Source organism: Pseudomonas sp. S4_EA_1b (assembly GCF_016307435.1).
Lineage (GTDB): Bacteria > Pseudomonadota > Gammaproteobacteria > Pseudomonadales > Pseudomonadaceae > Aquipseudomonas > Aquipseudomonas rhodesiae.
On sequence record NZ_JAEILC010000018.1, the window covers coordinates 1 to 54,335 of the forward strand.

Below are 54,335 nucleotides of genomic sequence, written 5' to 3' on the forward strand. Positions count from 1 at the left end.
CGCCGTCTGATCTCCATAGGGGTCGAAACACAGACGATCCGCTTCTATGAACAGCAGGGCTTGTTGCCGCCGCCTGATCGGCAGGACAACGGTTACCGTGTCTATACCGAGAAGCATGGTGAGGGGCTGGCCTTCATCCGTCGCTGCAGAATCCTGGGCCTGTCACTGGCTGAGATTCACGAACTACAGAGCTATCAGGACGACCCTCATCAGCCTTGTACCGCCGTCAACGCCTTGCTCGATGATCACATCTCTCATGTGCGGTCGCAGATAACCGCTCTGCAAGCGCTTGAGAAACAACTCGTTTCACTGAGAGCGAGTTGCAACGATGACCGGGAAGTTGAGGCGTGTGGGGTTCTTGCTGGAATTAGCGAAGGAAACATGCACCAGCAGTAGGTGAAGCATCAACCAGATAATCCGATGAGATGCCGGTCTGTCTCACTCTCATGCAAAGGTAAGATCAACCATTTAATCCGCTTACCCCGAATTTCTTGAGAGGGCATGCTCGGCAGCGATGCCTAAGCTACTCAGGGTCATTCGCACCCGCGGATAAGACCACCAACAATTAAGAGAGATTGTCACTATGTCGAATAAATCCAACGTCGCTACCGGTGCCGCTCTGGCTCTCGTGGCCGCCAGCCTGTTTGCTACCCTGCCTGTCCAGGCCGCCCAGGACACCAAAGCAGCTGAAGTGAAGTGCTTCGGCGTCAACGGTTGCAAGGGCCAGAACGACTGCATGACCGCCAAAAATGCCTGCAAAGGCCAGGGAGAATGTAAAGGCCAGGGTTTCAAGCTGATGACTCAGGCCAAGTGCGATGAGGCCGGTGGCAAGACCAGCGAATAATGCCGTTGCGGGGAGTGCCTGCCACTCCCCTGCTGGAGTCTTGAATGAGTAAGCGCAAAACACTGGGTTTCGGTCTTGGCCTTCGCAGTGAGTATTACCAGCAGATTCTTGAACAGCGACCTGCGGTCGACTGGTTTGAGATCATTTCCGAGAATTACCTGGTGGGCGGTGGCAAGGCCCTCTACTTTCTCGATGCGATTGGCGAGCAATACCCGTTGGTGATGCACGGAGTATCGCTGTCGATCGGCGGTTCGCATAACCTGGACATGGGCTACCTACGACAGCTCAAGCAACTGGCGGACCGGGTACAGCCCCAGTGGGTTTCCGACCACTTGTGCTGGAGTCGCGGCAACGCCCATCAACTCCACGACCTGCTGCCGCTGCCGTTTACCCAAGAAAGCCTGCTGCATGTCGCCGCGCGGGTGCGTCTAGTGCAGGATGTTCTGGAACGTCCCATTGTGCTGGAGAACGTTTCTTCTTACGTGCAGTGGAAGACGTCCAGCATGAGCGAATCGCAGTTTCTCTCGGAACTGAGTTTCCTGACCGGTTGCGAATTGCTCCTTGACGTGAACAACGTCTACGTCAGCGCACGAAATCAGGATTTCGACCCATGGCAGTTCATCTTGGAATTGCCGCACGAGCGGATTCGTCAAATTCACCTGGCCGGGCATAGCGATTACGGGCAATACCTCATCGACACCCACGACCAGCCCATCGCTGACCCGGTTTGGGCGCTCTACAGCAAGACTTTGAGCTACTTGGGTCCAACGTCGACGTTGATCGAGCGGGATGATCATTTTCCACCGTTCGAGGATCTGTTATCCGAGTTGGAGCATGCCCGAGCTATCGCCAATGGCGTGATATCGAGGGCAACCCTTTGAGCCTAAGCGCCTTACAGACTGCATTTGAAACTTACCTGACAGATGGTGCCCTGCCCTCCAACGAGCTTTTGGAGCAAGTCCGGGGTTGCACTGCGCTGAGTGCCCTCGAAGGCCTGCGGATCTACCATAACGCCTATCGCTCGCGCCTGCTGGCGGTGCTGCGCGAGGATTTCCCGGCGCTGCAGCAATGGCTGGGAGAACAGTCGTTCGAGCAACTCGCACTGGCCTATATCGCCGCCTGGCCACCGCGGCATTTCAGCATTCGCTGGCTGGGTGAAAAGCTGCCCGAGTTCATTCGCAGCTACATTGCGGAACCTCAACTTTCACCGATGCGCGAACTCGCGGAGCTGGAGTGGGCTTTTACACTGGCTTTCGATGCTCAGGATGTCGAAGCGCTTTCACTGCAGGCCATCAGTGAGTTTTCGGCTGAAGACTGGGTTTCATTCAGGGTTTCCCTGACTCCATCTGCCAGATGGCTGCGATTGCAGTACAACACCCTGGCGCTGTGGAAGGCTGCCAAGTCTGGGGATCTGCTTCCCGTTGCCACCCAACCAGCCGGGAATCGAGACTGTCTGGTCTGGCGTCATAACCTCGTATGCCATTACCGAAGCCTGGAGCCAGAAGAGGCGTCAGCATTGCGGTTTTTCGTCGAGGGTGGATCGTTCGCCGAACTCTGCGAGTCATTGAGCGCAACACATGGAGAGCAAGCCCCCCTGCAGGCCGCAACTTGGTTGAAATTGTGGGTCAACGAAGGTTTGCTAAAGCTCAGGGCAACTATTCACGAATGACCCGGAACCTATAGGCTAGCGGCTTCTCTTTGGCCACTCCCGAGCGCGTCTATGACACACCGCATCATTCGTTTCAAACAGCAAGCCTTGCTGGACCCAGAGACTTACCAGGCGATGCTGGCCGACGGCGTCGGTCATTGGGAGGCGCTTGTAGGAAAAGTCGTCGGAATAGAAGACGAGAAAAGCCACGAGTTCGCCGCATTGAAAAGCCTGTTCAAGCGAAAGCGCTACTCCTATGACACGCTGGAAATGCGCGAGCCAGGCGATCACTCAAACTGGCTTCGCGGCCGAGATGGGGATGAAGGTATTACTAACGAGGTCACCAGTATTCACGGGCTGAAAGAGCTCTCAGAACTGGAGATTTAGTCGGTCGGCAGGCCAGCGCTCAAGCGCTGACCTGGGCCGCATAACCAAGCTCCTGGATCAGCTCGCGGATCGATTCGGCACTTTCTGTGCTCTCTACAGTGACCTTGCCGGCTGCCCGATCCACCTCTACGCGTGCGTCCTGATCCAGCGTCTGGATGGCCTTCGTGATTTTGCTGACACAACTGCCACAACCCATACCCGAAACATTCAGGCTGAACATCTCTCTCACCTCATTTCGTCCGCGGCTCAAGTTACCGCACAGACAGCATCGACCTTGACACGATGGCAAGGTCAAGTGCGCAAACGCAACAGTAAGGCTCAGCCGTTGTTCACAGGCATCAGGATGGGGTTCGATGAACACACCACTACGTGCCTTGCGCCCCTTGTAAGGGCGACATACAGATTCTGAGCGGTCATAAGTTCAGGATGCAGAACAACCGAGACATCCGCCTCGAGCCCCTTGAGAAGTAATGTGCTGCCTACCGAGCGTCTTGCGATGGGGCGGGCAAGGTGTCGATTGCGTTCTCGCGCTTGAATGGCTGCACTCAGAAAGTCGGCTGTACCTCCCGCCACAGCTTGCATAGCGGACCGGCAGCAGTGCAGAACTTCCGGTCGGTACACCCGTGCCCCCGGCTGTTCGGCGAGGGCGTTGAGCACAAGGAGTGCTCGCTGCGGTGTTGGCTCCCCGACGAATGCGACGGCCTCGGCCTCGGCTGGGGTCGGTGGCGTTCGGGCACGTCCTGTGCGCAGAGACTCCACACGCGTTCGCAGGTTTGCTGCACCTACCCCCGTCATCACGCTTGAAGCAAATTCCGCAAGTTGTGCCAGAGCATTGGCACCCTGCAGGTTAAAGTTCCTGGCGAAGTTGACGAGGTCCCTTAGGTCGACGGCTTCGACGGCCATGGCGCCGGGTGTCTGGCTCGTGAGCTGATGGCGACCTTGCACGTTGATGGAGTCCCCGATGATGAGGACGCTGCCCCGAGCGTTGGGTGACTCGGTTCTAGCGGCCACCAGCCGCTGCTGGACTTCGGTCCCGGCGTTGAGCTGCACCCAGCGCACTTCTGCCGGAGCCGTGCGCAGATCCACCGGCTGGCCAACTTGAAGTTGCTGCCGTATGGCGAGTAGCCACTGCCCAAGGTTCTCAGCTCCGGCCAGCCGCCAGCGCCAGGGTATCCTCAGCTCTCCTGCCGCGGGGAACAGGGGCTGCACCTCATTCGCCCAATGCACCAGTCGATTGCCACGAAAGTCGTAGATGGCTTGCATTGGGTCACCGAGCACGCAGGTCGGTAGCACCTGGGCCAAACCTGACACGATGGCGTGCTGGACGACGTTGCAGTCCTGGTATTCGTCGACAAGCAAGCGCGCGTAAGTGGCACGGAGAGGCTGAGCAAGGTGGCCTGCCTGCAGTAACAGCATGGCGGCGTGCCGAATTGCAGGGTAGTCGGTGTTGGGCTGGTGGAGCTGTAAGATCTGTGGGTTATGGCCGCTTCGCGCTGGGAACTTAGCGATGAGGCGCATCGAGAATCCATCAATGGTGGAGACTCGATATGCGGAGTTAGGAACGCCGGCTCGTCTCAGGCGTGCCCGTAAGGCCGCAACGCCTGCGTTCGTGTGCGTTAGTACGAGTATGGGTTTGCTCTGCCTATGCGCGATGAGCGTCTCGGCAATCAATTGCGTTTTTCCACAACCTGCGGGGGCTGTTATGGAGCCACGCTCGATAGCGAAAAGATCGATCTCAAGGGGCACTTGTAAACGTCCAGAGCTGATTCGTGACTGCCATGAAGCCCTGGTCGGCGTTCTGTAGAGACGGGCCGACGATGTCCCTTGCAACCTCCTGATAGGTTGTCAACGACTTGAACCACCCGCTGTTGCGGATACGAGATGCAGCTCCCAAAAGCTCTCGCGTCGCGGGCAAGTAGCCCTGAATAAGTCTTTCAGCTTTGATGTCATGTAGTGTCATACGTCCTTGGGACTTCGTCTGGATGTGCGCATTCATCAGCTCTGCACCCACTATTGTTTCGGCTTTCGCCAGAAGTGCATCGAGTGCTTGGTCACTGAGATGGCGGAAGATCTCGTCCTCCAGAGTGAGACCTGGTCGCCATGTCAGAATTTGTCCGCCTGCGGCCAAGAATGCTTCAGGTAGCCCTGCGGTCGAAGGTTTGTCGGCGTCTACAAAAACCATCACGCGATAGCCTAGGTTCTGAAGTGCCGTTCCGCGGATAAGACTGTTATCGGGACTTCCCCCGCCGGCGTCCACATAAGCGCCACCATGAGCCAGGAATGAGGTAGCGCCAAGGCTGCCCCACCATTGGTCAAGGCCACGCGCGAAGCCAACCTCGCTGGCACCCTCGCAAACGATAATGGATTTGGCGAGGAATGCCTCTGGGTCCTTCCGAAGGGTACTTTGTACTTCGTTGGCCTCCCCTGCCGCCATAACGCTGTGGCGTTGAGGCCCAGACCGAACAACGAATAACTGGCTGCCGGACAATTCGCGCAGCGCGACCGGTGAGTGAGTCGTCATGAAGACCTGCAGCGGAGCGGCAGCGTCCTTTGCGCCCAGGGAGTCCAGGAATCGCATGAGCCGATGAGGTTCAAGCCCATATTCCACCTCATCGACAAGAGCAATTGGCGCGGCGCTAGCTGCAGCTCTTTGCAACCCTGCCACTAGCAATCGCGACGAGCCCGTGCCAAGGGAGCGAAGGGGAATGCCTGTGTCGCTGTGCAGCGCGATCGCACCCTCGCCAATCGACACAGAATGTGCGTCAAGGAGTGCTTGTGGCATCGCTCCAACCGAAACCCCAAGATGCTGAGCCGTGCGTTGCACCACCTCAAGCGTCTGAGTTAGATGTCCGACGGCTTGATTGCCAAAGTTCGCTCTTGCTTGCCTCGCGGCGCGCGCAAGTTCGGCACCTAGCTCTGCACGCTCGTCAGTAAGTCGATTGAGCACTGAGCCACGACTCCACGACAAGTTCGAACTCGCAAAGCTGCCGATACGGGCGGGTGCTAGTGCCGCTCGTTCCTTCCAGGGAAGAGTGCGTTCGAGTTGCTGCTGCTCCGCACGCTCAGAAAAAAGTGTCCAGGTAGGTTCCAAATCGGCACCAACTTGCAGAAGCAAGGTGATAACGGTCTCCAGCCCCGCTCGCGGTTCGTCTTCGACTTCTCCCGTTCCTGGATTGAATCCACGCAAGAACTCGCCGTAAACATCGATATCCATCAGCGATACCTGCAAATCGCCAAGCGTCACACTGATGGTGATGGGTGTTTCGACGTTCAGAGCGAAGAAGTCCATGTCGCCGAACGTGCCGCCCCGGCGGGCACCGACGCAAAGGTCAATCGCATCTAGAATGCTGGACTTTCCACTATCGCCAGGACCTATGAGGCAGTTAATTCCTGGGGCCGGCACCCAGTCGAGCGCCTGGATAGATCGGAAGTTGCTGATAATCAGTCTGCGAATGCGGGCCACGGAGAGTCCTCATGGGTTAACGACGACCAGTCTCCTACCCGCAGCGGCAACAGTCCATCGAACGTCACCTCGTCACTATGTGTTGCGACAGATAGGTCGGACCGGAAACTACCGTACGGCATTTTCCGGTCAGATGCGCTTCTGAATAATCACCTGGTCGGTGGTATGGAAGCCTATCCGATGTCCGTTGATTTCAACCTCAGAGCATTGAAGACCACCGACGCCGAGCTGACACTCATCGCCAGCGCAGCAATCAAGGGCGACAGAAGATGCCCCATCAGCGGGTACAGCAGCCCCGCTGCTAGCGGGATTCCCATCGCGTTGTAGAGGAACGCAAAGGCGAGGTTCTGCCTCATGTTTTTCACGGTTGCCACTGACAGGGTGCGCGCTCGCAGGATGCCCATCAGATCTCCCTTGACCAGCGTCACTTGGGCGCTGTTCATCGCCACATCGGTACCGGTGCCCATGGCGATACCTACGTCAGACCTGGCCAGGGCGGGCGCATCGTTGATGCCGTCACCCGCCATGGCGACACGACGGCCATAGCCCTGCAAATCGGCGACCAGTTTCTCCTTATCCTGCGGTTTGACCTCACCATGCACTTCCCCGATTCCGAGCTGCTTCGCCACGGCTCTTGCTGTGGTGAGGCCATCACCAGTGGCCATGATGACCTTTACGTCTTCGCTTTGAAGCTTGGAGACAGCCTGTTGAGAAGTAGGCTTGATCGGATCGGAAACGGCCAGGAGTCCCGCCAGGCGACCATCAACGGCCAAATAGATGATGCTGATGCCTTCCAGACGCAGTTGCTCGGCGCGATTGCGCAGCGGGGTAATATCGACGCCCGCCTCGTCCATCAGTGCGGTGTTGCCGAGCTGCAGCTGATGGCCATCGACCTGACCGCGCACGCCAATACCCGAGCCCGACTCGAAAGTGTCCGGCTTGACCAGTGCAATGCCTTGACCCCGCGCATGATCGACGATGGCATGAGCCAGCGGGTGCTCACTACCCTGGTCGAGACTGGCAGCCAGGCGCAGCACTTCATTGGAGTCGTAACCGCCTGTCCCTTCCGCACTATGGAATACGGGGCACCCCTCAGTCAGGGTTCCGGTCTTGTCGACGATGAGCGTGTCGATCTTGCATAGATTTTCGATGGCGCTGGCATCGCGGAACAACACACCGCTGCTAGCGGCCTTGCCAGTCGCAACCATGACGGACATCGGGGTTGCCAGACCCAGGGCGCAGGGACACGCAATGATCAGCACCGCCACCGCATTGATCAGGCCAAATACCCAGCCAGATTCCGGCCCGAACAGCCCCCAGCCGAAGAAGGTCAGAATCGCGATCAGGATCACCCCGACCACGAAATACCCCGCAACGGCATCGGCCATACGCTGCATGGGTGCCTTAGAGCGCTGGGCCTTGGCCACCATCAGCACGATCTGCGACAGCATGGTTTCGGCACCGACTTTCTGCGCCTCCATAACTAGGCTGCCGTGGGTGTTTAGGGTGGCACCGATAAGGGCATCCCCTGCCCGTTTGGTCACGGGTAACGGTTCTCCAGTAAGCATCGATTCGTCGACTGCGCTCTCACCCTCCAGCACAGTGCCATCTACAGGAACCTTCTCGCCTGGCCGGACACGCAGATGATCGCCCTGATGGACATGGGTTAGAGGAATGTCCTCTTCTACTCCATCGGGCATGATGCGCCGCGCTGTCTTTGGTGCCAGTCCCAGCAGCGATTTGATAGCTGCGGACGTCTGCGAGCGGGCCTTTAGTTCGAGCATTTGGCCCAACAGCGTGAGTGAGATAATCACCGCGGCTGCTTCAAAATAGACGCCGATACGTCCGTCCTGGACAAAGGCCGCCGGAAACGACTGCGGAACCAAGGTAGCGGCCACGCTGTAGAGGTAGGCAGCTGCAGTTCCCAATCCGATCAGCGTCCACATGTTGGGGCTGCGGTGCCGGATGGAGTCAATGCCGCGGGCGAAGAACACCCAGCCACCCCATAGCGTCACGGGCGTCGCCAGAGCCAGCTCGACCCAGTTCTGGGTCGTGCCATGAAACAGTTGCAAGGAATGGCCAGCCATCGCCAGCACGGTCACGATGACGGTCAGCGGTAGGGTCCACCAGAATCGCCGAGAGAAGTCCTTCAGCTCCGGGTTTTCCTCCTCTTCCAGCTCCGGGATGACAGGCTCCAGCGTCATGCCACAGATCGGGCAGTTGCCAGGGGTCGGTTGGCGAATCTCTGGATGCATCGGACAGGTATATGCGGCTCCTTCTGGTGCCGATATCGTAGGGTGACTCGTATGCTGATGTGCTTCATGAGACGAGTGGCCCATGTACGAGTGGGGATCAATTTGAAACTTCTGCAGGCATTTGGCACTGCAGAAGCGATAGGTCTTCCCTTCAACGCTCTCGCGGTATGGGCTATCAGATTTCACCTCCATGCCACACACCGGGTCGCGCTGGCTCTCGGAGTGGGCGTGCGAGTTATGTGAATGATCCTGGTCATGATGGCAGGAGGTCTTTTGCATGCGATCTATGTCCTTTCTTCGTCCTTGGAAACAGCGGTGCTGCTGGAGTGGGAGTGCCCGCCGTGATTGTGGCCAAACAGATGCATCAGCGGGCATAGCAGCAGGATGAGGTACGGCAGGGCCTGCGAAAGATGACCGTAATGCTCACGCGCTACATAGAAGATGCCGATTACGGCCAGCATGATCAGCGCAATGCCAATCTTGCTCTTCCAAAAAGGCGGCTCAGTGGTACTGGTGTGATGGGTATGGTCCACGACAATAGCCTCGTTTCAATGGCGGCCGGATCAGTATAGGTGTCTCAGACTGGACGGAGTTGGCGAGTATCAATAAACGTCAGCGTACGGTCACCTTACCGACCATTCCCGACTGATAATGTCCTGGAATATTGCAGGCGAACTCCAGTTCGGTGGCGGCGGAGAAGGTCCAGATCAACTCTTCGCTTGCTCCAGGTCCGACAAGAACACTGTTGGGGTCATCGTGTTCCATACCGACCATCTTCATGCCGCCCATGGCATGGCCCATATTGCTCATGTCATGCACACCTGTAGGGGACAGCGTGCCGTTCTGAAACATCGCGGCCATCTCTTTCTGGTGCGCGGCATGGGATGCCGCTTTGCCAAGATTGAATTCGTGTAGCAGTGCACCGTCATTTTTCAGGACGAAGCGAACTGTCTCGCCTGCTTTGATCTCCATTGCTTTGGGTTCGAAGAAGATGTCCCCCATCCGGACTTCGATGGTGCGATCTACTGCCTGACCGTCTCCCGGTTGCCCAATACTGTCTTTCTTGTGGCCCGGGCTGGCCAGCGCATTGGCAGCACTGAGCAGCAAGCCAAGGGTGGTGATTATGAAAGCGGGTCTGAGTTTCATGGTGTGCCTCTGAGGTGTTGAGGAGGGATGAGTCCCGATGCTAATGAGGTGCAACTGGCGGTACGCTGACGCGAAAACTACATCGCAGTAAGGTTCGTCAGATCGGTGCTACCCAGCCCGCGGCCAACGGGTAGCACCGGTGCCGGACTAACGCAGAGCAAACTCACCGACCATTCCCGCCTGGTAATGCCCAGGCAATGTACAGGCGAAGCTCAAACTGCCCGCCTGAGGGAAGGTCCACACGAACTCTTTAGTTGTGCCGGGCTCGACGAGAACCGCGTTCGGGTCGTCATGCTTGGCTTTGATGACTTCCGGATAGCCTGGAGGGTTGGAGTCTCCCGTGCCATAACGCTCATGCCAGACAATGCGCTCGGCCATGCCGGTCGGGGTCAGTGTGCCGTCCTTGAACAAGGACGCCATCTTGCGCTGGTGCTCCAGCTGGGACGCTGCCTGCCCGATGTTGAACTCGTGCATCAACGCGCCCTCGTTCTTCAGAACGAAGCGCACGGTTTCACCTGGCTTCACATCGATCGTTTTCTGGCTGTAGTTGATGTCGTCCATCTTTACCAAGATGGTACGAGTCGCTGGCGTCGCCTGGGCCTGCTGCCCAATGCCATTGCTACTGCCGCCGACCTCGGCAAATGCCGGAAAGGTGGTGCTGATGAACAGAGTGCTGATCAGCAGTTTAAGGGGTAAGCGTTTCATGGTGAGACCTCGCGATGGGTGCTGGAAATCTCATGCTATTCCCCGCTTGCTGCCAGGCCGCTGACCCCAGAACTACAATTGCGTCAGCTGGGAAAAAGCACGGCGCCACAAAGGCGCCGCTAGGCCAAAGGAGCAATCACGAAAGGCCTGGAAGATGGGGGAAATCTTTACTGATGGCATTCCTTATCGGCCATCATCAACTTGTGCTCTCGAATCATTTGACCCAGCACGTCGTCTACCAACTTGTCATGCTTTTCCATCCAGGCCAGATGCTCTTCGGCAGACATGTTCGGCGCGGGATGCTCGTTGTGCAGCTGGCTCATGATGTCTTCGAGCATGTTCATATGCGCCTTCATGTGCACATGCCGCTCGCCGACCGGGGCCTTCTCCGCCTGGTTCAGCACGACTTCTGCTTTGTCGCGCATCTGCTGGATGCGCTCGAATACACGGTCGCTGCCCCCTTCGGCCCAAGCCATAGAAGACAGCAGTAGCGAACCAACCAGGAGCAAAGGTTTCAGCGATTTCATGGGGCAGTCTCCATCAGTGCAAACTATGGCCGGCACCTCTGCTTTTGGTCTGTCGAGGGCCGAGAGCACAACCTAGTGCTCATGCTTGCACCTTAGACAAGCCACCCTGTCAGCGAGCTGAAGCCAGAATTACATTTTCGTAAGCTTCTGGTTGGGGCCGCGGTTTGCCTGCAAACTCAGGCCACCCGATATTTGGAGTCTGCTCGCATGAAACTACTGGTAGCTGAAGATGAACCCAAAACCGGTGCATACCTGCAGCAAGGCCTCAGTGAAGCGGGCTTCAATGTCGACCGGGTTATGACCGGTACAGATGCTCTACAGCACGCTCTGAGTGAGTCCTATGACCTCCTGATCCTGGATGTGATGATGCCTGGGCTGGACGGGTGGGAAGTGCTGCGCATGGTGCGCGCCGCAGGAAAAGACGTCCCCGTATTGTTCTTGACGGCACGCGATGGTGTGGAGGACCGCGTTAAAGGGTTGGAGCTGGGCGCGGACGACTACCTGATCAAGCCATTTGCTTTCTCTGAACTTCTGGCCAGGGTCAGAACGCTGCTGCGTAGAGGCAATGGCTCACCCACGCAAACAACGATGAAAATTGCCGATTTGGAAGTCGATCTGATGAAGCGTCGCGCCATCCGCGGCGGTAAACGAATTGACCTGACCGCGAAGGAGTTTTCACTGCTGGAACTGCTACTGCGCCGGCGCGGCGAGGTGCTCCCGAAGTCGCTGATTGCCTCTCAGGTTTGGGACATGAATTTCGACAGCGACACCAATGTTATTGAGGTTGCGGTACGCCGGCTACGCGCAAAAATCGATGACGATTTCGATCTCAAGCTGATTCATACCGCCCGCGGCATGGGATACATGATGGATGCTCCGGAGTGAATATGAAGCACCTTTCGCTGACCGCACGCATGAGCCTGATGTTCATGTCCGCGGTAATTGCAGTCCTGACGGTAGCAGGGCTGAGTTTCAATATGCTCAGCCAGCACCACTTCAAGATGCTGGATCGGCAGGCCCTGGTGGAGAAACTCGAATCCGCCAAACATATCCTCAACAATGCTCGCGGTGAAGCGAGCCTTTCGGAAGAATTACCGCAGTTGCGAGCTTTGCTGGGAGCCCATCAGGATCTGGCCGCCACTATCCTGGCCAGTGACGGTTCTGTACTGTTTTCCGACCCCAGAGCAGTCGAAGTACCTGAGCGTTTCAGACGTGCAAATGAGCAGAGCATGTGGGAGTGGCAGAACGGCCAACACATGTACCGTGGCATGACGGAGCAAATCTCGGTAGCCGATCAGGCTGAGCCGCTCACTGCGTTGCTGATTCTTGACGTCACCGATCACACACACTTTTTCGACACGCTGCAACGATGGTTTTGGATTGGATTGGTCATCAGCGCCCTGTTCAGTGCCACACTCGGCTGGGTGGTTGCTCGCAGCGGCCTTAGGCCTCTGCGGCAAGTCACTCATGTGGCCTCCGGGATGTCCGCTCGCTCGTTACAGGAGCGAATCCCTCTCGAACCAGTGCCGCGGGAACTTCAGCAACTGGTTCTCTCCTTCAATGCGATGTTGGCTCGGCTAGAGGATGCCTTCGTTAGGCTCTCCAATTTTTCGGCCGACATTGCCCACGAGCTACGAACTCCAGTCAGCAATCTGATGACCCACACCGAGGTCGTGCTGAGTAAAAAACGCGATATCAATGCCTATGAGGAGAATCTGTACTCCAACCTGGAGGACTTGAAGCGCATGTCTCGGATGATTGATGACATGCTGTTCTTGGCCAAGGCTGATAATGGCCTGATCATCCCCGAGCAGGCCAGGATCGAACTGGCTGACGTAGTCTTCAAGCTGTTTGACTACTACCACCTTCTGGCCGAAGAGCGCGGCATTGAGCTATCGCTCACAGGCAAAGGCCAAGTGCTGGGAGATCGGCTGATGCTTGATCGCGCGCTATCCAACTTGCTGTCCAATGCGCTGCGCTACACGCCGGCGGGACAGACAATTTCGGTTCTGATCCGCGAGACAGAGGACTCCACTACCTTCAGTATCGAGAACCCAGGGGACACAATCAGCTCAGAGCATCTAGAGAAGCTCTTCGACCGCTTTTACCGGGTTGACCCCGCTCGGCGGGAGGGCAGCCCGAGCAACGCCGGGCTCGGGCTTGCAATCACCCGATCCATCATTGAGGCTCACAAAGGCCGCATCTGGTGCACCTCAGCGGCTAGCCTCACGGGCTTTCACATCGAATTGCCCCATCCCAGATAATGCCGGTCTGGCGGTAAGTAGGCTACAGCTAACCGCTAGCCCAACTTGACAGGGTGGGTGCAGGTGCAACTCGACTGAGCGCAGATTGCATTCGCCATCCAGATAGGTAACGAGCGGAGAGCGAGGTTGAAGCATGAGCAACACGGCAGGCGAACTCGGTAGGTGCGACAGCCTACGCAAGACATGGCAGGTGGTCAGCTTCTGGGGGCTGCCTGCCGTCGTGGCGACGATAGCAATTGTTCTGGCGGATCGACGCCCTGCGTTGTTCCTGGCAGCAAACGCCGCGCTGGTCGTGATGGGCGGCGCCTGCCTGGTCAACGCCGCGCGCTGTCGCCGCCTGCACTGCTACATCACAGGGCCTTACTTCCTGATGCTCGCGCTGAGTGCGCTACTGGCTTATGCGTTTGACCAAAACGGCGAGCATCTCTCCAGGCTGTGGCTGCTACTGGCTCTGGCTACCGTACCGTTGCTCATCTGGCTACCCGAGCGCCTAGCCGGACGGAAATATCTGAGTGCCCCAGTTTGCGGTGAAGATCGGGAGTGTCGGTGATGAATGCCTACTCCATATCCAGATTGGCCGAGGCCGCGGGCGTCAGTGTCCATATAGTCCGAGATTATGTGCTGCGCGGCTTGCTGCATTCCGCGCGGCGCACGGAAAGCGGTTACGGTATTTTCGATGAGCGGTCCCTCGCGCGGCTGTGCTTCGTGCGCGCCGCCTTCAAGGGGTAGATCAAGCAGTCGTGTCACCAGCCGCCATTTCGATCACGGCAATGGCAGCCGGGCGTTCACGTTCAAATTGTTCCGGTCTGGATGAGGCCGACTGACGTCTCGGATGGCGCGTGACATACGAGCGCTGTGACTCCTGCAGGGGCGACTCAACAGCCTGACCGGACGGCGAGCATCGGCCCTTCTCACGTATTCGTCATGTCAGCTTTGACGCTGCGCACGCGACGGCACCCGACCCTCACCCGACGGTCACTGAGGCAAAGACTGAGCGGCGCTTTTCCGAGCGAAGCTGTCGTTCCAGCAACAAGCCTCTACAACCTCGCAATAAAGACGAGCTGTGTTCAAATCGTCTGAGCAACCTCCATGGAAGCTTGGGCGCATCACCTTACTCAGACGGATGATTATTAAAACTTCGGTTTGAAGAGGGCCAACAGCCCAAGGCAACCCGTTGGATCGTCAGCAAAGCGCTCTGCAACCAATCGGCTATTCATGAACTGCGAGAATCCCGGCGTCGCTTGTACGGCTGGATCAGACAAATCTCGAAATCCCATCGACCAGTCCGAAAACATTCGCTCATCGGCCTCGCCGTCCAGAAGCATTGTCGCGCCGCGATGGCGAGGGTCTTTCACAATGGTCTGATACAGCGCCTGCACGACGGTTCGCTCACCCTCGAGCAACTGGATGAAATCCCCGTCTTTGTAGAGCAGCAGTCCGGTCACACCCAGGCGATTGTTCTTCTCACGAGCCTTTGAAAGCAGCTCAAGCAGGGCCGATTTACTGAACAGCTCCGAGGCTGCGCTCACGTATACAACGCGATAAATTGGGGTTGGCATAGCCCTCGTTCTCTGATGGGTAATTTTTTATTCAGTAATCGAGTGCTGTCGAGTCCGCCGATTGATCAGGCGTTCTTCAGCACCCCTTGATGCTGCGTGACGAGCCGGTCCAGCGTGCTGACAAGGTTGCGTCCCGCTTCTTCGGCCTTGATTTTGTCCTTGGAGTCGAGAATCCCTGCGGCATCGAAACGCATCTCGTCCTCGATGCCAGCAAAGGCCATGGCCCATTCGCCGAAGCTACGCTTCTCGATCGGCTCAAAATGCAACACGGTAACCTGCCCATGGCGGCTATCGAGCTGGATGTTCTCGAATAGTTCCTCCAAGACCTCCTCAGGGCCTTCGATAACCTGGCAAAAATAGCCGCCCGAGTAGAGCAGCGCACCCGTCACGTTCAGTGCCGGATTGTTCTTGTGGGCACTGGCCAGGATGGATTTGATTTCTGCCTCGATTACGTCACGGTCGCCCTTGATCGTGTTCTTGCTGATGTAGGCCAGGCTATACAGTGCGTTCATCGTCATGCTCCGTGAGAGAAGGTTTTGATGTAGTGCGAAATCTCGCCGGCTGGCAAGGGCTTGGAGTAGAAGTAGCCTTGAATGAGGTTGGCGCCCATTAGCCGGACTTCATCGAGTTGGCGTTGGGTTCCGACACCCTCCACGACGGCGGTAATCTCGAATGTGTCTGCCAGTGAAAAGATTGCCTGGATCAGCTTGTGGCTGCGTCGGACCTCGTCGGGCGACTCCGAGTCCAGATCCTTGATGAAGGAGCGGTCCAGCTTCAGGTAATCCAACGGAAGTTGGTGCAACTGCGTCAGGGACGAATAGCCCGTACCAAAGTCGTCGAGCGCAATTCTGCAGCCCATCTGCTTCAGCTGGCGGAGGGTTTCACCCATGGTTTCGACAAACGCACTCGACTCAGTGACTTCCAGCTTGATCAGGCTGGGGTCGAGTTGGGACTGCGCGAGAGCCTGTGAAACCGTATTGAGCAGAATCGCCGGCGCGATGAATTGGCTCGGGCTGATATTGATGCTCACCCCGATCCTGAGGTCATTGGCGCCGTTGGGCCAGACTGCAGCGTCCGCGATGGCCTTCTGAATGACCCAGCTTCCCAGGACGTCCATCACCTGGATTTGCTCGGCCATGGGGATGAACAACGCCGGCGAGATGAAGCCTTTCTCGGGATGCAGCCACCGCATGAGCGCTTCGAATGCGTGAATCTGCCCGGTCTTGCAGTCGATGATTGGCTGGTAGTGAATCTGAAACTCATCATTGGCCAGGGCCCGATGCAACTCAACATGGCGATTGACGAGTGAAACCCGCAGGTCGTTCTCGAGCCGATGAGCCTGCCGTGCCTGCTCTTCCATCTCGGGTTTGTAAAAAATCGCCCGGCTCTGAGTGGACTTTGCGGCATGCAAAGCGATTTCCGAACCCTGCAATAGCAAGGCCGCGACCGGCAACGAAGAGTCCATCGTTGCAACACCGATCCGCACGCTGAGCACGATGATTTCACCGCGCACTGCGAAAGGTCGCCGGGTAAAGTCATCGAGACGTTCGATCGTGTCGTCAACGGCATGCAGCCCTTCGAACAGCAGGCAAAAGTGGTCGCCGTGCGCCCTGGCGATGTACAAGGCGTTCGGGAAGGTTTTCTGCAGCCGCTTGGCGGTCATCGTGATGATCTTGTCCGCCACGGCCCCGCCCAAGCTGCTGTTGATGCTGCCGAAGCGGGATATCTGGACCGACAGCAAGGTCAAGTCTCGCTTGCCAAGCGCGTCTTGCTCTTGCAGCGCCGCCTCCAGCCCGAGCCGGTTCAGCAGTCCAGTCAGGGGGTCTTGGTGTATCGACGAGATGTCCATTGGATTGTCCTAAGTGCCGCGCCTGATAGTACGCTATCTCAAGCCTGCTGCATCTTGGCCAGATGAGTCTCAAACGCCTCAAGTTGCAAGGGCTTTGCAAAATAGAAGCCCTGAAAGCCATCACAACCATTGCCCACCAAGGCCTCGATTTGAGCGGCTTCCTCCACCCCTTCCGCAATGAGCCGCAGGTTGAGCGCTTTTGGCAGGGCAACGATGCTCCGCACGATGGCCAGACTGTTGGCTGAATGTGGCAAATTCCTCACGAACGAGCGGTCGATCTTCAACTCGTCCAGCGGCAGCCGCTGGCCGCCTGCCGCCGACCGCGGTCTGGCTCGAAAGCAGTCAGTCAACGCGCCGTTTCGCCGTCGATCTGGTACACCAGGCGATAGCTTTCATGCGGGATCAACTCGCGGGTGTCAGGAACGATTCCCGGCTTGCCCAACATGGGGTGCTGGGTCAACCGGGCGGCCGCATCGCTGAAAATCTCATCCATCCGGGCCGCCGCGCGCGGATTGTCGGCTGCGATGTAGTCCCACACATCGGCACGGTCTTGCTGCGCTTCGGGCGTCCAGACAACTCTCACGACTGCCTCGCCACACTGGCACGCCGTGCGGCGAATTCGGCCTCAACTTCATCGTTCGATCGCCCCAATCCAGCGCGCATTGAAGCCCGGCCGGCCTCGACCTTGCGGCGCAGGAACTCGTCGTACTCGCGCGACTTGCGCTGGCTCTGAATGAACTCGCGCATCAACTCGCGCAGGACTTGCGACGCCGGGCGATGGGCCGCTTCGGCTTCGGCCATGAACTCGGCGCGCAACTCGGGCTCCAGCTTCATCGTGAAAACGGCTTGTTTTGACATGATCGGGTCCTCCTGCCACCTAATACTAACAAAGTATATACGTCGTCTTTACTAAGCGCTACTCACAGAACACTGCAAGGCGGGCCTGCGCTATGCCAAGACCTGTCGGAAAACATTTGTTTGTCGACAGATCTTCAACAGCCCTCTGCACCAAGCTCCGAGTGGCCGCAAAATTGTGCGGAAAACTGTGTCGCCAGACGCTACCATGCGGAAACCGCGTCTTGATGGTTTTCCGCTTATGTTAGTAGGTTACATGCGCGTGTCGTCAGATTCCGACCGGCAGAGCACGGACTTGCAGCGCGACGCGCTGCTCGCCGCCGGCGTCGATCCGCGTCACCTGTTCGAGGATTACGCCTCCGGCGCGAAGGACGACCGCGCCGGCTTGGTGCAGGCGCTCGAATTCGTCAGGCCCGGCGACGTACTGGTCGTGTGGAAGCTCGACCGGCTCGGCCGATCGCTGTCGCACCTACTCACCATCGTGACCTCGCTCAAGGACAAGCGGGTGGCGTTCCGCTCGCTGACGGAGAATCTGGACACCACCACGCCATCGGGCGAGTTTCTATTCCAGGTGTTCGGCGCACTCGCGCAGTACGAGCGCGCCTTGATCCAGGAGCGTGTCGTTGCCGGCCTGGCTGCTGCCCGCAAACGTGGCCGGATCGGTGGGCGGCCGCAGGCAATCACCGGCGAGAAGCTGGATGCCATTATCGCCGCGCTCGAAGGTGGCATGTCCAAGGCAGCCGTGTGCCGCAACTTCGGCGTGAAGCGGACCACCTTGATCGAAACTCTGACGCGGGCCGGCTGGCCCGCGTCAGTGCCCCCAGGAGCGTAGCGGTATGGCGGACGGCGGCGGCAGTAAGGAAGATCAGTGGGTATTGGCGCCAGCCGAACGCGAACTGGTGATGACCAAAAACCGGGCGAACCGGTTGGGCTTTGCCATCCTGCTGACCTTCTTCCGCGATCGCGGCCGTTTTCCGCGCGACGAAACCGAAGTCGAGGTACAGGGCATAGCCGCGCTCGCCAAACAACTCGACGCACCCGCGCCCATCGATGGCGAAGCCTTCCTCACGGGCCGCACTGCCGAGCGGCTGCGCGGCGAAATCCGCGTGCGTTTCGGCTTCCGCGAAGCGACGGTAGCCGATGCCGAGATGCTGACGGAGTGGCTGCGTGATCATGTTGCCGGAGAAGTTGGCGGTGACATTGAGCCGATGATCGAGCGGCTGGAAGGACGTTGCCGCGAACTCGCCATCGAGCCGCCGAAACCAGACCGGATGGAGCGCATCGCGCGCAGTGCGTTGCGCTCCCACGAAGACCGCTTCCATAGCTGCGTGTATGGGCGGCTGCCGCCCGCGACTCGCGAACGCCTGGATGCCTTGCTGCGCCCAGAAGAATCGGGCCACGGGGAGAGCGCCGTTGAAGATGCTCAAGGCGAAGCCGCAGGCAACGCGCCGGCCGTCTTGCTGAAACTGCGCGGCAGTCCCGGCCGCCCAAGCCTTGCCAGCATGCAGGATGAGTTGGCGAAGCTCGAACTGATCCGGGGGATCGAGCTGTCTGCCGATCTGTTCGACAGGACTTCGCCGCGTGACCTGGAGCGCTGCCGCCAGCGTGTGTCGGTCGAGGTTCCCCGCGACCTGCGCCGACATCCCGATGCAGCGCGCCTCACCTGGCTGGCCGCTTTCGTCCACCTGCGCGCCCGCAGCCTGACCGACGACCTGGTGGACTTGCTGATCGAGACCATCCACCAGATCGGCGCGCGTGCCGAACGCAAGGTCGAACGCGAACTGCTGGAGGACCTCAAGCGCGTGTCCGGCAAGCAGAACCTGCTGTTCAATCTGGCCGACGCCACCTTGGCCCAGCCGGACGGCGTGGTGCGCGACGTGGTGTTTCCAGTGGTCGGCGAGCAGACGCTGCGCGATCTGGTCAAGGAGTGGAAGGCCACCGGCCCGACCTACCGCATCACGCTGCGCACTGTGATCCGCAATTCGTACCAGGGCCACTACCGGCGCATAGTACCGACCTTGCTGGCCGCGCTGGTATTCCGCTCCAACAACGACCGCCACCGCCCGGTGATGGACGCGCTCGACCTGGTGAAGCGCTTTGCCGACACCAAGGTGCATACCTTCCCAGCCGACATCGAGGTGCCGCTCGATGGCGTGGTACGTGGCCTGTGGCGAGAAGCCGTCATGGAGACGGACGCCGCCGGCCGGGATCGGGTCAACCGCGTCACCTATGAAATCGCCGTGCTGGAAGCCCTGCGCGAGCGGCTGCGCTGCAAGGAAATCTGGGTGGTCGGCGCGAACCGCTACCGCAACCCCGACGACGATCTGCCGGCTGACTTCGAGCAAAACCGCGAGGACTACTACCGGGCGCTGAACCTGCCTCTCGATGTGGAGCGCTTCATCGCCGACTTGCAGGCCGAAATGCGCGCGGCGCTGTCCACCTTCGACGCTGGCTTGAAGAAGAATCCATCCGTCCGGCTGAGCAGCAAGGGCGGTGGCTGGATCACGCTGACGCCGCTCGATGCGCAACCCGATCCCCCCAATCTGACCGCGCTAAAGGCCGAACTCAATGTCCTCTGGCCGATGACCAGCCTGCTCGATATGGTCAAGGAAACCGATCTGCGGTTGAGCTTTACCGATGCCCTGAAAAGCCCGACCTCCTACGAGTCGATGGATCGCTCGGTGTTGCAGCCGCGCCTGCTCCTGTGTCTGCACGGCCTGGGCACCAATGCTGGCTTGCAGCGCATGGCCGGGCTGGATTCCGGCACCACGGCGCGCGACCTGGCCTATGTGCGCCGCCGTTACATCAGCGTGGACGCGATGCGCCGCGCGATTGCCATCGTCGCAGACGGCACGCTGCAAGCCCGCAACCCGGCGATCTGGGGTAGCGGCACCACCGCTTGCGCGTCGGACTCGAAACACTTCGGCGCGTGGGATCAGAACCTCACCACGCAATGGCACGTCCGCTACGGCGGGCGCGGCGTGATGATCTACTGGCATGTCGAGCGCAGCTCGCTGTGCATCCATTCGCAGCTCAAGTCGCCGTCGTCGTCGGAGGTGGCGTCGATGATCGAGGGCGTGATCCACCATTGCACCGAGATGGAGGTGGATCGGCAGTATGTCGATTCGCACGGCCAGAGCACGGTGGCGTTCGCCTTCTGCCGCCTGCTGGGCTTCCAGTTGCTGCCACGGCTGAAGGCCATCCACTCACAGAAGCTGTACCGGCCAGAGACCGGCAAGGCCGACGCCTACGCGAACCTGCAACAGATTCTGACCAAGCCCATCGACTGGGACTCGGTGCGGCAACAGTACGACCAGATGGTCAAGTACGCTACCGCGCTGCGCCTGGGGACAGCGGACACCGAAGCCATCCTGCGCCGCTTCACCAAGAAGAACGTGCAGCACCCGACCTACAAGGCATTCGCTGAGTTGGGCAAGGCGATCAAGACTATCTTCCTGTGCCGCTACCTGCACGACGAGGCGTTGCGCCGGGAAATCAACGAGGGGCTGAACGTAGTCGAGCAGTGGAACGGCGCGACCGACTTCGTGTTCTTCGCCCGCCGGGGCGAGATGGCGAGCAACCGCCGCGAGGATCACGAGGTCAGCATGCTCGCGCTGCACTTGATCCAGAACTGTATGGTCTACATCAACACGCTGATGATCCAGAAGGTCTTGGCCCTGCCGCATTGGCAGGGCAGGTTCACACCACGCGACTACGCCGCCCTGACGCCGCTGATCTGGGAACACGTCAACCCGTATGGTCGGTTCGATCTCGATATGAACACCCGGCTCGACCTACCGTGATCGAAATGGCGGCTGGTGACACGACTGCTTGCTCTACCCCTTCAAGTCTGGTATCGGGCTCGACGAATTGGCGAGGCTCTGTCGAGCGCTCGATGCGGACGATAGTACCGATGTGATCAGGTGTATCGAGCGCTTGCTCCGGCAAATCGCGACACGGCAGGCGGCTTTAGCCGCAGTGAATTCGGAGTTGGCCGGGCTGACCCATCGCGCCATCGAAGGTCACACCCATGCGTAACACCAACCAATCCGAATCAATCAAGATGCCCCGCTGGCACGCCTACACGTGGGGTGTGCTCGCCGCGCTCACTTGCCCCTGCCATTTGCCTGTGCTGGCATTGCTGCTATCAGGGACTGCGGCCGGGGCCTTCGTCAGCGAACATTGGAGCCTAGCAGCGCTCGTGCTGGCGGTTCTCTTCATCCTCTTCCTGAGAGCGGCACTACGGGCCTTTCGAGTGCGGCAGTGACCATCTCAGACACTGAGCAGTCTCCGCTGCCGAGTTGCGGCAGGTTTGGAAGCGTTGGGAATTTTTGCTGCACTACCAGCCGCAGGTCGATCTGCGCACAGGTTCGATCACAGGTGCGGAAGGGTTACTAGGTTTTCTTGGACGATGGAGGAACCCCATCATGAACGCAAACGACACCCCCACTATCAGCTGCTGCGAATGTTGCAAGGAAATTTCCCTTGACGCCGCACTGACGCCGGAAGGTACCGAGTACGTCGTGCACTTCTGTGGCCTGGAGTGCTATCAGCGTTTTATGTCGCGCGCAGATAAGAGAGCGGCATCCGAGCCTGATCACCCCTGCACACCAAAGGTCAGTACCCGTCACGACGACTAATCTTTGCCTCTGGAAAGTGGCTCTGGTTTTTTGCAGAAAGCGTGAGCCCATTGAGATTAAATGCAAGTCCGCTCGTGGCTAAGGTAAGCCCGAAGGCTTCGTCAGTAGTTTTATCTAGGCCGATGCCCAGGAGGACGGCAGCGTACCTACAGGGCGTCAAAACCGGCTACTCTGAGTCAAAGTCCACCCCACAGTACAGCGATGCTATAGAGTTACTCGTCATCAGTTTTACTCTGCACCTCCATTGTATTCAGTCTGCCGGCAGCCCATCTGCACGGATAGTCTAGTCCTGATAGTCAGGAGCAAGCGCTGCCAAAGGAGCAACGTGTTTAGAACCCGCCTGCAAGCATGAACATAAAGCAGAAATATCCTCTTGAAGGGCCATCGCCTGTTCCCAAATACTGTCGACATCACTGGAAGCCACAGTGAGGGGGAAACCTTCCAGTACCGTCATGGCCATGGCATGCAGGCGTAGGAAGTCTTCTCGAATGCTACCGACCCCTCCGATTTCAGCAAGGCAGGCATCCAGCCGGTCGACCAAGTTGAGCAACTGAGCGGTGTCGTAGCTTGCACGCAGAGAGTCGAGTACCTTGGCATCGACGTCCCCATAAGGTGTCACGCAGAACGAAGCTGGCGGGATATGCATCAGTTCGTCACCTCAACGTTGCTGTCGGGCATCTGTTTCGCACGCATTGATCCCGCAGCCTGCTGGAAAATGGAATCCTTGATCCAGGGTTCCGGTGGGCGTTTGAGTTTCAGGTTGAACTCCCCAAAGCGTTTGACATTGCTGGTCAGGTAGGGACTGAGAAACGATACGTCGTCGTCAGTGAACTGCCAGCCATCACGGGCGAGCTTCTGCAGGATGCGCATCATGTCCACGGTGTTCTGCAGGATCACCGACGAGGCCACCATGTCGTTGTAGCGCAGGCGCTTCTGCTGCTCGTCCGGATCGTTTTCGGCGATCACGTCACCGCCAAAGGATAGCCACTTAGAGAAGCCGTTGTAGGACTCTCAACAGCAATCGGCTTATGGTGAAGGCAGCAATCCAAGGTATGGGCATCGCCTATGTTCCAGATTTTTATGCTGAAGCAGCTATCAAAGACGGACTACTTGAAACCATCCTGGGGGATTGGTGCCCAGCAGAGCCGGGGCTAGCGCTTTACTATTCTGGTCATAGGCAGGTGCCCGCCGTACTTCGGGCATTCATAGATTTGCTGAAAGAAACCCAACCCTCACCCGTTGAAATCCAAGAGCAGTAACGACAGGCCGCAAGGTACGCCAGCGGCTACCCATCCCGAACACTGTTATTCAGCGTGCTCGACGACAGCCAAACGCCGAATGGCTATCAGCGGCCTTCATCAACTATCCCTAATGCGCGCGCCCTGCGCCGGAGAAAATAATCGCTGTTGCGCAACCGTAACGCATACCCATCGACCGCGCTTTGCCGGAATCATCCAAATAGGTCTCAATCATGAAAGCGACGATTGTCCCGGAACAGTTTGCCCGCTCGTCGGCATCTGGCCCGCTCAGCTCCAAATGGAACTGCCCTCCAGGCAACGAACACACTGGCGCTTGGTTCCCCAGCTTATGTCTTCATACCGGCTTTCGTCATAGCTAGGTGGCATCTGGGCTGACATCCAATCGGAGCTCCATAAAACACTGCTTGAGTCTACTGCCCGCCATTCTTTTAGCACTGGCGGCCGTCGCCATCGCCTGCAGCCTACTCTCGCTGGTTCTGATTCACCTGGTTCCTGAAATCGTCCCGCTGCCCCCTGTCTAGCACCAAGCCTTGGCGGTATCGAAATCATCAAACAAGGTGCCGAAATCCAGCATCGCTGGATCAACAAACGCGACCATACCCCCAAGCTCACCATACCGCATTCTTAGCGCACCGCCGCCCCCATCTCTCGTACCAGCTGCCAGAACCGAGGCGGCAACTGATCGGGGTCCAGACCGTCCAGCAGGTTTTTTACACCCAAGCCCAGGTCAGTGTCGCCCTCAATCACCAGACGTCGACGGAAGAACAGAGTGTCAGGATCTTCCTGGCGGCTCGCCAACAGCAAAAAGTCTCGCCACTGCCCGCGGATGCACACGTCCACTGCATCGCACCGGCCCACGCGCAGCTGCGAGTCCTGACAACTCAAGCACCAGGTCAGCCCAAGATCGCTGACCTCCAGGCGTAGCCAACGACCGTGCAGAAGGTCGAAGGCCCCCTCGGCCAGCGGCACGGCAAATAGCCGGCTGGCCGCCCGCTCGATGACCAGGCGCTGCATGACGAAGGGTACGTGGCGTCCATACGGCAGCAACGGCTCGCCGAATTTCACCAGCCACCGCGCCATACTCATAGGCCCACAGCCTCGATCGTCAGCATGCCAGGTCGGCCATGCCAGTAGCCATTGCAGCCACTGACCGCCAGTGGTGGTAGCGCCCCGTCACGCACCGCGGCGAAGTCGTCGATCACCTGCCCCATACCCTCGCTGCGCGGGCTCAGGCGCAGCACATCCACACCACACGTGGCAATGGCCTGATAATCGGCCAGCAGGTTTCCGACCTCGGAGGACATGGTCTGGATACCGTTGAGGGTAAACAGCGCCTGCCCCTCCTGACTGAGCAGCGGAATGCCCTCAGGATAGTTCTGGCAGCAGAACTGGCAGTCGTCCTTTGGCCGGTTCTCAGCCCGCGCGGTGAAGCAACGCGCCGAGTAGGCCAACGGCAAATGGCCATAGGCGAACAGTTCCACTTCAGGCCGCCCCACCTGCAGAGCATCGAGTTGCTGCAGGCAGTCCTGCAGCAGGAGACCGGAACACTCCACCGGTGGCACCCAGCGCTGCAAACCACACTCCAGCAACTCGTGCAGGGCATGGGCGTTGTACAAGTTAAGCGCCGGTCCGGCGACGAAATGCCGGCCGCGCTCGGCGAGCAGTTGCACCGCGCCCATGTCGTTGGCCTCCACCAGAAAATCGCCGTTGTCGCACAGGCGGCGGAGGCTGGACAGCTCGGAAGCAGCCTCGACCAGCGCCAGTCCGGACAGCACCAGCTCGGCGCGGCTGCACTCGCGCAGCTCGCGGGCAAGGCCGAGCCAGTCGTCCAGCGACAGGGCACGGCGCTTGGAACAGACGGTTTCGCCCAGGTAGATGATGTCAAGCGGTTGAGCGGCCATCTCGGCGTAGAAATCCAGCAGCTTGCTGCGGCTCCAGTAGAACAACACGGGTCCCAGGCTCAGTTTCATAGGCTCCTCACTGCCAGGATCGGTGATATGCACCGAGGGTCGTCTGGCTGCCTTCAGACAGCCCTGCCAGGTCCTTGCGCCAGCGCTCCTGCACGGCAAAACGACCGCTGGCATGGGCATCCAGCGCTTCGCGCCAGACCCTCGTGACCTGCTCGACATAGGCTGGGCTGCGCTGGCGCCCCTCAATCTTCACTGCGGCGATGCCTATCTCGGCCAATTGCGGAACCAAGTCGATGGTGTTGAGGCTTGTCGGCTCCTCCAGCGCGTGGAAGCGCTGGCCGTCCACCAAAAAACGGCCCTTGCACAGGGTCGGATAGCCGGCCGGTTCGTCTGGCGCGTAGCGGTCGATCAGTACGCCGCCCAGACGCGAGCTGAGGCCCTGGGCTTCCTCCTGCCAGCGCACCGCCTTAGCCGGCGAACACACCCCGCAGAGGTTGGGCGACTCGCCGGTAACATAGGAGGACAGGTGACAACGCCCCTCGGCCATGATGCACAGACTGCCAAAGGCGAATACCTCCAGCGGCACCGTGCTTTTCTCGGCCACCTGGCGCACCTGAGCCAGCGACAACACCCTAGGCAACACAGCGCGCCGGATGTTGTAACGCTGCTGGTAGAACGCCAGGGCAGCGACGTTGGTGGCCGAGCCCTGCACCGAGAGGTGCAGGTTGAGATCGGGATGCCGCCGGCTGGCGTAGGCCAGCACGCCGGGATCGGCAGCGATCAGAGCATCCACCCCTAGTGCGGCGGCTTGGTCCACCGCGCGCTGCCAGCGCGCCCAGCCCTGGGGCTGGGCATAGGTGTTGACGGCAACATAAAGCTGTCGGCCACGCTTACGGATCAGGTGCAGCCCCGTCTCCAGCTGCCGCTCGTCCAAATTGAGCCCGGCGAAATGACGGGCATTGCTGTCATCGCGAAAGCCAACGTAGATGGCGTCCGCGCCTTGCTGCAGGGCAGCCTTGAGGGCGGGTAGACTGCCCGCCGGACAGACCAGATGCATGAATCGACTCCTACTTCAACGACGATGCGCCACTCTAGGCGTCGTGAACCTGAACGCCTTGATTGTGGTCAAGCCACTCATGCCAGCAGGCTGTCGAGCGCCAGAAACCCCACGGGCTCGCCAGCGCGCAGGGTACGCCCCGCCTCCACCACGGCCAGGCCCTCGGCCCAGCTCATGGCACTTAGCATGGCCGAGCCCTGCTGGGCATGTGGCACCACACGCAGCTCACCATCCCTGACCTCGAGACGGGCGCGCAGGTACTGGCGCCGCGCATTGGCCCTGGGCCAGTCGAAACCGGCGGGCAATGGCAGTGCGCGTGACGACACGTCGCTGCGCCCCTGTGCCGCCAGCAGGAAGGGCCGCGCCACCACCAGAGTGGTAAGCAGCGCCGCCACCGGGTTGCCGGGCAGGCCGATCCACGGCGTACCACACACCCTGCCGAAGGCGAAGGGCTTGCCCGGCTGGATGGCCAGGCGCCACAGGTGCAGCTCGCCAAGCTCGCGCACCGCCTGCTTAAGGTGATCCTCCTCACCGACCGAGACGCCGCCGGAGCTGATCAGTACATCCCATTCGGACGCTGCGAGGCTTAGGGCGTCGCGACTGGCGCTCAGCTCGTCCTCCAGGACACCGCAGTCGTCCACTTCCAGTCCCCAGCCGCGCAGCGCGGCGCGCAGGCTGTAGCGATTGGCGTCGTAGATCTGTCCGGGATGCAGCGGTTCTCCCGGTTCGCGCAGTTCGTTGCCGCTGCTCAGCAGGCCTACGCGCAGACGCCGGTGCACCGCCACCTCGGCAATACCTAGGCTGGCCAGCAGGCCCAGCTGCGGCGCGCGCAGGCAGATGCCTGCCGACAGCACACAGGTACCGCGCTCGAACTCCTCGCCGCGCCGACGCACATGGTCGCCGCGGGTACAGACGGGCAGCCAGACGCCCTCGCCCTCCAGCCGCACCAGCTCCTGCGGCACAACGCTGTCAGCCCCAGGTGGCAGCGGCGCGCCGGTGAAGATGCGCACCGCATGCCCTGACGGCAGCTCCTCCAGCGCCGCATCGCCGGCGGCGATACGCCCGGCCAGCGGCAGGTAGCCCGGCCCGCCCTGCAGATCGGCGGCACGCAGCGCATAACCGTCCATGGCGCTGTTGTCCCAGGCCGGCATCGACCGTAGGGCATGTACCGGCTCGGCCAGGGTGCGACCCAAGGCCTGCTCCAGGGCTACCCATTCGACCGCCGGCGGCGTCGGCACTTGGGCCAGTAGGTCAACGATGGCTTCATCGACCGGGCATAGCCCGGGCTGGTCGCAAGCGCAGCCGTTCATGCGCGCGACCCGCACAGCACCGTGGCCTGCTCTGGCAGGCGCTTGAGGTGGGGCACGAAATTGCACGGCCGCGTACGGCAGTCCAACTGCTCACGGAGGATCCCGTTCCAGGCTGTGCTGCAGGCACCGGGCGAACCGGGAAGGCAGCACACCAGGGTGCCGTTGCTGATGCCGGCCAGGGCGCGCGACTGTACGGTAGAGGTGCCGATCTCGGTCAGGGAAATCTGCCGGAACAGTTCGCCGAAGCCATCCACCATCTTGTCCAGCAGCGGCGCCACGGCCTGCGGCGTGTTGTCCCGCGCGGTGAAGCCGGTCCCGCCAGTGATCAGCACCACCTGCACCAGCGGGTCGGCAACCCAGGCACACAGGCGTGCACGAATCTGCCAGATGTCGTCGGGCACCAGCGCCCGCTCGACCAAAGCGTGCCCGGCGCTCTCCAGCGCCTCGATCAGGGTCTGGCCCGAGCCATCGCTGGCCAGGTTGCGGGTATCACTGACGGTCAGCACGGCGATGCACAGTGCCTGGAACTCGGGGTTAGACAAGTGAGCCATTTTGGCGCCTCCATAGTATGACTGGACGCAGCCTGAGCCCGCGGGAGCGTCCCGCCCATTCCCCAATGGAGGTATCACCAAGGACCAACGCGACAAACCTTGACCACGGTCAAGGCTGCCACGTACCTGGGTATTAGCCTGAACGCGAAACCAAGGCCGGGAGGCGTTTCGCATGGCCAAGAAATTCCCTCTGCACCCGAGTCATCCCGAACGCATCTGCTGGGGGTGCGACCGTTACTGCCCGTCGGACTCGCTGGCATGCGGCAATGGTGCGGACCGCACTATGCATCCGGCCGAGATGATCGGCGATGACTGGTACCTGCACGGTGACTGGGGCATCGAGGTGCCTGAGCCGGTGGCGGATGCCGAGCAACCGCAGCACCGGTCGCGCTGAGGGCTACCAGCGTCGTGCGGCGATCGCATCACTAGCGCGCGCATCCACCCACTGAGCGCCCTGCGCGCACATTTCCTTCTTCCAGAATGGCGCCCGTGTTTTCAACTGATCCATGAGATAGGCGCAGGCCTCGAAGGCTACCTGCCGATGGGCACTGCCAACACCAACGAAGACGATCGGCTCGGCCGACTGCAGCAGGCCGTGACGATGCACGATTAGCACCTCGTGCAGCGGCCAGCGGACTCTGGCTTCGGCCTCGATGCCGGCCAGGGCCCGCTCGGTCATGCCAGGATAGTGTTCAAGGAACATCGCCCGCACCTCCCCCGCATCGCCATAGTCGCGTACCAAGCCGACGAAGCTAGCCAGCGCACCGACACCAGCGCAGCGCTCCTGCAACTGGTCGAGCAGCTGCGCCGCGGAAAAGCTATGCGCCTGAACCTGCACGCTCATCTTAGCCTCCGGTGACGGGCGGGAAGAAAGCGATCTCGTCGCCGTCCTGCAGCACCTGATCGAGCCCGCAGAGTTCCTGATTACACGCGCACATCAAGTTTTGCGCGGCCAGTGCCGACCAGGCACCGCCACGCGCCACCAGGTTCTGGCGCAGTTGATCTACGCTGGTCAGCTGCGGCTGCCAGTCCAGGCACTCGCGGTCCAGCCCAAGTTGCTCGCGATACCCCGCGAAATAATGGACTTCCAACATACTTCTCTCCTCAGTTTTCAGGGGGCCAAACGCACGTGGCGCCGCCCTCTACAGTCAATTGGTAACGCAGGCGGCCATGCAGACAATCCGGGCGCCCTGCCCAGAATTCCATGCTGACGGGATCCCCGCCTGGACGACGGACCTGCTGAGTAAGCGAGCAGAGCCAGCGGCGCATGGGAGCCTGCCGTTCTAGCCGACTGTAGCCATGCTACTGGTGGCACATGCCACTCAGTTGATCGCTTCTCCACATGAGGCCGCTCCAGTCTGCTGGCACGCGTTGGCGCCCACCTTGCGTTGGATCAAGGCACCCGGTAAGTCCCCGAAGCGCCTCCGCTCTTCTCCAACAGGCGCACGGCCTCGATACACATGCCGCGATCCACCGCCTTGCACATGTCGTAAATGGTCAGCGCGGCGACACTTGCAGCAGTCAGCGCCTCCATCTCCACGCCCGTCTGCCCTGCCAGTTTGCAGCGCGCGACGATATGCACGCAGTCCTCGCCCTCGGCCTCAAGCTCGACCTTGACGCTTGTGAGCATGAGCGGATGGCACAGGGGAATGAGGTCGGAAGTCTTCTTCGCCGCCTGGATACCGGCGATGCGCGCCACAGCGAAAACGTCGCCCTTGGGGTGATGCCCATCGGCGATCATCGCCAGTGTCGCCGGCAGCATGCGCACGCGGGCTTCGGCTACGGCCTCGCGGCAGGTCACCGTCTTGTCGGTGACATCCACCATGCTGGCACGGCCGTGGGCATCGAGATGGGTCAGCATAGGTTTCTCCATAGTCAGATTAAGTTGAGCCGCCGTGCCAGCTTACGCAGATTGCTCGGGTCGATTGCCAGCGCCCGTGCGGCGGTGGCCCATTTGCCGCCATGCTGCGCCAGAGTGTTCTGGATCAGTTCGCGCTGATAGCGGTCCACAGCCTGGTGCAGGCTTTCGCTGGGTACCAGCGGCACAGCCGACGGGACGCTGCTCGGCACCGGCGCCGGGCCATCCAGCCCAAGCCAAGGTGCCTCGATACTGAGCAATGCGGTGCGCGACTCAGCCTGGCTGAGCACCTTGAGCGCGGGGCGGCTGATCACATGCTCCAGCTCACGCACGTTGCCCGGCCAGGAGTAGGTCAGCAAGGCGCGCTCAGCATCGGCGGACAGGCGCAGGCAGCGCAGGCCCAGGCGGGCACGGTTGAGTTCGAGGAAATGCCCGGCCAGCACCAGCACGTCCCGGCCGCGCTCGCGCAACGGCGGTATGTGCACCGGGTAGACAGAAAGGCGGTGGTAGAGGTCGGCGCGGAAACGTCCTTCACGCACCTCCTCGTGCAAGCGCCGGTTGGTCGCGGTGATCACTCGTACGTCGACATGCCTTGGGCGGTCAGCGCCCAGGCGCTGAATCTCGCCGTTCTGCAGGGCGCGCAACAGCTTGGCCTGGATTGACAGCGGCAGCTCACCTATCTCGTCGAGAAACAGGGTGCCACCATTGGCCGCCTCAAAGCGTCCGGCGCGCTCTTGCGCGGCACCAGAAAACGCCCCCTTCACATGGCCGAATAGCTCACTCTCAGCCAGGGTCTCCGGGAGTGCGGCGCAGTTGACGTAAACCAGCGGCTTGCGCGCGCGCGGCGAGTGGGCATGCAGCCAGCGGGCAAACAGCTCCTTGCCTACGCCGGTCTCACCTTGCAGCAGTACCGGCAGCTCGGAGTCCGCTACGACGCCCAGCTCGTCGAGTAACTGGCATAACACCGGGCTGTCGCCGAGGATGGTGCCGCCAGTCTCGTCACCAACCTCACCCTCCTCCCGTCGGGCCAGGCGCAGGCTGCGAATTTCGTTTTCCAAGCGACACATCCGCAGTGCTGCCTCGATCAACAGGGCATAACGCTGCAGGCGCTGGGTGGCGTTGCGGTCAAAGGTACCGCGGCGCAGGGCATCCAAGGTCACAGCCCCCCATAGGCGGCCGTCGAGAAACAGGCTCATGCCCATGCAGTCGTGCACCGGTAGCGGCTCATCTGGACTGTCCTGCAACAGGCCGTCGTAAGGGTCGGGCAACTCGCTGTAGGCGGCGAATTGCAATGGCTCGCGCTGTGCCAAGATCTGCGCCAAGCGCGGATGCCGGGCGATTACGAAACTGCGCCCCAGCGCTTCGTGGGCCAAGCCGACTGCAGCCTGCGGCCGCAGGCTTTCGCCATCCAGACGCAACAGCACCACCGCACTGCAAGCGAATATTTCGCGCAGGCTGACAACCAGACGCTGCAGGCGTACAGCAGATGGTAGCTCGCTGGCCAGATCGGCGAGCAAGGCGTTCTGCAGAGGGGTGAAATCTACCATTTCGGGTATCCGCTACCTGATTTCTTCCGGGTAGATTAGACCCTGGCGGCACGCAAACCCTTGATTTCCGTCAAGTTGAAAAGCGGCACGGGGCTTGCGATGGAGCATACAGACCAATATGTCTGATAGGAGAACTCCATGGCCACCCACTACTTGACAGCACCCTAGGCAATATCGCCTGCAGCATCCCCGGGGCGACCCGGGTATTCCACGAATTCCACCTCGACTTCTGCTGTGGCGGTCAGAAGAGCCTACGCCAGGCCGCACAGGAACGTGGCATCGATGCCGACCACGTACAGGCACGCTTGCTCTCTCTCAGTGGCGAAGCCCAAGACACGGAGGATTGGCGCACGGTCGCGGACGAGCGGCTGATTGAGCACATTCTGCAGCGCTACCACGATGTGCACCGTCAGCAACTGCCGGAGTTGATTCGTCTCGCCGCGAGAGTCGAGCAGGTGCATGGAGGTCGTGAGCACTGCCCAGTGGGACTGACCGATCTGTTGATCGACATGCAACAGGAGCTGGAAAGCCACATGCAGAAGGAGGAGCAGATCCTCTTCCCGATGATCCTACGTGGCGGCGGCACGATGGCAGGTGGCCCAATCTCAGTGATGCGTTACGAGCATGACCAGCACGGCGAAGCGCTGGAGCGTGTCGTCGAATTGACCGATGACATGCAGCCACCGGCCAATGCCTGCAACACCTGGCGCGCGTTGTACCGCGGACTTGACGAGCTGCGCTGCGACCTGATGCAGCACATCCACCTGGAAAACAATCTGCTGTTCCCGCGTGCCCTCGGTAAGGAGGTACAGCATGGGTGAGTACCGCAAACTCTGGTGGGCATTGATCGCCGTACTCGGCGTGACTTTCTGCGTACTCGGCTGGTTCGGCCGCGAGGTGTATCGTCAGGCGCCGCCAATCCCAGAACAGGTGCAGAGCACCGACGGCAGCCTGCTATTTACCAACGTGGACATACTAGACGGGCAGACCGCATGGCAGAGCGTCGGCGGTATGCAGCTCGGCTCGATCTGGGGCCACGGCGCCTACCAGGCACCGGACTGGACTGCCGACTGGCTGCATCGCGAACTGACGGCGTGGCTCGACCTGGCCGCGCAGCACACCTACGGTGTGCCCTATGCCCAGGTGGACGAAGACCACCAGGCCCTGCTGCGCCAGCAACTCAAGCGCGAATACCGTGGCAACCAGGTGCAAGGCGAGGTGCTGGTGCTCAGCGAACGCCGCGTCGCCGCTGTCGAACAGACTGCGGCCTACTATGAGGCGCTGTTCGGCAAAGACCCGGCCCTGCAAGGCAGTCGCAAGAGCTTCGCCATGAAGGAGAACACCCTGCCCGACGCCGCCCGGCGCGAGCAGCTGACCCGCTTCTTCTTCTGGACAGCCTGGGTCGCCGCAACCGAGCGCCCAGGGCATGACGCCACCTACACCAACAACTGGCCCCACGAACCGCTGATCGACAACAAGCCCACTGCGGAGAACCTGATCTGGTCCATCGTCAGTGTGATACTCCTGATTGCCGGTATCGGCTTCCTGGTCTGGGCCTGGGCCTTCCTGCGCGATCACGAGGAGGATGAACCGACTGCACCGGCCCACGACCCGCTCAGCCTAGTGGCCCTGACGCCATCGCAGAAAGCGCTGGGCAAGTACCTGCTGCTGGTGGTCGGACTATTCGCCTTTCAGGTCGTGATCGGCGGTGCTACTGCGCACTACACGGTGGAGGGCCAGGACTTCTATGGCTTCCCGCTATCGCAGTGGTTCCCCTACTCGCTGCTGCGCACCTGGCACATTCAGAGCGCTCTGTTCTGGATCGCCACCGGCTTCCTCGCTGCGGGTCTGTTCCTCGCACCCATCATCAGCGGCGGCAAGGATCCGAAGTTCCAGAAACTTGGCGTCGACGTGCTGTTCTGGGCACTGGTGGTCGTGGTGCTCGGCTCCTTCGTTGGCAACTACCTGGCCATCGCCCAGATCATGCCGGCCGAGTGGAATTTCTGGCTCGGTCATCAGGGCTACGAGTACGTCGACCTCGGTCGCCTGTGGCAGATCGGCAAGTTCACCGGCGTGGCCTTCTGGCTGCTGTTGATGCTGCGCGGCATCTTGCCGGCCTTCCGCCAGCCCGGCGACAAGAACCTGCTGGCCCTGCTGTCGGCCTCGGTGATCGCCATCGGCCTGTTCTACGGCGCCGGCTTCGCCTACGGCGAGCGCACCCACCTGTCGGTGATGGAGTACTGGCGCTGGTGGGTGGTGCATCTGTGGGTGGAGGGCTTCTTCGAGGTCTTCGCCACCACCGCGCTGGCCTTTATCTTCTCCAGCATGGGCCTGGTCTCCAAGCGCATGGCCACCACCGCCAGCCTGGCCTCGGCCTCGCTGTTCATGCTCGGCGGTGTACCGGGCACCTTCCACCATCTGTACTTCTCCGGCACCACCACCCCAGTGATGGCAGTGGGCGCCACCTTCAGTGCCCTCGAAGTGGTGCCGCTGATCGTGCTCGGCTATGAGGCCTGGGAGAACTGGCGCCTGAAGAGCCGTGCGGCCTGGATGGAGCGGGTCAAGTGGCCGCTGATGTGCTTCGTCGCCGTGGCCTTCTGGAACATGCTCGGCGCTGGGGTGTTCGGCTTCATGATCAACCCGCCGATCTCTCTGTACTACGTGCAGGGCCTCAACACCACACCAGTGCATGCCCATGCCGCGTTGTTCGGGGTCTACGGCTTCCTCGCCCTGGGCTTCACGCTGCTGGTGCTGCGCTATATCCGCCCGCAGATGCAGTTCAACCAGGGACTGATGAAGGTCGCCTTCTGGTGGCTCAACGCAGGCCTGGTGCTGATGATTGCCACCAGCCTGCTGCCCATCGGCATCATCCAGTTCCACGCCAGCGTCAGCGAGGGCCTGTGGTACGCCCGCAGCGAGGCCTTCATGCAGCAGGATCTGCTGCAGACCCTGCGCTGGGTGCGTACTTTCGGCGACGTGGTGTTCATCGTCGGCGCCCTGGCCATGGCCTGGCAGGTGGTCATTGGCTTCTTCTCACCTGTCCCCAGGAGCGTGCCGCTGCGCGCGCAAGGAGGTGCCCGAACGATTAATTAAATACGTTGGATGTGTATTGGCTAGGCTCGGCCCGCGATACGCGGGTCGAATCGTTGTTGACCTCGCCTAGACTGAAACATGAAGTTTCCCGAACGGAGTCGCACCATGCATACACACAAGATTCTCACGTACCTCGACACTCCCGGCAGTCGCCCGCTATGGCAAGTGTTCTGGCTGCAGGGCGTGCTGCTCAGCCACCTGCTGTTTGGCGCCATCCTGCTGCTCTACCGGCAAGTCGACAGCGTAACGCTGGCCCTGCTGCTGGCGGCCTTCGTCAGCTACACCGCCTGGGTGCTGAACGCGGTCTGGCGCAACGCCGGCAACGTGCGCGAGCCCATCTACGGCGAGATCGCCCGCTTCCTGACCGTGGCCTGGTCGATCAATGCCGTGCTGGCCTCGTTCTTCCTGCTGCTTGCCCACCTGCAGCCGTTCGGCCACGGCCTGCCGTTCTGAGGCTCAACCCGGCGGCGTGAGATAGGCCGCCGTCTACCCGCGCTGCTGGGCGCTGGCCTCCAGCTCCCAGCTCGCCAGGCTGCGCAGATGTACCTCATCGGGGCTGTCGGCGAAGCGCAGCGCGCGACCCTAGGTGTAGAAGTCCGCCAGCGGCGTATCCGGACTCAGGCCCGTGGCACCGAACACCTGCATGGCGCGGTCGACCACCCGGCAGAGCATACGCGGCACCTACGCCTTGATCATGGCGATCTCCCGGCGCGCCGCCCTGGCGCCTACTTCATCCAGCATCCAGGCGGTCTTCGGCACCAGCAGACGCGCCTGCTCGATAGCCAGTCTCGACTCGCCGATCCAGTCGCCGATATTGGCATACTGCGCCAGATAGCGGCCGAATGTGCGGCGCTCCTGGCAGCGCTCCAGCAGCAGCTGCAGGGCCAGTTCGGCCATGCCGATGGCGCGCATGCAGTGGTGCACTCGCCCCGGTCCTAGGCGCACCTGGGCCATCATGAAGCCGTCGCCCTCCTGGCCGAGCAGGTGATCGCACGGCACCCGCACATCGCGCAACAAAATCTCCGCATGACCTTCTGCCGAAACATGGTTGAGCACCGGAATATTGCGCAGCACCTGCACGCCAGGGGTATCGAAGGACACCAGCAGCATGCTCTGCTGACGATGGGGCGCGGCCTCGGGATCAGTCTTGCCCATCACGATCAGCAGACGACACTGCGGGTGACAGGCATTGGCGATGAACCATTTGCACCCGTTGAGGACGTAATGCTCGCCGTCACGACGGATCAGCGTCTGCACGTTGCCGGCGTCCGAGCTGGCCACATCCGGCTCGCTCATGGCAAAGGCCGAACGGATCTTGCCTTCCAGTAGCGGCAGCAGCCAGCGCTGGTGCTGCGCGGGGCTGGCAGAAACAGGCTCCACAGCCCTTCGCTGCGCGCCAGGGCCTTGAGGTCGTTCATGAAGGAAACCGGCAGGCATCAGGCCTGCACCTCCGCCAGCCACTGGGCATGACGCGGCACCACATGGGTATCCATGAAATCCTGCAGCTGCCGGCGTAGTGTTTCCACTCTGGTGCTGAAGGCAAAGTCCATCGCATCCACCTCGGGGGGGGGGCGGTGAGACCAGCCGAAGTCAGCACCGGCCCGACTCGAAGAATGCTGGGCGGCATGGATGAGCAGGTATCACGGCGCCGCGAAGCCGAGCCGAGCCGAGGTTGACCAGCGTTATGGCGCGTGTTCGTCACCCGCTCTAGAACCGGTAGTCCATCCCCACGCTCAGGCTGCGTTCGTTGCCGCTGAGGAATGTCGGTTGGCTGGCGTCGGCGCGATTGCGGATCACATAACTGCTGGCATAGACCTCGTCGCTCAGGTTGTCACCTTGCAGATACAACGACAGCCCTTCATTGACCTTGTAGCTGGCCTTGAATCCCCAGAGGGCATAGGAGTCCTGATAGTTGTTACGGGTGTTGGCATGGTCGGTCGGGGTGTCCTGCGGCAACCAGCGCAGGTTCGGGCCGATGCTCCACGGGCCGCGGCGATAAAGCAGCTCGCCCGCCCACAGCTGGCGTGGTACACCTGCGATCTGATTGCCCTCGAACTCGCCGCCACGGAAGGTGAAGTCACTGAAGGTCCAGGCCAGGCGATAGGCCAGGTCCCCGCCAAGCGTGGCGGAGGTCGGCAGCAGGCCCTTGATTCCCGCCTCGACGCCGCGATGGCGTGTGCGCGATGCGTAATTGTAGGTACCTACCCTGACGCCCAGACTGTCGGAGGTGGAGATCAGCTCGTCATCCACGTCACTGTGGTACAGCGACAAGCTCCACTCGTTGCTGCCAATACCCCCCTGGCCGCCGATTTCGTAGGTGGTCGCGCGCTGCACATTGAGCTCAGTCAGCGACGCCGTGGCCTGCGCCGGCGCAGTAGGTGGCACCTGCCCGACGACAATCTCCCAGAAGGTTGGCGCCTCGTGACTACGGCTGATGTTGGCGTACCAGCGCTGGTTTTCACTGGGCGTCCAGTTCAAGCCGATCTTCGGCGTGGCGAAGTCCCAGCTCTGATCCAGGCTGGCGTTGCTGTTACGCGAACTGGCATCCCGGCTGACATCACTCCATTTCAGCTCGGTGACCAGGGTCCAGTCCTGCGCCAGATGCCAGTCCAGCCCAGCCAGCAGATCGACGTTACGCGCTTCGAGGTCGAAGTCGCCGAAGCGCTGCAGGCGACTGCCGTCCTGGCCGCTGTTGGCATAGAGCTCACGGGTTATGTCGCTGTAGGACCAGCCAGCACCGAAGCGATAGTCGAACAGGCGCTGCTCGCCTTCCAGGCTCCACTGGGCTCCGAGCGTGTCGCTGTCGGTCAGGGTATGGCTGAGCGGGTCGGTGAAGTCGTCCACCGTATTCTGCCCGTAGACACCGAAGCTCTGTTGCCAGCCAGTGCCCTGCCACTGGGTGCGGTTGGCCAGGCGCAACTGCTGGGTATCACGATGCGGATCGCGCCGATATACATTGAGCAGGTGATCCTGCGCCGTATTGCCGTCTCCAAGCACGCTACGCGGATCATCTTCCAGACGCGCCTTAGTGATGACGTTAGGAATCTCGAAGGTGAGATCGCTCCAGGACAGGTAGCTGCGATTCTCCACGCCATCCCCCAAGTCCAGGCCAAAGTTGCTATGCACCAAGGTGCGGTGCGAAGCAGAGTGATGACGATAACCGTCGTACTGATCTTGACTGATGCTCACCCGCGCATCTGCCCGGCCTCCGCCAGGCCGGCAGCGACCTGCACGGCCTGGCGACCGAAACTGCCACTTTCCAGGCGCAAACGCCCGGCCTCGTCGGCACCGGTAAGCGAATTGAATTCCAGCTCGCCACCCAGCGTGGTGGCACCCGGGCTGCCGGCGTTGGCACCGCGTCGGGCACTGATCCAAGAAGCATTACGCGGCTCCAGCAGGCCCATGACGAAGGAGCCATCGGCCTCGTTGAGCGGTAACCCGTCTTGTAGCAGTAGTACGCCACGATTGACCGGATTGCTCTGAATACCCGAGCCGCGGATGTTCAGGCGCGGCTGATCGGTGCCTCCGAAAAAGTCCTGAATCACCAAACCGGGCTGATAGTCCAACGCATCACGCAAGGTCGCCAAACGCGTTTCGCTCTGCGGCGTGGCCAGGTTGGTACCGCCAGGCACTCGGGACAGCTCTTCGCGCTCAGCTTCAACCGACTGATTTGCTGGAGCCTGGCGTTGACCGCTGATTGCCAGTGGCTCCAACTCGACCGGATCGGCAGCACAATCCATCAGTGGCAGAGCGCCCAGAAGTGTCAATGAAAGATACTTCAGGTAAAAGGTTCGACGCATGACACTCTCCTTCACGAACAGAAATAAGCTCACCAGCTCAGGTAAAACATGCCCTTGGCCAGCAACACGATGCCGACCATGTGGGTAAACACGCTCAGGTGAATACGGCGGAAATAGGTGGAATTCATGCGCCCGCTGATCACCAGGAACATGGCCGTGCAGAAGTGTCCGAGCACACTCAGCGCCAGGCAGATCTTCAGGGTCAGCAGGGTGCCGAAGGAGGAAGCCAGCGGGTCGGCCAGTTGTGGCAGGTAACGCAGCCAGACCATGCCCAGGCCGGCGCTGAACAGCACCAGTAGTACCCAAGGCATCAGGCGGCGCCCGCGTTTGCCAATGCCCTGCTCCACCTGACGCATCACCGCGGGCGGCACGTGCTTGCGCACACCTTCAAGAATCAACACTTCAAAGAACACCGCGCCGATGAAGATCAGAGCGGCGAACAGGTGCAGGGTCAGCAGAATGGGATAGCTCACGGTAGCGAAGTCTCCAGGGTCATCAGGGTCTGGTGGAGCGCCTCAGCCAGCACCTCCGGTGCGCGGTCGGCGGCGTCGAACGTCTGCAGCCCGCCCGCATTGAGCAGCACGAAGCGTTCAACCAGGCCGACCAGTTCGCCCGGGTGATGGCTGACGCACAGCAGAGCCGCCGCGGATTGCTCGAGCCAGTCGCGGCAGATATCGATCAGGGTCTTGCGCAAAGCCGGGTCCAGCGCACTGAACGGCTCGTCGAGCAGCAGCAGGTCAGGCTCCACCGCCAGCGCCCTGGCCAGCGCCACGCGCTGCGCCATGCCCCCAGACAGCTGATTCGGCCAAGACCGTGCGTACTCACTGAGGCCTGCCCGCTCCAGCCACTCGGCAGCCACACATCGCGCCGTCGCCGGGTCACGACCGGCCGCGCGCAAGGGAATTTCGAGGTTCTCGGCCACTCGGCACCAAGGCAGCAGGCGCGGCTCCTGGAAGGCCAGCACGGCGTGGCGGAAGCTGCTCTGCTGGTTACCGCGCTGCGCCTTCAGGATTCCAGCCGCCAATCTCAGCAGGCTGCTCTTGCCGGCACCGCTCGGGCCGAGGATCCCGACCCGCTCGCCACTTCGTAGCCGAAAGTCGACCTGCCGGAGCACCGTGCGCCCGCCCAACTCGAGGTCGATTGAGTACCAATCAAGCATGGGCGGCCTCCTGCCAACGCCCCATGCGCCGCTGCAACGGCTGTAGCAGCACGAATTCCAGCGCCGCCACCAGCAGCAGTATCAGCAGGGTCCAGGCGTACAGCCCGGCGCTGTCGAAGGTGCTGCGTGCATTGGCCAGAGCAAACCCGGCGCCGCTTTCAGCCCCCAGCACCTCGGCCATCACCACCAGGCGCACACCACTGCAGGTGGCAATCAGCAATGCCGCACCGAGCGGCGCCGCCAGGGCCGGCACGTACAGATAACGCAGTTTCTGCCACGGGCCGAAACGGTAGACGCGAACCATCTCCAACAGGCCGCGATCGACCATGAGCATGCCCTTGACGGTATTCACGTACATGCCCGGCGCCAGCATCAGCACACTGATGAACACCACCATCGCCGAGCCCAGGCCGAACCAGAGCATGGCCAGCACCACGACCACCACCGGCGGGGTCGCCATCAGCAACCAGCGCAAGGGCTCCAGCAGGCCGCGCAGACGGGCATCCAGGCCAGCCAGCAGCCCCAGGCAAAAGCCCAAGAGACAGCCAAGGCCAACCCCGAGGCCGATGAGCAACAAGCTGGCGCCGGCATGCACACGAAAGTCAGCTTCAAACGGCAGCTGCCACATGGCTTTGAGGGTCTGCAGCGGAGTAGCCATCAGCAACGGCCCCAGGTTCAGTGCCAGCAACTGCCAGCCCAGCACGATCAGCACGGCGCCCAACAACGCCCAGCGCCAGGAGGTGGGACGGATATCGTTCATGCTCATGGCCCGTAGAATTCGGCGTTCGGCAGCGAACCACCGATGGCCTGTGGATGGCGCTCGGCGAGCAGCCGATAAAGCGCTTCCAGCTGCTCGCGAGCCTCGCTGGCCGGACGGGACTCCAGACGCGTCACGCGAATCGACTCCTCGACGGCAGCCACCGGCAGGTGCGGCAAATGCCGATGGACCAATTCCGCACACTCACGCGGCTGAGCACTGCACCAACGCGCCGATTGCGCATAGGCCTGCTCCACGGCACGCGCCAGTTCGTGCTGCTCGGCAATGCGCGCGCTGGCCATGATTCCCGCCTGGGGCAGCTCGGGGTTCGCGGGAAATGCCTGGTTCCAGGCATTCTCCAGGCTCTGCACGCGTCGCAACGGCGCGCCGTTCTGCTGCTGGTTGCGCCACAACAACAGGGAAACCGCTGGTTCCACCAGTAGCGCGTGCTTGGCGCGTCCGGCCAGCAGCAGGGCCTGGGCATCCTGGCCATCGCGTACAGGACGCAGGGTCAGGTCCTTGCCCGCTTCCAGGCCGTGGCTGCGCAACAGCTCATCAACCAGCACCGCAGGCAGGTCGCGCTGAAAGGGCATCACCAGTTCCTCACCCCTGAGGTCAGCAAAGCCCTGGATCGCCAGATCACGGCTGACCAGCCAGATGATCCCCCACACCGAGACGTTCAGCAGGCGCACCGGCAGGCCGCGTCCGGCCACCAGAGCCGGCAGATTGACCGGTACCGCGCTGTAGTCGATCTCGTCGTTGGCCAGCAACACGCGCAACTGGTCCGGGTTCTGCCACAGACGGAACTCGACGCGTTTGGCGTGCGCCTTGAGCGCCCCGCTTTCGACCATGTGCAGCAACGGGAAACTGACCACAGCGCTAGGGCCGGCCAGGCGCAGGACCTCCTGCTGGGCTTGCGTTGCTGGCGCGAGCAACGCTGCACAAGCGGCTAGACAGAAGGAAGCCAACCGAGTGCAAGCTGGCCGATTGAATGATACGAGAATAAGTCTTATCTTCATTCGCACATCATTACAGCCGGCACAGCAGCTACAAATGACAATTGTTAAGTTTCCCGCAGATCGCAGCGCTTGCCTGCAACTGCTCTCGTCAGTCCCCCTGTTCGCCGATCTGCCCGGCGAGCTGCTGGCGATGCTCGTCCGCTCAGCCACGCAGTTACGTGTCGAAGCGGGTGAATTGCTGTTTCGCGAAGGCGAGGCCGCCGAGCACTTTCTGCTGGTGCGCCACGGCAGCGTGGAGATGATGCGTTTTACCTGCGAGGGCGAGGAACGGGTCTTTCACCTGTTCCACAGCGGTCAGTTGATCGCCGAGGCCGCCATGTTCATGCCCCATGGCCGTTACCCGATGAACGCCAGAGCACAGTGTGACAGCGAGCTCTATCGCCTGAACCGGGCGGCACTGCGCAAGGCCTGCGAAAACGATTCGGTATTGGCCATGCGCATGCTGGAAAACCTCAGCCTGCGCCTGTATCGCCAAGTCAACGAAGTCGACTGGCTCACCGCCAGCTCGGCCTCACAGCGCTTGGCGGCTTACCTGCTCAAACTGCACCAGCGCCAGGGCGAGCAGCTCAACCTGCCGATTAGCCAGCGCCAGCTGGCCACTCACCTGGGAATCCGTCCGGAGTCTCTCAGTCGTCTGCTGTCCGACTGGCAGCAGGCTGGCCGCCTTCGCGGCCGCCTGCGCCAGTGGGTGCTGTGTGACCTGAGCTACCTCAAGCAACTTGCCAGCGCAGCCACCCGTACCTTCTAGGCAGTCTCAGTCCACAGCACGCGGCCTGCGCCTACCAGTTCAGCACGAACATCGCTTTGGCCAGGAACAGAATGCCGAGCATCTGTATCAGCACGCTGAGATGGATCAGGCGAGAACGCGCTGGCGTCATGCGCCCGGTACGCATGAGGAAAACCACGAAGAGAAAGTGGCAAAGGATGCTCAGCGCCAGGCAGATCTTCAGCGTCAACAGGGTGCCGAAGCTGCTGGACAAGGGATCGGCCAGCGCAGCGCGATAGTGCCAAGCCAGGCCGATACCCGCGCCATACAACGCCAGCACCACCCAGTGCATGACCTGGCGTGCGCGCTGACCGAGGGCCTTGGACAGCCGCTCGCGGGGCTCGACGTCCAGCTGTCTGGCCGCTCGGCTGAGGATCATCACCTCAAAGAACACCCCGCCGATGAAGAATGCTGCAGCCGTCAGGTGAGCGAATTTCAGTAACAGATAAAGCACACATCCTCCCTAGCCCGGATGACCGTCGGCGCGTGTGCGACACAGCATCGGGCCGTAGCAGTAGAGAAACTGTGCGAAAGCCAAACACCAGCACCCCGCCGCCAGCCAGAGCGCCGGCTGATAGGCAAAGGACACGCCAAGGACACGCAGCAAGGCGGCCAGGTTGAGCATCAGGAACGCCACCGCGAAGCCACGTGGCAGTTGCAACGGACGACCGGTGTGCCCCAACGAGACTCGCGCCAGCATGGCCAGGATAAGTCCGGCCATGGAGCCGACCGTCAGGCCATGCAACGCCTGGCTGAACGGCACCGGGCCACCAACATGCCACAGCGCCAGTCCCAGACAGGCCACCACCAACCAGGCGTAAGCCAGGTGCAGCGACCACAGCAGCGGCACCTGCAGCAGCGCGCGATCAAACCAGCGCCACAGGCGGATACCATGTCCTAGGCCGAGCACCAGCATCAGCACCGCGCCAAACCAACTCGGCAGCAACAGCAGGCCGATCGCGCTCAACAGGGCCGCCAGGACACTACCTACCAGCAACAGCCAATCCAACCAGGGCCATGGCTGAACGGCCTCCACCCTTCCCAAGCCGCGCTGAGTGAAGAATGGAATCACCCGCCCGCCGATTAGCGTCATCATCGCCGCCACCAGCCAGATGGCGGCCAGGCTGCCCTGACGCTGCCAGCCATCATGTTGCTGCAAGATGCCCAGAAGGTTCAGTAGATCCGCTGCTGCCAATAACGAGAGAACCAGCACGATCGGATAGTTGCGTCGTTGCCGCACTGCCCAAAGCAGACGAGCCATGACGCCGGCAACCGCCAGCAGGAAAGCCAGGTTGACCAGCAACAATAGCCATGTAGAAGGTAGCCACCAGGCGGCTCGCCCCACTAGCCAGAGACCAGCCAGCACCGCCAGCGGTCGGCCTGACAGGCTTGGCTGGCCAGTCCAGGTCTGTACTGCGGTTAACAGGAAACCGGCGATGATGGCTCCGGCAAAGCCAAATACCAGCTCATGCCGATGCCAGGCCAGCCAACCTCCCGTCGGCGCGGGGAGCGACCAGCCCTGTAAAGCAGCGACCCAGAGCGGAATGGCCAGCGCCGCCATGAGTGCACCGAGCAGAAAGAATGGACGAAAGCCCAAGCGCAGAATCGGCGCGATGGCCATGGCCTTACGCTTATCGATGATCAACATAGATTTTCCACTCACGTTGAGGCGACTGGCGAGCAACCAGTAAAACCTCGGGACAGTTGAAATTGAGTAGACGCGGATCATCCTCCCGGCACGCCAGCTCGCAGATGCCCAGACGCTGCCATAGGCGACATGGACTGCGCTCTCCAGTTACCCAGGCCCGGTCGATGTCGACTAGCAGCGTGCGTGGCAGCACGCAAAGCAGTGGTTGCAGGCGTTCGCCCTGGCGCACCACGGCGATTTGCCCAGGCCGAGCCAGAGCCAACTGCTGCAACTCTTCCAGCAGTTCCGATTCGACAGCGGGCAGATCACAAGGCGCCACCAGCAGATGCGTTCCACACATGCTGCGTAGCCCAGCCAGGATTCCAGCCAAAGGCCCTGGGTAGCCCGCCTGATCATCACTCAGGGCTCGATCACAGAGCGCGGCATAGCGCGTCACGTTACGGTTACAGGAAATAATCAGCTCACCAACCAGTGGGCGCATCTGCCTGACAACCCACTCTGCCATCGGCCTGCCGCACCACGGCACCAGTCCTTTGTCCACCCCCCCCAGCCGGGAGCCCTGTCCACCGCTCAGCACCAGCCCAGTAAACCACTCCCGCATCGGTACCTCTTCAAAGCCATTCAGCACCGGCGGTTGCCAATGCACATCTTGCATGACCCAAGACAAACCCAGTGCAGGTAGCTAGCAAGAGGCCTGTCTGACTATTCAAGCCCCTCAAGCAGCTTATTGATGTGCAGGGCGTTGTTCACCACCTGCTCCATATGCACCTGCAATGCTTCGGTTACATGTGACAGCCCGTTCTGCTGGAACCAGCGAGAAATCAACTGCACCGACTCAACTAGAGCAACCTGGTTGCGATGAGTCAACAGTATGGCTGTTAACAATGGATTCTGGTCCTCCACGTCCCGCTCTTAGGTTATGGCTCGCTTGGCAAAATCGCTTATAGAGCTTTACAGAACCATACCTCTATCTGGGTATCTCCAATGCTCCAGATAAAATTGACGAGAATCATTATTGATTGAACTCAAGCTTTCTAAGCTGCTGCCAACACTCCCAGCTATGGAAGCAAACAGCATGAAGTTACTCCCACTGCTCCCCCTCGCCGCCATGTTCGCCATCCCTTTTGCCTCTGCCCGCGAATACCCCATCGGCGAGCCACAACACTGTGCCGGCATGGAGGTCGGGGCTGTATATCTGCAGCCAATCGAGATGGACCCGCCGGGGATGATGAAACCCGCCGCCGAATCTGACGTACACATGGAGGCTGACATCAGTGCTCTGGAGAACAACCATCACGGTTTCCAGGAAGGCAGCTTCGTGCCCTACCTTGAGATTTCCTACCGCCTACAGCGCGCTGGCAGCGACAAGCTGATCGAAGGTGACTTCCACGCCATGGTCGCCAGCGACGGCCCGCACTACGGTGACAACATCAAACTAGACGGCCCGGGTCAGTACCAGCTGACCTGCACCGTGTCACCACCGGGTGGTCACCATCACGCCTTCGGCCGCCATACCGACAAGGAAACGGGCGTGGCACCTTGGTTCAAGCCCTGCGAGCTGAACTACAGCTTCACCTACGCTGGCATCGGTAAGAAAGGCGGCTACTGAGTCCGTAACGTATTCAGCTCACAGGAAACGCCTATGAGATGTCTTGCTGTCTTTACCTTCGCGCTGGCGTTGCCAGCGTGGAGTGCCTCGCTGCCCAGCTACGAGCTGGAGATACGTGATGGGCATTTCACCCCGCCCCACTTGACGGTTCCAGCCAAGCAACGTTTCAAGATCATCGTGCATAACCGCGGCGCGGGCCCGGTCGAGTTCGAAAGCCTGCCTTTGCGGGTAGAAAAGGTACTTGGCCCAGGCGTCAGCTCATTCGTGGTGATCCATCCACTCAAGCCCGGTCGCTACACCTTCTTCGATGAGTTTCATCTCGATTTGCCCGGCGGCTACATCGAGGCTCAATAAGGAGTTCCCATGGAACAGGCACTATTGATCGTCTGGCGCGAGAGCGTCGAGGCACTGTTGGTCATTGGTCTGCTGCATGCCTGGTTGAGCCGCCAATACAATGCACGCCAGCTTTTGCGCAAGCTCTGGGAGGGCGTCGCTGCAGGCATCGCCCTGGCTGCCCTGCTGGCCCTGTTGATGGTCGTGGCTGGCAGTTGGATGAGCGGCACTCCCGGTGAGTGGTTTCAAGCCGCGATGAGCGCTCTGGCCAGTTTGCTGATTCTGCAAATGGTGGTGTGGATGTCGCCAAACGCCGGCAATCTTCGCAATGCGCTTGAGAGCCGAGCCCAACAGGCCCTTGCGCACAGCCGACACAGTGGGCTGACACTGCTCGCGACACTGGCTGTAGCCCGAGAAGGCAGCGAGATCGCGATTTTTCTCTATGGTGCAGTCGGCTCCGCCAGCGCCATACAAACCATCGCAGGCGCCCTCCTCGGTGGAGCGCTCGGCGCGCTAAGCTTTGTGCTGTTGCAACGAGGCAGCCGGTTTCTCGACTGGCGACGGTTCTTCACCATCAGTGAAACCCTGTTGCTGCTGCTAGGCGGCTCAATGCTGATGAATGCACTGGATCGCACCACCGGTCAGCTGATGGGGATGGATCTTCCTGAGGCGCTATATGGCTGGCTGGGCGACCCACTCTGGGATACCTCGGCCTGGCTGGATGACGGTGCGCGCATTGGCGGGCTGATTGCCGGGATGACCGGCTACCGGGCCATGCCATCAGCGGTTGCTGTAGCCGTACTTGTTTCATACTGGCTGCTGGCCTGGTGGCTAAGGCGACCCAGGGCAAACTCACCCAGCATTCGCGCCGCAACATGAAACTGCTATTCAGCCGTTGCCTAATGGGCATAGGCAACGGTCTGCGCCGCCATTCCGTTGCTGTACAGCGAGCGCAATGGATTGTGGTCTTGTTCTACGTCGTGCTACTGGTCACTCCTGCACTCCTGCCTCTGCCCGACAACCAGGCACGCATGCTCGATAACCTCACACTGCTCGCCCAGTTCGTGTTCTGGGGCATCTGGTGGCCCTTTGTGCTGCTCTCGGTGGTGCTGTTCGGGCGCATGTGGTGCGGCCTAGTTTGCCCGGAGGGTGCTCTCAGTGAATGGGCCAGCCAGCACGGTATGGGGCGTGGCATCCCGCGCTGGATGCGCTGGGCTGGCTGGCCCTCGGTAGGCTTCCTGGCCACCACCCTGTACGGCCAACTGATCAGCGTCTATGACTACGCCCAGGCTGCGCTGCTTATTCTCGGCGGATCGACCATCGCCGCCATGCTGGTCGGTTTCTTCTATGGCCGCGGCAAGCGCGTCTGGTGCCGTTATCTGTGTCCGGTCAGCGGTGTTTTTGCTCTGCTGGCCAAGCTCGCGCCCATGCATTATCGGGTCAGTGAAGAACGCTGGCAGGCCAACCTGCCGCCGCATCTGCCCGCCCCCAACTGCGCACCGTTGCTGGACATCCGCCGCATGCGTGGCGCTTCGGCCTGCCACGCCTGCGGCCGCTGCAGCGGACAACGCGACGCCGTACGGCTAATTGCCCGCTCCAGTAATGAGGAGATCGTGCATCTGGGGGAGCACGGCAATCTGTGGGAGGCCCGCCTGCTGTTGTACGGAGTGATTGGCCTGGCCATGGCTGCCTTCCAGTGGACGATCAGCCCCTGGTTCATCGCGCTCAAGCAGAGTATGGCCGAATGGCTGGTCGCACATGATCAACTGTGGCCTCTGCAGGCTGATGCGCCCTGGTGGGTACTGACCCACTACCCACAGGTCAACGATGCCTTCACCTGGCTGGATGGCCTGAGCATCTGCCTATATCTGGTACTCGGCGCCTTGCTCCTGGGCGGCGGGATTCACCTGCTTCTGATTGCCGGCAGTGTGCTGGCAGGCAAGCCGCTCGCCTTTGCCCGTCATCTGGCCCTCTGCCTGGTGCCGACTGGCGCTGCTGGTCTGTTTCTCGGTCTGTCGTCGACCACCGTCAAACTGCTGCGCTATGAAGGCCTGCAACTGCTCTGGGTAAACCAGGCCAGAGCAGTGCTGATAGTTGCCGCGGGTCTGTGGAGCCTGTACCTGGGCTGGCGTGTCTGTACCCAGTTACCCTGGCACAGCCGCCAGGCTCCGATGCTGGCCCTGTTGCTGAGCAATACGCTGCTCGGCTATGGCTGGTGGTTACAGTTCTGGGGCTGGTGAATCAACTTGCGCGAAGCTCGAAACGCTCGAATAGCTGCTCGAAATAGGGCCAGAGTTCAGCCGCCTGGGCCGGCGTGGCAGCACTGCCCAAGTCGCTGTCGAGCATCTGCTGGGGGCGCGCCAGTTGTACTGCGAAACGCCGTACGCCAAGCCCCGCCAGACGCTCTCCAAGACGCTGCAGGCGCCGACAGTCGGACAGGTTCCAATGCACCGTGGTACGGCACTCGTAGTCCACACCGCTCTCAAGCAGCAGCTCCAGACTGCGCCAATTGGCCTGGCCGCTGGCGCTGACACCAGTAATTAACGCAACCTCCTCCTCTAGCGCCTTAACGTCGAAACCGACCCAGTCGCACTGCGCCAGCGCGCGGCCGAAGGAGGCCGGCTTGATCCCGGCGCTGTGCAGGCCGACCTTGAAGCCCAGCTCGCGCACCCGGCGCATGGCGGACGGCAGTGCCGGCTGCAGGGTCGCCTCGCCGCCGGAGAACACCACCGCCTGCAACAGCCCCTGGCGCCGGCGCAGGAAGCCCAGCACCTTGTTCCAGCTCCATTCGGTAGGGCCGCCGCAGCGGATCAGCTCGGGGTTGTGGCAGTAGCGGCAGCGCCAGGCGCAGCCCTGGCAGAACAGTACGCAGGCCAGATGATCGGGGTAGTCGAGGGTGGTCATGGCTTGCAGCCCGCCGATGCGCAGCGGGCGAAAGGCATGACGCGAAGGCACTGAAGGCATGCTCGTGGCTCCAATGGCGGACATGGCGAAGCCCGGGCCATCACCGATGCCCCGGGCTTCGGACTGACTCAGCGCGGCTCGGCGAAGTGCTGGCGCTCGCGATGCTCGGACTGCTTGCCGAGATTGAAGGCCGCCACCGGACGGTGGTAACCCATCACGCGGGTCCAGACCTCGCAGCGCTGGCGCTGGGCTTCGGGAAGTTGCACGGGTGCATTCATGGTGTCCTCCTTGCTGTGGATGGAATCGTGGTTCAGCCGCCGCAGGCGCCGCAGCACTGCTGTTTGTGCAGCAGCGCCTCGTCGCACTTCGGACAAAACTCGTGCTCACCGGCCAGGTAGCCATGCACCGGGCAGATGGAGAAGGTCGGGGTGATGGTCAGGTACGGCAGGCGGAAGCGCGACAGCGCGGTGCGCACCAGCTGCTTGCAGGCCTGCGCCGAAGAAACCCGCTCGGCCATGTACAGGTGCAGCACAGTGCCGCCGGTGTACTTGCACTGCAGCTCGTCCTGCAACGCCAGCGCCTCGAAGGGGTCGTCGGTGAAGCCCACCGGTAGCTGCGAGGAGTTGGTGTAGTACGGCGCCTCGGGCGTTCCGGCCTGAAGGATGTCGGGGAAGCGCTTGCGGTCCTCCTTGGCGAAGCGGTAGGTGGTGCCTTCGGCCGGGGTGGCCTCCAGGTTGTACAGGTGGCCGCTCTGCTCCTGGAACTGCACCAGGCGCGCGCGCACGTGATCCAGCACCTGCAGCGCCAGCTGGCGGCCGTCCTCGGTGTGCATGCCCTCGCGGTCGCCGCTGAAGTTGCGCAGCATCTCGTGCAGGCCGTTGACCCCGATGGTGGAGAAGTGATTGCGCAGGGTGCCCAGGTAGCGTCGGGTGTAGGGATAGAGGCCGGCATCCATGTGGTGCTGGATCACCTTGCGCTTCACCTCCAGGCTCTCGAAGGCCATGTCCAGCAGCGCGTCGAGGCGCTGCATCAGGCCGTCCAGATCGTCCCGGTACAGGTAGCCGAGGCGCGCGCAGTTGAGGGTCACCACGCCGAGCGAACCGGTCTGCTCGGCCGAGCCAAACAGGCCGTTGCCGCGCTTGAGCAGCTCGCGCACGTCCAGCTGCAGGCGGCAGCACATCGAGCGCACCTGGTTGGGCTGCATGTCCGAGTTGAGGAAGTTCTGGAAGTACGGCAGGCCGTAGCGCGCGGTCATGTCGAACAGGCGCGTGGCGTTGTCGCTGTCCCAGGGGAAGTTGTGGGTGATGTTGTAGGTCGGGATCGGGAAGGTGAACACCCGGCCCTTGGCGTCGCTGGCCATCATCACCTCGATGTAGGCGCGGTTGATCAGCTCCATCTCGGCCTGCAGCTCGCCGTAGCAGAACGGCATCTCCTGGCCGCCGATCACCGGCACCTGCTCGCGCAGGTCTTCCGGGCAGACCCAGTCGAAGGTCAGGTTGGTGAAGGGCGTCTGGGTGCCCCAGCGCGACGGCACGTTGAGGTTGTAGATAAACTCCTGCAACGACTGACGCACCTGCTGATAGCTCAGGTTGTCCTTGCGCACATAAGGTGCCAGGTAGGTATCGAAAGAACTGAAAGCCTGGGCGCCGGCCCACTCGTTCTGCAGGGTGCCAAGGAAATTGACCATCTGCCCCAGGGCGCTGGACAGGTGCTTGGGCGGGCCGGCCTCGACCCGCCCTGGGATGCCGTTGAGGCCCTCGTGCAGCAGGGTGCGCAACGACCAGCCGGCGCAGTAGCCGGCGAGCATATCGAGGTCGTGGATGTGCAGGTCGGCCTCGCGGTGGGCCAGGCCGATGTCTTCGCTGTAGACCTCGTCCAGCCAGTAGTTGGCGGTGACCTTGCCGGACACGTTGAGGATCAGCCCGCCCAGCGAGTAACCCTGGTTGGCGTTGGCCTGCACGCGCCAGTCCTGGCGCGACAGGTATTCGTTCATCGAGGCGGCCACGTCGATCAGCTGCTTGCGCTCGCGGCGCAGGCGGCCATGCCGTTCGCGGTAGACGATATAGGCGCGTGCGGTCTGGTAGTAGCCGGCCTCCATCAGCACCCGCTCGACCCGGTCCTGCACCTGCTCCACGCCCACGCAGTGGAACTCCAGCAGGCGCGCCAGCACCGCGTCGGCCAGGGCACTGGCCTCATGCGCCGCAAACTCGCCCGTGGCCTGCCCGGCGGCAGCAATCGCGCGCTCGATCTTGGCCGCCTCGAAGGGCACTTCCTGGCCATCGCGCTTGAACAGCGCCTGCGGTCGATAGGGGACCTGATCCGCACACATCCATCACCTCCTGACACATCATCTAGTTGCTGTTATCAACGAAAAACACAAGATGCTGTGCAATCTACGTCAGGAGGCCGGATGCAACTTGACCGTGATCAAGTTTGCCCGCAAACCTGCGCTCAGGCGTTCGCGCCGACCGGCGCCAGGGGGTATCCTGCAGTGCATCAGGCTCCTCAGGAATCACTTGCCATGACCAGTTCACTGCGCTTCGACCGCTCGCTGGTAGAGAAATACGACCGCCCGGGGCCGCGCTACACCTCTTACCCCACGGCGCCCCAGTTCCGCCAGGCCTTCGCCGAGGACGACTACCGGCAAGCCGCCGAGCGCAGCAACCGGGCGCCCGCCAAGGCCTTGTCGGCCTATATCCATATCCCCTTCTGCCAGAGCCTCTGCTACTACTGCGCCTGCAACAAGATCATCACCCAGAAGACCCACCGCGCCGTCGAGTACCTGGATTACCTCAAGCGCGAAATCGCCCTGCAGGCGGCGCTGTTCAGCCCGTCGCGACGCCTGACCCAGCTGCACCTCGGCGGCGGCACGCCGACCTACCTGAGCAGCGCGCAGCTCGCCGAACTGATGGGCTGCCTGCGCCAGCACTTCCGCTTCGATGAAAGCGACGATCACGAGTTTTCCATCGAGGTCGACCCGCGCACCATAAGCCGCGAACGCATCGCCGAGTTGCGCGCGCTGGGCTTCAACCGTCTGAGCTTCGGCGTGCAGGACTTCGACCAGCAGGTGCAGGCCGCCGTCAATCGCCTGCAGAGCGAAGAGCAGACCTACGAGCTGGTCGCCGCCGCCCGCGAGGCCGCCTTCAAATCGGTCTCGGTGGACCTGATCTATGGCCTGCCGCTGCAGACCGTCGCCAGCTTCGACACCACCCTGGACAAGATCATCGCCCTGCGCCCGGATCGCATCGCCGCCTACAGCTATGCGCACCTGCCGGAAATGGTGCGTGCCCAGCGGCTGATTCGCCGCGAGGACATGCCGCCACCGGAGCGCAAGCTGGAGCTGCTGGAGCTGACCATCCAGCGCCTGACCGCGGCCGGCTACGTGTATATCGGCATGGATCACTTCGCCCTGCCCGACGACGAGCTGTGCCTGGCCCGCGAGGCAGGTACGCTGCAGCGCAACTTCCAGGGCTACTCGACCCACGCCGACTGCGACCTGATCGGCCTCGGGGTGTCGTCGATCGGCAAGGTGAGCGACAGCTACAGCCAGAACGTCAAGGAACTCTCGCAGTACTACGCGCGCATCGACCAGGGCCTGTTGCCGGTGCACCGCGGCTACCGCCTGAGCGACGACGACCTGCTGCGGCGCGAGGTGATCACCGCACTGATGTGCTATGGCCGGGTCGAGTTCGCGGAACTGGAGGCGCGCCACGGCATCCACTTCCTCGACTACTTCGCCGAGTCGCTGGCCCGGCTCGAAGAGCACCTGGCCGACGACCTGGTGCAGATCCACGCCGATGCGCTGGTGCTGCTGCCGCGCGGGCAGCTGATGATGCGCAGCGTGGCGATGGCGTTCGACGCCTACCTGGGCGAAGGCCAGAGCGGGCGTTTCTCGCGTACCGTGTAATAAAAAACCACCGGCCATGGCGGAGCAACGCCGCCTGGCAGGTGGTGACGGCCCAAGCGTGGGCCAGCGGGAGTTGATCAGCCGCCGGTGGCGTTCATGAAGCGCAGGATCTGCACGTCCCCGGTGTCGAATTCGTGGCGCAGCGGTTTGCGCAAAAGCCCCTGACGGATGGCCGCCAGCACCGGGGCGTCGTCGCATGGGTGACGGCGCAGCAGGCCGCGCAGGTCGAGCGAATGTTCGTGGCCCAGGCACAGCAGCAGACGCCCCTCGACCGTGACCCGCACGCGGTTGCAGGTCGCACAGAAGTTGTGGCTGTGCGGCGAGATGAAGCCGATGCGGCTGTCGGGGAAGCCCTGCAGGCGCACGTAGCGCGCCGGTCCGCCACTGTGCTCGGCGCTGTCGAGCAGGCTGTAGCGCTCGGCAATGCGCGCGCGCACCCAGTCGCTGGAACAGTAGCTCTCGCCGCGCTCGCGCCCCACCTGTCCCAGCGGCATCTCCTCGATGAAGCTGATATCCAGGCCGCGGTTCAGGGCGAAGTCGACCAGGTCCGTCACCTCGTCGGCATTGCGCCCGTGCATCACCACCACGTTCAGCTTGAGGTTGGCGAAGCCGGCCGCCTGCGCGGCCTCGATACCGGCCAGCACCTGGCCCAGTTCGCCGGTACGGGTGATGGCGCGAAAGCGTTCGGGGCGCAGGCTGTCCAGGCTGATGTTGAGGCGCTTGACCCCCGCCTCGGCCAGCGGCCTGGCCAGCTTGTGCAGCTGTGAGCCATTGCTGGTCATCACCAGCTCGCGCAGGCCCGGCAGCGCGGCGATGCGCTGGCACAGACCGACCACACCGGGACGCACCAGCGGCTCGCCGCCGGTGAGGCGGATCTTGCGCACGCCCTGGGCGACGAAGATCCGCGCGATGCGCTCCAGTTCCTCCAGCGTCAGCACCTGCTGGCGCGGCAGGAAGGTCATGTCCTCGGCCATGCAGTAGATGCAGCGGAAATCGCAACGGTCGGTGACCGACAGGCGCAGGTAATCGATGCTGCGGCCGAAGCCGTCCTGCAGCAGGCTGCTCATGGTACTCCCCAGGCCCTGGGCCGGTTTACTGCAACAGAGGGCTGTCGGCGCCTTCGAGCAGGATGCCCTGGATGTCCGCCTCGCCGATCAGGTTCTTCAGGTACTGCGCCACGGCCACCTGCCACACACGCTGGTCCAGCTCGGCGCAGATGCTCTTGTGCACCGCCTCGAACGGCAATGGCTGGCCCTCGAGACGCTGCTCCACCAGCACCACATGGAAGCCATAGCGGCTTTCCAGCGGCTGCCCGGCCAGGCCGAGCGGCAAGCGGAACAACTGGCGCTCGAACTCCGGCACCGTCTGGCCCTGGCTGATCTGCCCCAGCGCCCCGCCCTGCTCCTTGGAGGGGCAGGCCGAATGCGCCATGGCCAGCTCGGCGAAGCGCTCGGGCTGTGCCTGCAGCTCGGCGATCAGCGCCTGGGCCTGGTCACGGGCCTGGCTGCGCTCCTCGGCATCGTCGGCCGGGCAGGCCAGCAGGATGTGCCGGGCCGCCACCAGCGGTGCGCTGGCATAGCGCGAACGATTGCGCTCGAAGTAGGCGTGGCAGGTCGCCTCGTCGGCATGCGGCAGCGCCACCTCACGCTCGATCAGCGTGCGGGTGGCGGCCTCCTCCTCGCTCTCGCCCGCGGCCGCGCGGACCC

At 61.6% G+C, this 54,335-nt stretch carries 63 protein-coding genes and 3 pseudogenes (1 of these 66 running past the window's edge); 24 read left to right on the top strand and 42 right to left on the bottom strand.

What is annotated here, in order from left to right; all coding sequences use genetic code 11:
• Positions 1-6 precede the first annotated feature (6 nt).
• The 5 genes from cadR to YA0848_RS06840 all read left to right on the top strand — a co-directional run bounded on the left by cadR (position 7) and on the right by YA0848_RS06840 (position 2,879).
• Positions 7-396: a Cd(II)/Pb(II)-responsive transcriptional regulator gene (gene cadR / locus YA0848_RS06820; protein ID WP_198712337.1), complete on the top strand. Its 390-nt coding sequence runs from the start codon at positions 7-9 to the stop codon at positions 394-396.
• Between the two features lie 187 nt (positions 397-583).
• Positions 584-844: a BufA2 family periplasmic bufferin-type metallophore gene (gene bufA2 / locus YA0848_RS06825; protein WP_004577564.1), complete on the top strand. Its 261-nt coding sequence runs from the start codon at positions 584-586 to the stop codon at positions 842-844.
• A gap of 44 nt (positions 845-888) precedes the next feature.
• Positions 889-1,725, top strand: a complete 837-nt coding sequence (gene bufB, locus YA0848_RS06830) for an MNIO family bufferin maturase (protein ID WP_003139536.1) — start codon at positions 889-891, stop codon at positions 1,723-1,725.
• Positions 1,722-2,513 (top strand): HvfC/BufC N-terminal domain-containing protein, encoded by a 792-nt coding sequence (locus tag YA0848_RS06835; protein WP_004577565.1) that lies wholly within the window; start codon positions 1,722-1,724, stop codon positions 2,511-2,513. Before bufB ends, YA0848_RS06835 begins: the two co-directional genes overlap by 4 nt.
• Positions 2,514-2,564: 51 nt before the next feature.
• A complete protein-coding gene (locus YA0848_RS06840; RefSeq protein ID WP_198712323.1) occupies positions 2,565-2,879 on the top strand; it encodes a hypothetical protein in 315 nt (104 codons plus the stop codon).
• A gap of 19 nt (positions 2,880-2,898) precedes the next feature.
• Here YA0848_RS06840 and YA0848_RS06845 read toward each other — a convergent pair whose 3' ends face one another.
• From YA0848_RS06845 to YA0848_RS06880, 8 genes are all read right to left on the bottom strand, one after another.
• Entirely contained in the window at positions 2,899-3,099 is a 201-nt protein-coding gene (locus YA0848_RS06845) for a heavy-metal-associated domain-containing protein (protein ID WP_003139539.1), read from the bottom strand.
• A gap of 98 nt (positions 3,100-3,197) precedes the next feature.
• Complete coding sequence (locus tag YA0848_RS06850) at positions 3,198-4,625, bottom strand: UvrD-helicase domain-containing protein (RefSeq protein ID WP_198712324.1); 1,428 nt, start codon at positions 4,623-4,625, stop codon at positions 3,198-3,200.
• Positions 4,615-6,342 carry an ATP-dependent nuclease gene (locus YA0848_RS06855; protein ID WP_004577567.1) on the bottom strand — a complete coding sequence of 576 codons (1,728 nt, stop codon included), beginning with the start codon at positions 6,340-6,342 and terminating at the stop codon, positions 4,615-4,617. Before YA0848_RS06855 ends, YA0848_RS06850 begins: the two co-directional genes overlap by 11 nt.
• A 173-nt stretch (positions 6,343-6,515) precedes the next feature.
• Positions 6,516-8,876 (bottom strand): heavy metal translocating P-type ATPase, encoded by a 2,361-nt coding sequence (locus YA0848_RS06860; protein WP_198712325.1) that lies wholly within the window; start codon positions 8,874-8,876, stop codon positions 6,516-6,518.
• A 5-nt stretch (positions 8,877-8,881) separates the two neighbouring features.
• A complete protein-coding gene (locus YA0848_RS06865; RefSeq protein ID WP_003246761.1) occupies positions 8,882-9,130 on the bottom strand; it encodes a DUF2933 domain-containing protein in 249 nt (82 codons plus the stop codon).
• A gap of 79 nt (positions 9,131-9,209) precedes the next feature.
• A complete protein-coding gene (locus YA0848_RS06870; protein WP_004577569.1) occupies positions 9,210-9,743 on the bottom strand; it encodes a cupredoxin domain-containing protein in 534 nt (177 codons plus the stop codon).
• 147 nt (positions 9,744-9,890) lie between these two features.
• Positions 9,891-10,448 (bottom strand): cupredoxin domain-containing protein, encoded by a 558-nt coding sequence (locus tag YA0848_RS06875; RefSeq protein WP_021221949.1) that lies wholly within the window; start codon positions 10,446-10,448, stop codon positions 9,891-9,893.
• A gap of 167 nt (positions 10,449-10,615) precedes the next feature.
• Positions 10,616-10,975 (bottom strand): co-regulatory protein PtrA N-terminal domain-containing protein, encoded by a 360-nt coding sequence (locus YA0848_RS06880; protein ID WP_009686140.1) that lies wholly within the window; start codon positions 10,973-10,975, stop codon positions 10,616-10,618.
• A 207-nt stretch (positions 10,976-11,182) separates the two neighbouring features.
• Between YA0848_RS06880 and YA0848_RS06885 the strand changes: the two genes are divergently transcribed.
• The 4 genes and pseudogenes from YA0848_RS06885 to merD all read left to right on the top strand — a co-directional run.
• A complete protein-coding gene (locus tag YA0848_RS06885) occupies positions 11,183-11,860 on the top strand; it encodes a heavy metal response regulator transcription factor (RefSeq protein WP_004577572.1) in 678 nt (225 codons plus the stop codon).
• Between the two features lie 2 nt (positions 11,861-11,862).
• Entirely contained in the window at positions 11,863-13,239 is a 1,377-nt protein-coding gene (locus YA0848_RS06890) for a heavy metal sensor histidine kinase (RefSeq protein WP_021221950.1), read from the top strand.
• 133 nt (positions 13,240-13,372) lie between these two features.
• Positions 13,373-13,789, top strand: a complete 417-nt coding sequence (locus YA0848_RS06895) for a hypothetical protein (protein ID WP_123085818.1) — start codon at positions 13,373-13,375, stop codon at positions 13,787-13,789.
• Positions 13,789-13,962, top strand: a pseudogene (gene merD, locus YA0848_RS06900) (mercuric resistance transcriptional repressor MerD); the annotation flags it as partial. The gene YA0848_RS06895 and the pseudogene merD, both read left to right, overlap by 1 nt.
• Before the next feature lie 407 nt (positions 13,963-14,369).
• Here merD and YA0848_RS06905 read toward each other — a convergent pair.
• From YA0848_RS06905 to YA0848_RS06930, 6 genes are all read right to left on the bottom strand, one after another.
• Positions 14,370-14,798 carry a BLUF domain-containing protein gene (locus tag YA0848_RS06905; RefSeq protein WP_123085817.1) on the bottom strand — a complete coding sequence of 143 codons (429 nt, stop codon included), beginning with the start codon at positions 14,796-14,798 and terminating at the stop codon, positions 14,370-14,372.
• Between the two features lie 65 nt (positions 14,799-14,863).
• Complete coding sequence (locus YA0848_RS06910; protein ID WP_198712326.1) at positions 14,864-15,310, bottom strand: BLUF domain-containing protein; 447 nt, start codon at positions 15,308-15,310, stop codon at positions 14,864-14,866.
• A gap of 2 nt (positions 15,311-15,312) precedes the next feature.
• Complete coding sequence (locus tag YA0848_RS06915) at positions 15,313-16,647, bottom strand: putative bifunctional diguanylate cyclase/phosphodiesterase (protein ID WP_198712327.1); 1,335 nt, start codon at positions 16,645-16,647, stop codon at positions 15,313-15,315.
• Between the two features lie 38 nt (positions 16,648-16,685).
• Positions 16,686-16,997, bottom strand: coding sequence for an EAL domain-containing protein (locus YA0848_RS06920; protein ID WP_123085814.1), 312 nt, complete (start codon positions 16,995-16,997; stop codon positions 16,686-16,688).
• Positions 16,994-17,230, bottom strand: a complete 237-nt coding sequence (locus YA0848_RS06925) for a type II toxin-antitoxin system RelE/ParE family toxin (protein WP_123085813.1) — start codon at positions 17,228-17,230, stop codon at positions 16,994-16,996. Before YA0848_RS06925 ends, YA0848_RS06920 begins: the two co-directional genes overlap by 4 nt.
• Positions 17,227-17,505 carry a hypothetical protein gene (locus YA0848_RS06930; RefSeq protein ID WP_012585367.1) on the bottom strand — a complete coding sequence of 93 codons (279 nt, stop codon included), beginning with the start codon at positions 17,503-17,505 and terminating at the stop codon, positions 17,227-17,229. Before YA0848_RS06930 ends, YA0848_RS06925 begins: the two co-directional genes overlap by 4 nt.
• 238 nt (positions 17,506-17,743) lie before the next feature.
• Between YA0848_RS06930 and YA0848_RS06935 the strand changes: the two genes are divergently transcribed.
• From YA0848_RS06935 to YA0848_RS06950, 4 genes are all read left to right on the top strand, one after another.
• Positions 17,744-18,334: a recombinase family protein gene (locus tag YA0848_RS06935; protein WP_020651377.1), complete on the top strand. Its 591-nt coding sequence runs from the start codon at positions 17,744-17,746 to the stop codon at positions 18,332-18,334.
• Between the two features lie 4 nt (positions 18,335-18,338).
• On the top strand, positions 18,339-21,305 hold the full coding sequence (locus YA0848_RS06940; protein WP_012585369.1) for a Tn3 family transposase: 2,967 nt from the start codon (positions 18,339-18,341) through the stop codon (positions 21,303-21,305).
• A 227-nt stretch (positions 21,306-21,532) separates the two neighbouring features.
• Positions 21,533-21,769: a broad-spectrum mercury transporter MerE gene (merE, locus tag YA0848_RS06945; protein ID WP_123085812.1), complete on the top strand. Its 237-nt coding sequence runs from the start codon at positions 21,533-21,535 to the stop codon at positions 21,767-21,769.
• Between the two features lie 160 nt (positions 21,770-21,929).
• The gene (locus YA0848_RS06950; protein WP_123085811.1) at positions 21,930-22,142 is read left to right on the top strand and encodes a DUF3330 domain-containing protein; all 213 of its coding nucleotides are present in this window, start codon (positions 21,930-21,932) and stop codon (positions 22,140-22,142) included.
• A gap of 283 nt (positions 22,143-22,425) precedes the next feature.
• Here YA0848_RS06950 and tnpC read toward each other — a convergent pair whose 3' ends face one another.
• Both tnpC and YA0848_RS06960 read right to left on the bottom strand, forming a co-directional pair.
• A complete protein-coding gene (tnpC, locus tag YA0848_RS06955; protein ID WP_123085810.1) occupies positions 22,426-22,788 on the bottom strand; it encodes a Tn3 family transposase post-transcriptional regulator TnpC in 363 nt (120 codons plus the stop codon).
• Positions 22,788-23,153: pseudogene (locus YA0848_RS06960) on the bottom strand (Tn3 family transposase); the annotation flags it as partial. The pseudogene YA0848_RS06960 and the gene tnpC, both read right to left, overlap by 1 nt.
• Before the next feature lie 17 nt (positions 23,154-23,170).
• Here YA0848_RS06960 and YA0848_RS06965 point away from each other — a divergent pair.
• Positions 23,171-23,401, top strand: coding sequence for a LysR substrate-binding domain-containing protein (locus YA0848_RS06965; RefSeq protein ID WP_123084430.1), 231 nt, complete (start codon positions 23,171-23,173; stop codon positions 23,399-23,401).
• Positions 23,402-24,025: 624 nt separating this feature from the next.
• Here YA0848_RS06965 and ubiT read toward each other — a convergent pair.
• The 5 genes from ubiT to moaB all read right to left on the bottom strand — a co-directional run bounded on the left by ubiT (position 24,026) and on the right by moaB (position 28,229).
• The gene (ubiT, locus tag YA0848_RS06970; protein WP_047585337.1) at positions 24,026-24,487 is read right to left on the bottom strand and encodes a ubiquinone anaerobic biosynthesis accessory factor UbiT; all 462 of its coding nucleotides are present in this window, start codon (positions 24,485-24,487) and stop codon (positions 24,026-24,028) included.
• Complete coding sequence (locus YA0848_RS06975; RefSeq protein ID WP_198712328.1) at positions 24,484-25,371, bottom strand: U32 family peptidase; 888 nt, start codon at positions 25,369-25,371, stop codon at positions 24,484-24,486. The genes ubiT and YA0848_RS06975 overlap by 4 nt, the downstream gene beginning before the upstream one ends.
• Before the next feature lie 7 nt (positions 25,372-25,378).
• Complete coding sequence (gene ubiU, locus YA0848_RS06980) at positions 25,379-26,368, bottom strand: ubiquinone anaerobic biosynthesis protein UbiU (RefSeq protein ID WP_198712329.1); 990 nt, start codon at positions 26,366-26,368, stop codon at positions 25,379-25,381.
• Between the two features lie 77 nt (positions 26,369-26,445).
• Positions 26,446-27,678, bottom strand: coding sequence for a molybdopterin molybdotransferase MoeA (locus tag YA0848_RS06985; RefSeq protein WP_047585331.1), 1,233 nt, complete (start codon positions 27,676-27,678; stop codon positions 26,446-26,448).
• Entirely contained in the window at positions 27,675-28,229 is a 555-nt protein-coding gene (moaB, locus tag YA0848_RS06990) for a molybdenum cofactor biosynthesis protein B (protein WP_123084432.1), read from the bottom strand. Before moaB ends, YA0848_RS06985 begins: the two co-directional genes overlap by 4 nt.
• A 172-nt stretch (positions 28,230-28,401) precedes the next feature.
• Between moaB and YA0848_RS06995 the strand changes: the two genes are divergently transcribed.
• On the top strand, positions 28,402-28,623 hold the full coding sequence (locus YA0848_RS06995; protein ID WP_047585327.1) for a DUF3079 domain-containing protein: 222 nt from the start codon (positions 28,402-28,404) through the stop codon (positions 28,621-28,623).
• Between the two features lie 3 nt (positions 28,624-28,626).
• Here the strand turns inward: YA0848_RS06995 and YA0848_RS07000 are convergent, their stop codons facing one another.
• From YA0848_RS07000 to norR, 5 genes are all read right to left on the bottom strand, one after another.
• Positions 28,627-29,073, bottom strand: a complete 447-nt coding sequence (locus YA0848_RS07000; RefSeq protein ID WP_123084433.1) for a molybdenum cofactor biosynthesis protein MoaE — start codon at positions 29,071-29,073, stop codon at positions 28,627-28,629.
• Between the two features lies 1 nt (position 29,074).
• Positions 29,075-29,323 (bottom strand): molybdopterin converting factor subunit 1, encoded by a 249-nt coding sequence (moaD, locus tag YA0848_RS07005; RefSeq protein WP_047585323.1) that lies wholly within the window; start codon positions 29,321-29,323, stop codon positions 29,075-29,077.
• Between the two features lie 10 nt (positions 29,324-29,333).
• A complete protein-coding gene (locus YA0848_RS36620; protein WP_080756960.1) occupies positions 29,334-29,498 on the bottom strand; it encodes a pyridoxine 5'-phosphate oxidase C-terminal domain-containing protein in 165 nt (54 codons plus the stop codon).
• Between the two features lie 124 nt (positions 29,499-29,622).
• Positions 29,623-30,090, bottom strand: a complete 468-nt coding sequence (moaC, locus tag YA0848_RS07015; protein WP_123084434.1) for a cyclic pyranopterin monophosphate synthase MoaC — start codon at positions 30,088-30,090, stop codon at positions 29,623-29,625.
• A 14-nt stretch (positions 30,091-30,104) separates the two neighbouring features.
• Positions 30,105-31,634, bottom strand: a complete 1,530-nt coding sequence (norR, locus tag YA0848_RS07020) for a nitric oxide reductase transcriptional regulator NorR (protein ID WP_198712331.1) — start codon at positions 31,632-31,634, stop codon at positions 30,105-30,107.
• Positions 31,635-31,759: 125 nt separating this feature from the next.
• Here norR and ytfE point away from each other — a divergent pair, with 125 nt between their 5' ends.
• The 3 genes from ytfE (at position 31,760) to YA0848_RS07035 (ending at position 35,180) form a co-directional block, all read left to right on the top strand.
• A complete protein-coding gene (ytfE, locus tag YA0848_RS07025; RefSeq protein ID WP_123084436.1) occupies positions 31,760-32,455 on the top strand; it encodes an iron-sulfur cluster repair protein YtfE in 696 nt (231 codons plus the stop codon).
• Positions 32,448-34,727, top strand: a complete 2,280-nt coding sequence (locus YA0848_RS07030; protein WP_047585314.1) for a nitric-oxide reductase large subunit — start codon at positions 32,448-32,450, stop codon at positions 34,725-34,727. Before ytfE ends, YA0848_RS07030 begins: the two co-directional genes overlap by 8 nt.
• A gap of 105 nt (positions 34,728-34,832) precedes the next feature.
• Positions 34,833-35,180, top strand: a complete 348-nt coding sequence (locus YA0848_RS07035; protein ID WP_047585311.1) for a hypothetical protein — start codon at positions 34,833-34,835, stop codon at positions 35,178-35,180.
• Positions 35,181-35,213: 33 nt separating this feature from the next.
• On the opposite strand, the pseudogene YA0848_RS07040 reads toward YA0848_RS07035, so the two are convergent.
• The 7 genes and pseudogenes from YA0848_RS07040 to YA0848_RS07065 form a co-directional block, all read right to left on the bottom strand.
• Positions 35,214-36,277, bottom strand: a pseudogene (locus YA0848_RS07040) (acyl-CoA dehydrogenase family protein).
• Positions 36,278-36,434: 157 nt separating this feature from the next.
• Complete coding sequence (locus YA0848_RS07045) at positions 36,435-37,916, bottom strand: TonB-dependent receptor (RefSeq protein WP_332873544.1); 1,482 nt, start codon at positions 37,914-37,916, stop codon at positions 36,435-36,437.
• A complete protein-coding gene (locus tag YA0848_RS35915; RefSeq protein ID WP_232925055.1) occupies positions 37,913-38,527 on the bottom strand; it encodes a TonB-dependent receptor plug domain-containing protein in 615 nt (204 codons plus the stop codon). The genes YA0848_RS07045 and YA0848_RS35915 overlap by 4 nt, the downstream gene beginning before the upstream one ends.
• 29 nt (positions 38,528-38,556) lie before the next feature.
• Positions 38,557-39,000 (bottom strand): CopD family copper resistance protein, encoded by a 444-nt coding sequence (locus YA0848_RS07050; RefSeq protein WP_047585307.1) that lies wholly within the window; start codon positions 38,998-39,000, stop codon positions 38,557-38,559.
• Positions 38,997-39,686 carry an ABC transporter ATP-binding protein gene (locus YA0848_RS07055; protein ID WP_123084438.1) on the bottom strand — a complete coding sequence of 230 codons (690 nt, stop codon included), beginning with the start codon at positions 39,684-39,686 and terminating at the stop codon, positions 38,997-38,999. Before YA0848_RS07055 ends, YA0848_RS07050 begins: the two co-directional genes overlap by 4 nt.
• On the bottom strand, positions 39,679-40,446 hold the full coding sequence (locus YA0848_RS07060) for an ABC transporter permease (RefSeq protein WP_123084439.1): 768 nt from the start codon (positions 40,444-40,446) through the stop codon (positions 39,679-39,681). Before YA0848_RS07060 ends, YA0848_RS07055 begins: the two co-directional genes overlap by 8 nt.
• Positions 40,447-40,448: 2 nt before the next feature.
• Positions 40,449-41,378, bottom strand: a complete 930-nt coding sequence (locus tag YA0848_RS07065) for an ABC transporter substrate-binding protein (RefSeq protein WP_232925056.1) — start codon at positions 41,376-41,378, stop codon at positions 40,449-40,451.
• A gap of 118 nt (positions 41,379-41,496) precedes the next feature.
• On the opposite strand from YA0848_RS07065, the gene YA0848_RS07070 reads away from it, so the two are divergent.
• Entirely contained in the window at positions 41,497-42,210 is a 714-nt protein-coding gene (locus tag YA0848_RS07070) for a Crp/Fnr family transcriptional regulator (RefSeq protein WP_123084440.1), read from the top strand.
• A 31-nt stretch (positions 42,211-42,241) separates the two neighbouring features.
• Here the strand turns inward: YA0848_RS07070 and YA0848_RS07075 are convergent, their stop codons facing one another.
• From YA0848_RS07075 to YA0848_RS07090, 4 genes are read right to left on the bottom strand one after another with little or no spacing between them, the layout of a single operon-like run.
• Positions 42,242-42,682 (bottom strand): CopD family copper resistance protein, encoded by a 441-nt coding sequence (locus YA0848_RS07075; protein WP_047589276.1) that lies wholly within the window; start codon positions 42,680-42,682, stop codon positions 42,242-42,244.
• A 9-nt stretch (positions 42,683-42,691) separates the two neighbouring features.
• Positions 42,692-43,876 (bottom strand): NnrS family protein, encoded by a 1,185-nt coding sequence (locus YA0848_RS07080; RefSeq protein WP_123084441.1) that lies wholly within the window; start codon positions 43,874-43,876, stop codon positions 42,692-42,694.
• Positions 43,860-44,531: a molybdenum cofactor guanylyltransferase MobA gene (gene mobA / locus YA0848_RS07085; protein ID WP_232925057.1), complete on the bottom strand. Its 672-nt coding sequence runs from the start codon at positions 44,529-44,531 to the stop codon at positions 43,860-43,862. Before mobA ends, YA0848_RS07080 begins: the two co-directional genes overlap by 17 nt.
• Positions 44,532-44,578: 47 nt before the next feature.
• Complete coding sequence (locus YA0848_RS07090) at positions 44,579-44,779, bottom strand: hypothetical protein (protein WP_047589282.1); 201 nt, start codon at positions 44,777-44,779, stop codon at positions 44,579-44,581.
• 172 nt (positions 44,780-44,951) lie between these two features.
• Between YA0848_RS07090 and YA0848_RS07095 the strand changes: the two genes are divergently transcribed.
• From YA0848_RS07095 to YA0848_RS07110, 4 genes are read left to right on the top strand one after another with little or no spacing between them, the layout of a single operon-like run.
• Entirely contained in the window at positions 44,952-45,485 is a 534-nt protein-coding gene (locus tag YA0848_RS07095; RefSeq protein ID WP_123084443.1) for an iron transporter, read from the top strand.
• Positions 45,486-45,518: 33 nt separating this feature from the next.
• The gene (locus YA0848_RS07100; RefSeq protein WP_047589287.1) at positions 45,519-45,839 is read left to right on the top strand and encodes a cupredoxin domain-containing protein; all 321 of its coding nucleotides are present in this window, start codon (positions 45,519-45,521) and stop codon (positions 45,837-45,839) included.
• Between the two features lie 9 nt (positions 45,840-45,848).
• Positions 45,849-46,697, top strand: coding sequence for an FTR1 family iron permease (locus YA0848_RS07105; protein WP_123084444.1), 849 nt, complete (start codon positions 45,849-45,851; stop codon positions 46,695-46,697).
• Entirely contained in the window at positions 46,694-48,058 is a 1,365-nt protein-coding gene (locus YA0848_RS07110; protein WP_123084445.1) for a 4Fe-4S binding protein, read from the top strand. The genes YA0848_RS07105 and YA0848_RS07110 overlap by 4 nt, the downstream gene beginning before the upstream one ends.
• A gap of 1 nt (position 48,059) precedes the next feature.
• Here YA0848_RS07110 and YA0848_RS07115 read toward each other — a convergent pair whose 3' ends face one another.
• From YA0848_RS07115 to YA0848_RS07125, 3 genes are all read right to left on the bottom strand, one after another.
• Positions 48,060-48,782: an anaerobic ribonucleoside-triphosphate reductase activating protein gene (locus YA0848_RS07115; RefSeq protein ID WP_123084446.1), complete on the bottom strand. Its 723-nt coding sequence runs from the start codon at positions 48,780-48,782 to the stop codon at positions 48,060-48,062.
• Positions 48,783-48,850: 68 nt separating this feature from the next.
• Positions 48,851-49,000: an anaerobic ribonucleoside-triphosphate reductase gene (gene nrdD / locus YA0848_RS36375; protein WP_021701980.1), complete on the bottom strand. Its 150-nt coding sequence runs from the start codon at positions 48,998-49,000 to the stop codon at positions 48,851-48,853.
• 32 nt (positions 49,001-49,032) lie between these two features.
• Positions 49,033-51,051: a ribonucleoside triphosphate reductase gene (locus tag YA0848_RS07125; RefSeq protein WP_123084447.1), complete on the bottom strand. Its 2,019-nt coding sequence runs from the start codon at positions 51,049-51,051 to the stop codon at positions 49,033-49,035.
• 192 nt (positions 51,052-51,243) lie between these two features.
• On the opposite strand from YA0848_RS07125, the gene hemN reads away from it, so the two are divergent.
• Positions 51,244-52,629: an oxygen-independent coproporphyrinogen III oxidase gene (hemN, locus tag YA0848_RS07130; RefSeq protein WP_198712332.1), complete on the top strand. Its 1,386-nt coding sequence runs from the start codon at positions 51,244-51,246 to the stop codon at positions 52,627-52,629.
• A gap of 77 nt (positions 52,630-52,706) precedes the next feature.
• Here the strand turns inward: hemN and moaA are convergent, their stop codons facing one another.
• A complete protein-coding gene (moaA, locus tag YA0848_RS07135; protein WP_123085893.1) occupies positions 52,707-53,696 on the bottom strand; it encodes a GTP 3',8-cyclase MoaA in 990 nt (329 codons plus the stop codon).
• Between the two features lie 25 nt (positions 53,697-53,721).
• Positions 53,722-54,335: the 3' portion of a peptidylprolyl isomerase gene (locus YA0848_RS07140; RefSeq protein ID WP_198712333.1), read on the bottom strand. Its footprint extends 343 nt past the window's final position; the window shows 614 of its 957 coding nt (coding positions 344-957); its start codon lies off the right edge, out of view; its stop codon occupies positions 53,722-53,724.

Bases quoted from the DNA above. Each gene is read 5' to 3' on its own strand.
- YA0848_RS07030 (WP_047585314.1), top strand. From the start codon at position 32,448: ATGGGTGAGTACCGCAAACTCTGGTGGGCATTGATCGCCGTACTCGGC.
- ubiU (WP_198712329.1), bottom strand. From the start codon at position 26,368: ATGCATCTGGTCTGTCCGGCGGGCAGTCTACCCGCCCTCAAGGCTGCC.
- YA0848_RS07070 (WP_123084440.1), top strand. From the start codon at position 41,497: ATGACAATTGTTAAGTTTCCCGCAGATCGCAGCGCTTGCCTGCAACTG.
- YA0848_RS06845 (WP_003139539.1), bottom strand. From the start codon at position 3,099: ATGTTCAGCCTGAATGTTTCGGGTATGGGTTGTGGCAGTTGTGTCAGC.
- YA0848_RS07035 (WP_047585311.1), top strand. From the start codon at position 34,833: ATGCATACACACAAGATTCTCACGTACCTCGACACTCCCGGCAGTCGC.
- YA0848_RS07000 (WP_123084433.1), bottom strand. From the start codon at position 29,073: ATGAGCGTGCAGGTTCAGGCGCATAGCTTTTCCGCGGCGCAGCTGCTC.
- tnpC (WP_123085810.1), bottom strand. From the start codon at position 22,788: ATGCATATCCCGCCAGCTTCGTTCTGCGTGACACCTTATGGGGACGTC.
- YA0848_RS07115 (WP_123084446.1), bottom strand. From the start codon at position 48,782: ATGCCTTCAGTGCCTTCGCGTCATGCCTTTCGCCCGCTGCGCATCGGC.
- YA0848_RS07095 (WP_123084443.1), top strand. From the start codon at position 44,952: ATGAAGTTACTCCCACTGCTCCCCCTCGCCGCCATGTTCGCCATCCCT.
- YA0848_RS06905 (WP_123085817.1), bottom strand. From the start codon at position 14,798: ATGCCAACCCCAATTTATCGCGTTGTATACGTGAGCGCAGCCTCGGAG.
- mobA (WP_232925057.1), bottom strand. From the start codon at position 44,531: ATGCAAGATGTGCATTGGCAACCGCCGGTGCTGAATGGCTTTGAAGAG.
- YA0848_RS06910 (WP_198712326.1), bottom strand. From the start codon at position 15,310: ATGAACGCACTGTATAGCCTGGCCTACATCAGCAAGAACACGATCAAG.
- YA0848_RS06895 (WP_123085818.1), top strand. From the start codon at position 13,373: ATGAGCAACACGGCAGGCGAACTCGGTAGGTGCGACAGCCTACGCAAG.
- YA0848_RS06875 (WP_021221949.1), bottom strand. From the start codon at position 10,448: ATGAAACGCTTACCCCTTAAACTGCTGATCAGCACTCTGTTCATCAGC.
- YA0848_RS06915 (WP_198712327.1), bottom strand. From the start codon at position 16,647: ATGGACATCTCGTCGATACACCAAGACCCCCTGACTGGACTGCTGAAC.
- YA0848_RS06940 (WP_012585369.1), top strand. From the start codon at position 18,339: ATGGCGGACGGCGGCGGCAGTAAGGAAGATCAGTGGGTATTGGCGCCA.
- YA0848_RS06885 (WP_004577572.1), top strand. From the start codon at position 11,183: ATGAAACTACTGGTAGCTGAAGATGAACCCAAAACCGGTGCATACCTG.
- YA0848_RS07080 (WP_123084441.1), bottom strand. From the start codon at position 43,876: ATGTTGATCATCGATAAGCGTAAGGCCATGGCCATCGCGCCGATTCTG.
- YA0848_RS07100 (WP_047589287.1), top strand. From the start codon at position 45,519: ATGAGATGTCTTGCTGTCTTTACCTTCGCGCTGGCGTTGCCAGCGTGG.
- YA0848_RS06890 (WP_021221950.1), top strand. From the start codon at position 11,863: ATGAAGCACCTTTCGCTGACCGCACGCATGAGCCTGATGTTCATGTCC.
- YA0848_RS06975 (WP_198712328.1), bottom strand. From the start codon at position 25,371: ATGAAACTGAGCCTGGGACCCGTGTTGTTCTACTGGAGCCGCAGCAAG.
- YA0848_RS07125 (WP_123084447.1), bottom strand. From the start codon at position 51,051: ATGTGTGCGGATCAGGTCCCCTATCGACCGCAGGCGCTGTTCAAGCGC.
- YA0848_RS06870 (WP_004577569.1), bottom strand. From the start codon at position 9,743: ATGAAACTCAGACCCGCTTTCATAATCACCACCCTTGGCTTGCTGCTC.
- YA0848_RS06860 (WP_198712325.1), bottom strand. From the start codon at position 8,876: ATGCAAAAGACCTCCTGCCATCATGACCAGGATCATTCACATAACTCG.
- hemN (WP_198712332.1), top strand. From the start codon at position 51,244: ATGACCAGTTCACTGCGCTTCGACCGCTCGCTGGTAGAGAAATACGAC.
- moaC (WP_123084434.1), bottom strand. From the start codon at position 30,090: ATGCTGACCCATCTCGATGCCCACGGCCGTGCCAGCATGGTGGATGTC.
- moaA (WP_123085893.1), bottom strand. From the start codon at position 53,696: ATGAGCAGCCTGCTGCAGGACGGCTTCGGCCGCAGCATCGATTACCTG.
- YA0848_RS36620 (WP_080756960.1), bottom strand. From the start codon at position 29,498: ATGCGCCGCTGGCTCTGCTCGCTTACTCAGCAGGTCCGTCGTCCAGGC.
- merE (WP_123085812.1), top strand. From the start codon at position 21,533: ATGCGTAACACCAACCAATCCGAATCAATCAAGATGCCCCGCTGGCAC.
- moaD (WP_047585323.1), bottom strand. From the start codon at position 29,323: ATGTTGGAAGTCCATTATTTCGCGGGGTATCGCGAGCAACTTGGGCTG.
- YA0848_RS06950 (WP_123085811.1), top strand. From the start codon at position 21,930: ATGAACGCAAACGACACCCCCACTATCAGCTGCTGCGAATGTTGCAAG.
- YA0848_RS07055 (WP_123084438.1), bottom strand. From the start codon at position 39,686: ATGCTTGATTGGTACTCAATCGACCTCGAGTTGGGCGGGCGCACGGTG.
- YA0848_RS06930 (WP_012585367.1), bottom strand. From the start codon at position 17,505: ATGTCAAAACAAGCCGTTTTCACGATGAAGCTGGAGCCCGAGTTGCGC.
- YA0848_RS06840 (WP_198712323.1), top strand. From the start codon at position 2,565: ATGACACACCGCATCATTCGTTTCAAACAGCAAGCCTTGCTGGACCCA.
- YA0848_RS06880 (WP_009686140.1), bottom strand. From the start codon at position 10,975: ATGAAATCGCTGAAACCTTTGCTCCTGGTTGGTTCGCTACTGCTGTCT.
- YA0848_RS07060 (WP_123084439.1), bottom strand. From the start codon at position 40,446: ATGAACGATATCCGTCCCACCTCCTGGCGCTGGGCGTTGTTGGGCGCC.
- norR (WP_198712331.1), bottom strand. From the start codon at position 31,634: ATGGTAGATTTCACCCCTCTGCAGAACGCCTTGCTCGCCGATCTGGCC.
- YA0848_RS07110 (WP_123084445.1), top strand. From the start codon at position 46,694: ATGAAACTGCTATTCAGCCGTTGCCTAATGGGCATAGGCAACGGTCTG.
- bufA2 (WP_004577564.1), top strand. From the start codon at position 584: ATGTCGAATAAATCCAACGTCGCTACCGGTGCCGCTCTGGCTCTCGTG.
- YA0848_RS07105 (WP_123084444.1), top strand. From the start codon at position 45,849: ATGGAACAGGCACTATTGATCGTCTGGCGCGAGAGCGTCGAGGCACTG.
- YA0848_RS06985 (WP_047585331.1), bottom strand. From the start codon at position 27,678: ATGAACGGCTGCGCTTGCGACCAGCCCGGGCTATGCCCGGTCGATGAA.
- YA0848_RS06935 (WP_020651377.1), top strand. From the start codon at position 17,744: ATGTTAGTAGGTTACATGCGCGTGTCGTCAGATTCCGACCGGCAGAGC.
- YA0848_RS06965 (WP_123084430.1), top strand. From the start codon at position 23,171: ATGGTGAAGGCAGCAATCCAAGGTATGGGCATCGCCTATGTTCCAGAT.
- YA0848_RS35915 (WP_232925055.1), bottom strand. From the start codon at position 38,527: ATGCGTCGAACCTTTTACCTGAAGTATCTTTCATTGACACTTCTGGGC.
- nrdD (WP_021701980.1), bottom strand. From the start codon at position 49,000: ATGAATGCACCCGTGCAACTTCCCGAAGCCCAGCGCCAGCGCTGCGAG.
- YA0848_RS06995 (WP_047585327.1), top strand. From the start codon at position 28,402: ATGGCCAAGAAATTCCCTCTGCACCCGAGTCATCCCGAACGCATCTGC.
- moaB (WP_123084432.1), bottom strand. From the start codon at position 28,229: ATGGCTCACTTGTCTAACCCCGAGTTCCAGGCACTGTGCATCGCCGTG.
- ubiT (WP_047585337.1), bottom strand. From the start codon at position 24,487: ATGAGTATGGCGCGGTGGCTGGTGAAATTCGGCGAGCCGTTGCTGCCG.
- bufB (WP_003139536.1), top strand. From the start codon at position 889: ATGAGTAAGCGCAAAACACTGGGTTTCGGTCTTGGCCTTCGCAGTGAG.